53 protein-coding genes, 2 tRNA genes, 1 pseudogene and 1 other annotated feature (2 of these 57 running past the window's edge) are annotated in these 57,671 nt (G+C 41.9%); of the genes and pseudogenes, 34 read left to right on the forward strand and 22 right to left on the reverse strand.

What is annotated here, in order from left to right; translation table 11 throughout:
- On the forward strand, nucleotides 1–393 hold the 3' portion of the coding sequence (locus tag LC608_RS00735) for an NUDIX hydrolase (RefSeq protein WP_229551707.1). Its footprint begins 102 nt before the window's first position; the window shows 393 of its 495 coding nt (coding positions 103–495); its start codon lies off the left edge, out of view; it ends in the stop codon at nucleotides 391–393.
- Nucleotides 394–584: 191 nt separating this feature from the next.
- Nucleotides 585–1,427, forward strand: a complete 843-nt coding sequence (locus LC608_RS00740; protein WP_229551708.1) for an alpha/beta fold hydrolase — start codon at nucleotides 585–587, stop codon at nucleotides 1,425–1,427.
- A gap of 94 nt (nucleotides 1,428–1,521) precedes the next feature.
- On the opposite strand, the gene LC608_RS00745 is transcribed toward LC608_RS00740, so the two are convergent.
- Nucleotides 1,522–2,373, reverse strand: a complete 852-nt coding sequence (locus LC608_RS00745; protein WP_229551709.1) for a pantothenate kinase — start codon at nucleotides 2,371–2,373, stop codon at nucleotides 1,522–1,524.
- Nucleotides 2,374–2,483: 110 nt separating this feature from the next.
- On the opposite strand from LC608_RS00745, the gene LC608_RS00750 reads away from it, so the two are divergent.
- Together LC608_RS00750 and LC608_RS00755 are read left to right on the forward strand one after the other, a co-directional pair.
- A complete protein-coding gene (locus LC608_RS00750) occupies nucleotides 2,484–4,208 on the forward strand; it encodes a diflavin flavoprotein (RefSeq protein ID WP_229551710.1) in 1,725 nt (574 codons plus the stop codon).
- A 140-nt stretch (nucleotides 4,209–4,348) separates the two neighbouring features.
- A complete protein-coding gene (locus LC608_RS00755; RefSeq protein ID WP_229551711.1) occupies nucleotides 4,349–6,061 on the forward strand; it encodes a diflavin flavoprotein in 1,713 nt (570 codons plus the stop codon).
- 129 nt (nucleotides 6,062–6,190) lie between these two features.
- Here the strand turns inward: LC608_RS00755 and LC608_RS00760 are convergent, their stop codons facing one another.
- The 3 genes from LC608_RS00760 to LC608_RS00770 all read right to left on the reverse strand — a co-directional run bounded on the left by LC608_RS00760 (nucleotide 6,191) and on the right by LC608_RS00770 (nucleotide 7,919).
- Complete coding sequence (locus tag LC608_RS00760) at nucleotides 6,191–6,607, reverse strand: hypothetical protein (protein ID WP_229551712.1); 417 nt, start codon at nucleotides 6,605–6,607, stop codon at nucleotides 6,191–6,193.
- A 190-nt stretch (nucleotides 6,608–6,797) separates the two neighbouring features.
- Nucleotides 6,798–7,127 carry an RNA-binding protein gene (locus LC608_RS00765; protein WP_229551713.1) on the reverse strand — a complete coding sequence of 110 codons (330 nt, stop codon included), beginning with the start codon at nucleotides 7,125–7,127 and terminating at the stop codon, nucleotides 6,798–6,800.
- Between the two features lie 252 nt (nucleotides 7,128–7,379).
- Complete coding sequence (locus tag LC608_RS00770; RefSeq protein ID WP_229551714.1) at nucleotides 7,380–7,919, reverse strand: phycobiliprotein lyase; 540 nt, start codon at nucleotides 7,917–7,919, stop codon at nucleotides 7,380–7,382.
- A 590-nt stretch (nucleotides 7,920–8,509) separates the two neighbouring features.
- On the opposite strand from LC608_RS00770, the gene LC608_RS00775 reads away from it, so the two are divergent.
- The 3 genes from LC608_RS00775 to LC608_RS00785 all read left to right on the forward strand — a co-directional run bounded on the left by LC608_RS00775 (nucleotide 8,510) and on the right by LC608_RS00785 (nucleotide 14,471).
- On the forward strand, nucleotides 8,510–10,075 hold the full coding sequence (locus LC608_RS00775; protein WP_229551715.1) for an efflux RND transporter periplasmic adaptor subunit: 1,566 nt from the start codon (nucleotides 8,510–8,512) through the stop codon (nucleotides 10,073–10,075).
- 68 nt (nucleotides 10,076–10,143) lie between these two features.
- Nucleotides 10,144–13,431: an efflux RND transporter permease subunit gene (locus LC608_RS00780; protein ID WP_229551716.1), complete on the forward strand. Its 3,288-nt coding sequence runs from the start codon at nucleotides 10,144–10,146 to the stop codon at nucleotides 13,429–13,431.
- A 377-nt stretch (nucleotides 13,432–13,808) separates the two neighbouring features.
- Nucleotides 13,809–14,471, forward strand: a complete 663-nt coding sequence (locus tag LC608_RS00785; RefSeq protein ID WP_229551717.1) for a hypothetical protein — start codon at nucleotides 13,809–13,811, stop codon at nucleotides 14,469–14,471.
- Between the two features lie 5 nt (nucleotides 14,472–14,476).
- On the opposite strand, the gene LC608_RS00790 is transcribed toward LC608_RS00785, so the two are convergent.
- The 3 genes from LC608_RS00790 to LC608_RS00800 form a co-directional block, all read right to left on the reverse strand.
- On the reverse strand, nucleotides 14,477–15,535 hold the full coding sequence (locus tag LC608_RS00790; protein WP_229551718.1) for a glycosyltransferase family 4 protein: 1,059 nt from the start codon (nucleotides 15,533–15,535) through the stop codon (nucleotides 14,477–14,479).
- A gap of 486 nt (nucleotides 15,536–16,021) precedes the next feature.
- Entirely contained in the window at nucleotides 16,022–16,501 is a 480-nt protein-coding gene (locus tag LC608_RS00795) for a hypothetical protein (protein WP_229551719.1), read from the reverse strand.
- Nucleotides 16,502–17,039: 538 nt separating this feature from the next.
- Nucleotides 17,040–17,981 (reverse strand): glycosyltransferase family 2 protein, encoded by a 942-nt coding sequence (locus LC608_RS00800; RefSeq protein WP_229551720.1) that lies wholly within the window; start codon nucleotides 17,979–17,981, stop codon nucleotides 17,040–17,042.
- Between the two features lie 154 nt (nucleotides 17,982–18,135).
- On the opposite strand from LC608_RS00800, the gene rplS reads away from it, so the two are divergent.
- The 9 genes from rplS to LC608_RS00845 all read left to right on the forward strand — a co-directional run bounded on the left by rplS (nucleotide 18,136) and on the right by LC608_RS00845 (nucleotide 24,287).
- Nucleotides 18,136–18,498: a 50S ribosomal protein L19 gene (gene rplS / locus LC608_RS00805; protein ID WP_012412089.1), complete on the forward strand. Its 363-nt coding sequence runs from the start codon at nucleotides 18,136–18,138 to the stop codon at nucleotides 18,496–18,498.
- A 145-nt stretch (nucleotides 18,499–18,643) separates the two neighbouring features.
- Nucleotides 18,644–18,716: transfer RNA gene (locus LC608_RS00810), tRNA-Trp, on the forward strand.
- 179 nt (nucleotides 18,717–18,895) lie between these two features.
- On the forward strand, nucleotides 18,896–19,117 hold the full coding sequence (gene secE / locus LC608_RS00815) for a preprotein translocase subunit SecE (RefSeq protein ID WP_229551721.1): 222 nt from the start codon (nucleotides 18,896–18,898) through the stop codon (nucleotides 19,115–19,117).
- On the forward strand, nucleotides 19,117–19,758 hold the full coding sequence (nusG, locus tag LC608_RS00820) for a transcription termination/antitermination protein NusG (protein ID WP_229551722.1): 642 nt from the start codon (nucleotides 19,117–19,119) through the stop codon (nucleotides 19,756–19,758). The genes secE and nusG overlap by 1 nt, the downstream gene beginning before the upstream one ends.
- 6 nt (nucleotides 19,759–19,764) lie before the next feature.
- Complete coding sequence (gene rplK, locus LC608_RS00825; protein WP_100898684.1) at nucleotides 19,765–20,190, forward strand: 50S ribosomal protein L11; 426 nt, start codon at nucleotides 19,765–19,767, stop codon at nucleotides 20,188–20,190.
- A 116-nt stretch (nucleotides 20,191–20,306) separates the two neighbouring features.
- A complete protein-coding gene (gene rplA / locus LC608_RS00830; RefSeq protein ID WP_229551723.1) occupies nucleotides 20,307–21,020 on the forward strand; it encodes a 50S ribosomal protein L1 in 714 nt (237 codons plus the stop codon).
- A 70-nt stretch (nucleotides 21,021–21,090) separates the two neighbouring features.
- Nucleotides 21,091–21,259, forward strand: a sequence feature (ribosomal protein L10 leader region).
- Between the two features lie 63 nt (nucleotides 21,260–21,322).
- Nucleotides 21,323–21,934, forward strand: a complete 612-nt coding sequence (gene rplJ / locus LC608_RS00835) for a 50S ribosomal protein L10 (RefSeq protein WP_229551724.1) — start codon at nucleotides 21,323–21,325, stop codon at nucleotides 21,932–21,934.
- A gap of 92 nt (nucleotides 21,935–22,026) precedes the next feature.
- The gene (rplL, locus tag LC608_RS00840; RefSeq protein ID WP_229551725.1) at nucleotides 22,027–22,419 is read left to right on the forward strand and encodes a 50S ribosomal protein L7/L12; all 393 of its coding nucleotides are present in this window, start codon (nucleotides 22,027–22,029) and stop codon (nucleotides 22,417–22,419) included.
- A gap of 581 nt (nucleotides 22,420–23,000) precedes the next feature.
- Complete coding sequence (locus LC608_RS00845; protein WP_229551726.1) at nucleotides 23,001–24,287, forward strand: DUF4041 domain-containing protein; 1,287 nt, start codon at nucleotides 23,001–23,003, stop codon at nucleotides 24,285–24,287.
- 64 nt (nucleotides 24,288–24,351) lie between these two features.
- Here the strand turns inward: LC608_RS00845 and LC608_RS00850 are convergent, their stop codons facing one another.
- The 5 genes from LC608_RS00850 to LC608_RS00870 form a co-directional block, all read right to left on the reverse strand.
- The gene (locus LC608_RS00850; protein ID WP_374108351.1) at nucleotides 24,352–25,611 is read right to left on the reverse strand and encodes an SUMF1/EgtB/PvdO family nonheme iron enzyme; all 1,260 of its coding nucleotides are present in this window, start codon (nucleotides 25,609–25,611) and stop codon (nucleotides 24,352–24,354) included.
- Between the two features lie 39 nt (nucleotides 25,612–25,650).
- Complete coding sequence (locus tag LC608_RS00855) at nucleotides 25,651–26,712, reverse strand: trypsin-like peptidase domain-containing protein (protein WP_229551728.1); 1,062 nt, start codon at nucleotides 26,710–26,712, stop codon at nucleotides 25,651–25,653.
- Between the two features lie 294 nt (nucleotides 26,713–27,006).
- Nucleotides 27,007–27,079: transfer RNA gene (locus tag LC608_RS00860), tRNA-Ala, on the reverse strand.
- A 65-nt stretch (nucleotides 27,080–27,144) separates the two neighbouring features.
- On the reverse strand, nucleotides 27,145–27,873 hold the full coding sequence (locus tag LC608_RS00865; protein ID WP_229551729.1) for an HAD family phosphatase: 729 nt from the start codon (nucleotides 27,871–27,873) through the stop codon (nucleotides 27,145–27,147).
- Nucleotides 27,870–28,757 (reverse strand): class I SAM-dependent methyltransferase, encoded by an 888-nt coding sequence (locus tag LC608_RS00870; RefSeq protein ID WP_229551730.1) that lies wholly within the window; start codon nucleotides 28,755–28,757, stop codon nucleotides 27,870–27,872. Before LC608_RS00870 ends, LC608_RS00865 begins: the two co-directional genes overlap by 4 nt.
- A gap of 304 nt (nucleotides 28,758–29,061) precedes the next feature.
- Between LC608_RS00870 and LC608_RS00875 the strand changes: the two genes are divergently transcribed.
- The 4 genes from LC608_RS00875 (at nucleotide 29,062) to LC608_RS00890 (ending at nucleotide 32,225) form a co-directional block, all read left to right on the forward strand.
- Nucleotides 29,062–30,243, forward strand: a complete 1,182-nt coding sequence (locus tag LC608_RS00875; protein ID WP_229551731.1) for an RtcB family protein — start codon at nucleotides 29,062–29,064, stop codon at nucleotides 30,241–30,243.
- A gap of 221 nt (nucleotides 30,244–30,464) precedes the next feature.
- Nucleotides 30,465–30,731, forward strand: coding sequence for a hypothetical protein (locus LC608_RS00880; RefSeq protein WP_229551732.1), 267 nt, complete (start codon nucleotides 30,465–30,467; stop codon nucleotides 30,729–30,731).
- A gap of 41 nt (nucleotides 30,732–30,772) precedes the next feature.
- Nucleotides 30,773–31,306 carry a helix-turn-helix transcriptional regulator gene (locus LC608_RS00885; protein WP_229551733.1) on the forward strand — a complete coding sequence of 178 codons (534 nt, stop codon included), beginning with the start codon at nucleotides 30,773–30,775 and terminating at the stop codon, nucleotides 31,304–31,306.
- 106 nt (nucleotides 31,307–31,412) lie between these two features.
- Nucleotides 31,413–32,225: a class I SAM-dependent methyltransferase gene (locus LC608_RS00890; RefSeq protein WP_229551734.1), complete on the forward strand. Its 813-nt coding sequence runs from the start codon at nucleotides 31,413–31,415 to the stop codon at nucleotides 32,223–32,225.
- An 8-nt stretch (nucleotides 32,226–32,233) separates the two neighbouring features.
- Here the strand turns inward: LC608_RS00890 and LC608_RS00895 are convergent, their stop codons facing one another.
- Both LC608_RS00895 and LC608_RS00900 read right to left on the reverse strand, forming a co-directional pair.
- The gene (locus LC608_RS00895; protein WP_229551735.1) at nucleotides 32,234–33,112 is read right to left on the reverse strand and encodes an Rpn family recombination-promoting nuclease/putative transposase; all 879 of its coding nucleotides are present in this window, start codon (nucleotides 33,110–33,112) and stop codon (nucleotides 32,234–32,236) included.
- A 161-nt stretch (nucleotides 33,113–33,273) separates the two neighbouring features.
- Nucleotides 33,274–34,578 (reverse strand): dihydrolipoamide acetyltransferase family protein, encoded by a 1,305-nt coding sequence (locus tag LC608_RS00900; protein ID WP_229551736.1) that lies wholly within the window; start codon nucleotides 34,576–34,578, stop codon nucleotides 33,274–33,276.
- A gap of 463 nt (nucleotides 34,579–35,041) precedes the next feature.
- Here LC608_RS00900 and LC608_RS00905 point away from each other — a divergent pair, with 463 nt between their 5' ends.
- Nucleotides 35,042–35,512, forward strand: coding sequence for a hypothetical protein (locus LC608_RS00905; protein ID WP_229551737.1), 471 nt, complete (start codon nucleotides 35,042–35,044; stop codon nucleotides 35,510–35,512).
- A 74-nt stretch (nucleotides 35,513–35,586) separates the two neighbouring features.
- Here the strand turns inward: LC608_RS00905 and LC608_RS00910 are convergent, their stop codons facing one another.
- Together LC608_RS00910 and LC608_RS00915 are read right to left on the reverse strand one after the other, a co-directional pair.
- On the reverse strand, nucleotides 35,587–36,036 hold the full coding sequence (locus tag LC608_RS00910; RefSeq protein WP_229551738.1) for a YlqD family protein: 450 nt from the start codon (nucleotides 36,034–36,036) through the stop codon (nucleotides 35,587–35,589).
- A 42-nt stretch (nucleotides 36,037–36,078) separates the two neighbouring features.
- Nucleotides 36,079–38,055 carry a long-chain fatty acid--CoA ligase gene (locus LC608_RS00915; RefSeq protein WP_229551739.1) on the reverse strand — a complete coding sequence of 659 codons (1,977 nt, stop codon included), beginning with the start codon at nucleotides 38,053–38,055 and terminating at the stop codon, nucleotides 36,079–36,081.
- Between the two features lie 291 nt (nucleotides 38,056–38,346).
- On the opposite strand from LC608_RS00915, the gene LC608_RS00920 reads away from it, so the two are divergent.
- Both LC608_RS00920 and LC608_RS00925 read left to right on the forward strand, forming a co-directional pair.
- Nucleotides 38,347–38,652, forward strand: coding sequence for a putative toxin-antitoxin system toxin component, PIN family (locus tag LC608_RS00920; protein ID WP_229551740.1), 306 nt, complete (start codon nucleotides 38,347–38,349; stop codon nucleotides 38,650–38,652).
- Nucleotides 38,643–38,783 (forward strand): hypothetical protein, encoded by a 141-nt coding sequence (locus LC608_RS00925; RefSeq protein ID WP_229551741.1) that lies wholly within the window; start codon nucleotides 38,643–38,645, stop codon nucleotides 38,781–38,783. Before LC608_RS00920 ends, LC608_RS00925 begins: the two co-directional genes overlap by 10 nt.
- Nucleotides 38,784–39,024: 241 nt before the next feature.
- Here LC608_RS00925 and LC608_RS00930 read toward each other — a convergent pair whose 3' ends face one another.
- Nucleotides 39,025–39,678, reverse strand: a complete 654-nt coding sequence (locus LC608_RS00930; protein ID WP_229551742.1) for a (2Fe-2S) ferredoxin domain-containing protein — start codon at nucleotides 39,676–39,678, stop codon at nucleotides 39,025–39,027.
- A gap of 63 nt (nucleotides 39,679–39,741) precedes the next feature.
- Nucleotides 39,742–39,999 carry an Asr1405/Asl0597 family protein gene (locus LC608_RS00935; protein ID WP_229551743.1) on the reverse strand — a complete coding sequence of 86 codons (258 nt, stop codon included), beginning with the start codon at nucleotides 39,997–39,999 and terminating at the stop codon, nucleotides 39,742–39,744.
- A 442-nt stretch (nucleotides 40,000–40,441) separates the two neighbouring features.
- Here LC608_RS00935 and LC608_RS00940 point away from each other — a divergent pair, with 442 nt between their 5' ends.
- The 7 genes from LC608_RS00940 (at nucleotide 40,442) to nblB (ending at nucleotide 49,329) form a co-directional block, all read left to right on the forward strand.
- Nucleotides 40,442–40,996: a Dps family protein gene (locus LC608_RS00940; RefSeq protein ID WP_100898647.1), complete on the forward strand. Its 555-nt coding sequence runs from the start codon at nucleotides 40,442–40,444 to the stop codon at nucleotides 40,994–40,996.
- A gap of 560 nt (nucleotides 40,997–41,556) precedes the next feature.
- Nucleotides 41,557–44,823, forward strand: a complete 3,267-nt coding sequence (gene carB, locus LC608_RS00945) for a carbamoyl-phosphate synthase large subunit (RefSeq protein WP_229551744.1) — start codon at nucleotides 41,557–41,559, stop codon at nucleotides 44,821–44,823.
- A 577-nt stretch (nucleotides 44,824–45,400) separates the two neighbouring features.
- On the forward strand, nucleotides 45,401–46,357 hold the full coding sequence (locus tag LC608_RS00950; protein ID WP_109009939.1) for an RNA polymerase sigma factor, RpoD/SigA family: 957 nt from the start codon (nucleotides 45,401–45,403) through the stop codon (nucleotides 46,355–46,357).
- Nucleotides 46,358–46,592: 235 nt separating this feature from the next.
- The gene (locus tag LC608_RS00955) at nucleotides 46,593–46,937 is read left to right on the forward strand and encodes a DUF760 domain-containing protein (RefSeq protein WP_229551745.1); all 345 of its coding nucleotides are present in this window, start codon (nucleotides 46,593–46,595) and stop codon (nucleotides 46,935–46,937) included.
- 592 nt (nucleotides 46,938–47,529) lie between these two features.
- Entirely contained in the window at nucleotides 47,530–47,946 is a 417-nt protein-coding gene (mutT, locus tag LC608_RS00960) for an 8-oxo-dGTP diphosphatase MutT (RefSeq protein WP_229551746.1), read from the forward strand.
- A 161-nt stretch (nucleotides 47,947–48,107) separates the two neighbouring features.
- Nucleotides 48,108–48,572 (forward strand): CBS domain-containing protein, encoded by a 465-nt coding sequence (locus tag LC608_RS00965; RefSeq protein ID WP_229551747.1) that lies wholly within the window; start codon nucleotides 48,108–48,110, stop codon nucleotides 48,570–48,572.
- 91 nt (nucleotides 48,573–48,663) lie between these two features.
- Entirely contained in the window at nucleotides 48,664–49,329 is a 666-nt protein-coding gene (gene nblB / locus LC608_RS00970; protein ID WP_229551748.1) for a phycobilisome degradation protein NblB, read from the forward strand.
- Between the two features lie 161 nt (nucleotides 49,330–49,490).
- On the opposite strand, the gene LC608_RS00975 is transcribed toward nblB, so the two are convergent.
- Both LC608_RS00975 and LC608_RS00980 read right to left on the reverse strand, forming a co-directional pair.
- Entirely contained in the window at nucleotides 49,491–50,144 is a 654-nt protein-coding gene (locus LC608_RS00975; protein WP_229551749.1) for a PEP-CTERM sorting domain-containing protein, read from the reverse strand.
- Between the two features lie 553 nt (nucleotides 50,145–50,697).
- Nucleotides 50,698–51,216: a DUF456 domain-containing protein gene (locus LC608_RS00980; RefSeq protein ID WP_229551750.1), complete on the reverse strand. Its 519-nt coding sequence runs from the start codon at nucleotides 51,214–51,216 to the stop codon at nucleotides 50,698–50,700.
- A gap of 375 nt (nucleotides 51,217–51,591) precedes the next feature.
- Here LC608_RS00980 and LC608_RS00985 point away from each other — a divergent pair, with 375 nt between their 5' ends.
- The gene (locus LC608_RS00985) at nucleotides 51,592–52,527 is read left to right on the forward strand and encodes a M48 family metallopeptidase (protein WP_229551751.1); all 936 of its coding nucleotides are present in this window, start codon (nucleotides 51,592–51,594) and stop codon (nucleotides 52,525–52,527) included.
- 98 nt (nucleotides 52,528–52,625) lie between these two features.
- On the opposite strand, the gene LC608_RS00990 is transcribed toward LC608_RS00985, so the two are convergent.
- Entirely contained in the window at nucleotides 52,626–53,258 is a 633-nt protein-coding gene (locus LC608_RS00990; protein ID WP_229551752.1) for a cofactor assembly of complex C subunit B, read from the reverse strand.
- Nucleotides 53,259–53,494: 236 nt separating this feature from the next.
- Nucleotides 53,495–54,223, reverse strand: coding sequence for a response regulator transcription factor RpaB (gene rpaB, locus LC608_RS00995; RefSeq protein WP_190731301.1), 729 nt, complete (start codon nucleotides 54,221–54,223; stop codon nucleotides 53,495–53,497).
- A 170-nt stretch (nucleotides 54,224–54,393) separates the two neighbouring features.
- Between rpaB and radA the strand changes: the two genes are divergently transcribed.
- The 3 genes and pseudogenes from radA to LC608_RS01010 all read left to right on the forward strand — a co-directional run.
- Nucleotides 54,394–55,920 (forward strand): DNA repair protein RadA, encoded by a 1,527-nt coding sequence (radA, locus tag LC608_RS01000; protein WP_229551753.1) that lies wholly within the window; start codon nucleotides 54,394–54,396, stop codon nucleotides 55,918–55,920.
- 141 nt (nucleotides 55,921–56,061) lie between these two features.
- Nucleotides 56,062–56,790, forward strand: coding sequence for a Uma2 family endonuclease (locus tag LC608_RS01005; protein ID WP_229551754.1), 729 nt, complete (start codon nucleotides 56,062–56,064; stop codon nucleotides 56,788–56,790).
- Nucleotides 56,791–57,218: 428 nt separating this feature from the next.
- A pseudogene (locus tag LC608_RS01010) lies at nucleotides 57,219–57,671 on the forward strand (Uma2 family endonuclease); its annotated part runs 104 nt beyond the window's last position; the annotation flags it as partial.

The following is a 57,671-nucleotide window of genomic DNA, read 5'->3' on the forward strand; positions in this document are numbered from 1 at the left end:
GGCACTAGTATCATCCCAATTTTACCCGATGGTCGCATAGTACTGATCCGGCGGCGTGATGATGGTCTTTGGGCATTGCCTGGAGGTATGGTGGATTGGGGAGAAGATATTCCCAATACAGCCCGCCGGGAATTGATTGAGGAAACCGGGCTAGAATTGGTGAAAATTAATCGTTTAGTAGGAGTTTACTCCGCGCCAGACCGTGATCCCAGAATCCATTCAATTTGTGTTGTGGTTGAAGCCGAGGTACATGGGACAATGAAAATTCAGGATACTTTGGAAGTTATGGAAATCCAAGCTTTCTCTCCCAATTTGCTACCTTCAGGACAAATGTCTCACGACCATACTCGGCAGTTGCAAGACTACTTGAATGGCTTGACAACACTGGCATAACAATATTTAGTCGTTTGTCATTTGTCATTTGTCATTTGCCGCCAAAGTATATGATCTAAGGAAGCTTCTCTATGAGACGCTAGTCGCGTTCGGCTCACGCTTCTGTGTTTGTAATTTGTCCAAAACTAAATGCTAATGACTAATGACTAATGACTATTTATTATGGTGCTAAAATTAACTACTAAATTAAAATGAATACATTATTCCGTAACTCGCGGATAAAGCTCTCTCAAGGGCTGATATTCTGGCGTGAAGTCGGTGAAAAAACTCCTATAATTTTTTTACATGGTGCTTGGAATGAGAGCAGCCAATGGTTATCTGTAATGGAGTCCCTTTCACAAGATTTCCATTGCTTTGCACTTGATTTGTTAGGGTTTGGTGAATCAGAAAATCCTAATATCCATCATTCGATAGATTTACAAGTAGAGTGTTTGGCTGAATTTTTGCAAGCAGTCAAGCTAGAAAAAGTCTACTTAATAGGGCATTCTCTTGGGGGCTGGATTGCTGCTAGCTATGCTTTAAAGTATCCAGAGAAACTTGATGGTGTGGTACTGCTAGCACCAGAGGGTGTAGAGATAGCAGGACAAGAAGAGTATTGTCGAAAGATGCGGCGATTATTGAATTATCCACCAATTATAGTTAAATTGTTGCGATCGCTAACTCCTTTCACTAAAATTCTGGGTTGGTATGAAAAAATTGCCCAGGATTTGCAATTACGTCAGGAATTGTTGCGTTACCCCATAGCTTGCCAGTTACTTTTCAAACGGCGACAAGCAGAAATTGAGGCGGAATTAGTGCAAAAGCGGCTTTACATGATAGATGTGCCGGTTTTTATTTTACAAGGTGGCCAAGATACACCAGATGCTTTAGCCAAGAGTCGGGTTTATGCTCAACTGATGCCGAAAGTCGAGTTAAAAATGATTGCTCATGCCGGAAATGACTTACCAGAATCTTGTGCTGGGGTTGTGGCTGTTGAGATTCGGGAGTTTATTCAAGGTATTTTAAAAAATCATAATTTCAACGAATTAAACTAGCTCATTCAGGGTTTGTTGCCAATCCACTACACATATTCCCTCGCTCTCAAACCGTGATATGTGTTTCAAGTTTGTTGTCACAACTATGACCTGATTAAAACTCTTCAATGGGATAATTGCCTGCTGTCATATCAGCCATTAGTATTTCGCGCATTCCCAAAAATATCAAATTAGGTTCTACAATCAAAGGTGCTGAAATTTCAGGATATAAGGCTTGTAGATAGTTTAATAATAAAGTGCGATCGCCTCCTTTAATCGCAATTTTTCCATTAGCAAATAATTGCAACCATGCTTCAATAAAATCTTTAATTCCAGCTAATATTGTATAAACTACTCCACTATAAATAGCTTCTGTAGTATTGAGAGCAAAACGTGCTGGTAGAGGCGCAATATTTTGCATTTCGACTAATGGTAATTGTCCAGTTTGCTGACCGAGGGTTGCAAATTGCAAACCTAATCCCGGCAAAATTGCACCTCCAACTAGACACTCATTAGCATCCGCAGCCGTAAAGGTTAGCGCTGTCCCAGCATCAATTACCAACATTGGAAAACCCCACGTTTTCCCCGCACCCCACAAAGCTAAAGCGCGATCAATTCCTAGTGTGGGATAAACACCTTTTAGCGGTACTTGGTCTAATGTAATAACATGAGTATTTGGGTAAGTTTGCCAAATAGCAGTTTGGCTGGGAACTACAGAGGCGACGAGGAGACGACAGAGGGACAAAGTGTTTGTTAGAGATTCACCTTGTGGAAAAATTTTCTCTAGTAAATCATTCAGGGTTTGACATTCAGTCAGTTGTTGTATAACAGACTCAGGTAGATGGTCAGTATCCCAAGCTGAGTAAAGCGTCTCGCCAACAAACAACGCCCAATGTAGCCGAGAGTTGCCAATTTCCAAAGCTAGCCAAATATTATCTGTGTTTTCTGGGTGCTTATGCGGTTTCACACTTTTAACTTTTTTAAGTCATTCATAGATTTTTTAATAAAAATTAACATTCATCCCGTGTCACAATAAAACAAGAGGAACAAATACTCATTGTGTCAAGGAGGGGAGTTATGGTAGCACTCACCGAAAAAACTGAAAAACGGCTCACCATACAGACTGTGGAAATCGCTCAAGAGACGACGGCTATTCGCTCTCTAGATTGGGATCGCGATCGCTTCGATATTGAGTTTGGTCTGCAAAATGGCACCACCTATAACTCGTTTCTCATCCGTGGGGAGCAGACTGCCTTAGTTGATACCTCCCACGAAAAGTTTCGTCAACTATACTTCGATACGCTCACCGGACTAATCAAGCCAACAGATATTGATTATTTGATTATCAGCCACACCGAGCCAGACCATAGCGGTTTAGTTAAAGATTTACTGCAAATGGCTCCCGAAATAACCGTTGTCGGTTCTAAGGTGGCGATTCAGTTTCTTGAAGATTTTGTACATCAGCCATTCAAAAGGCGGATTGTGAAAAATGGCGATCGATTAGATTTGGGCAATGGTCATGAATTTGAATTTGTGATTGCTCCAAATTTACACTGGCCGGATACCATTTTCAGCTTCGACCACAAAACCAAAACTCTCTATACCTGCGATGCTTTTGGGTTGCACTATTGCTCAGATAGCACCTTTGATGAAGACTTGGCGGCTATCGAAGAAGACTTTCATTACTACTACGATTGCTTGATGGGGCCGAATGCCCGATCAGTTTTATCTGCCCTGAAACGAATGGGTGAACTCAAAACCATCGATATGATTGCCACAGGACACGGGCCATTATTATCCCATAATGTTGAGGAACTAGTTGGACGTTACCGCACTTGGAGCCAAACCCAAACTAAGCCAGAAACGGTAGTTGGGATATTTTACGTTTCCGAATACGGATATAGCGATCGCCTCGTGCAAGCAATTGCCAGCGGTATCGGCAAAACTGGTGTAGCCGTGGAAATTGTCGATTTGGGATCTGAAGTCGATTTACAAGAACTGCGGGAACTAGTTAGCCGTTGTGCTGGGCTAATCGTTGGTTTACCTCCGGCTTCTGGCGCTGCGAGCATCCAATCTGCACTCAGCACAGTTTTAGGATCTGCCAAAGAAAAGCAAGCTATCGGCGTATTTGAAACCGGCGGTGGCGATGATGAACCAATAGATCCTTTGGTGAGTAAATTCCGCAATTTGGGTTTGACAACGGTTTTTCCAGCAATTCGGATTAAACAAACACCTACAGAAAATACCTACAAGCTGTGTGAAGAAGCGGGTACAGACTTAGCTCAATGGGTAACACGCGATCGCAGCATCAAAGCTATGAAATCTCTTGGTGCTGACTTAGATAAAGCATTAGGTAGACTTAGCGGTGGATTGTATATCATTACTGCCAAAAAAGGCGATGTATCCAGTGCGATGTTAGCCTCCTGGGTTGCTCAAGCCAGCTTCAAACCCTTAGGATTTTCCATTGCAGTAGCCAAAGATCGGGCAATTGAATCACTCATGCAAGTAGGCGATCGCTTTGTTCTCAACATATTAGAAGAAGGCAATTTCCAACCACTAATGAAACACTTTTTAAAACGGTTCGCCCCTGGTGCCGATCGCTTTGAAGGAGTGAGAACCCAACCAGCCGAAAATGGTGCGCCTATCCTCAACGACGCCCTCGCCTACATGGAGTGCGAAGTTGTCAGTAGAATGGATTGTGGTGACCATTGGGCAGTATACAGTACCGTCTACGCCGGACGAGTTTCTAAGCCAGATGCTTTAACTGCTGTGCATCACCGCAAAGTTGGTAATCATTATTAAAGAAGGTACTGGTGACTAGGGATTGGGGATTAGGTATCAGCAATTAAATATTGGAGATTGAATATTAAGTATCGAGAATAACTTTCCCAGTCCCCAGCCCCCAGCCCCCAATCCCCAATCCCCTATTCCCCAATAAAGCTATGTCAACAAATAAACCCCGTGATGTTCAAGTTTATCCAATAGCTACAGATACAAGAATACTGCGATCGCGCAGTTGGTCAAGGCTCAGATTTGAAATTGAATATGCTCTTGCTAAGGGTACAACTGCTAATTCTTATTTAATAGAAAGCGAAAAAACTGCCATTATCGATCCTCCAGGGGAAACGTTTACGGAAATTTATTTAAAAGCGTTGCAGCAACGTTTCTATCTCGAAGAGTTAGATTATGTAATTTTGGGACACGTCAACCCCAACCGCGCTGCAACTTTAAAAGCTTTGTTGAAAATTGCCCCGCAAATCACTTTTGTTTGTTCTAATCCAGGGGCGATAAATTTACGTGCGGCGCTGGAAAATCCAGATTTGCAAATTCTTGTAATGCGGGGCGAAGAAACCCTAGATTTAGGCAACGGGCATAATTTACAATTTATTCCCACCCCCAATCCCCGCTATGCAGATCAACTCTGCACCTACGATCCGCAAACGGAAATTCTGTACTCAGATAAGTTATTTGGGGCGCATGTTTGCGGAGATCAGGTATTTGATGAAGGCTGGGAAGTATATAACGAAGATCGGCGCTATTATTTTGATTGCCTCATGGCTCCCCACGCTCGTCAAGTTGAAACAGCGCTGGAGAAACTAGCTGATTTCCCCGTGCGAATGTATGCAACTGGACACGGGCCTTTGGTACGCTATGGCTTAATTGACCTGACCAAAGCTTATCGAGAATGGAGTCAACAGCAAACTTCTGCTGACTTGACAGTAGCGTTGATTTATGCATCAGCTTATGGGAATACGGCAACATTAGCCCAAGCGATCGCTCGTGGCATTACAAAAGCTGGCGTTGCTGTAGAATCGATTAACTGCGAATTTACTGAACCAGAAGAAATCCGGGCGGCTGTAGAGAAAGCCGATGGTTTCATAATCGGTTCTCCAACTCTCGGCGGTCATGCACCTACACCCGTGCAAACAGCTTTAGGAATTGTGCTATCCACCGCTACTAATAATAAACTCGCTGGTGTTTTTGGTTCCTTTGGCTGGAGCGGGGAAGCAGTTGATTTAATCGAAGGTAAATTGAAAGATGCTGGCTATCGGTTTGGTTTTGACACCATCCGCGTAAAATTCAAACCCGACGATGCTACCTTACAATTATGTGAAGAAGCCGGAACCGACTTTGCCCAAGCTTTGAAGAAAGCTAGAAAAGTGCGAGCGCCAAGTCAACCTGCTACTAATGTAGAACAAGCAGTTGGTCGGATTGTGGGTTCTCTTTGTGTTCTCACAGCAAAAGAAGGCGATCGCTCCAGTGCCATGTTAGCCTCTTGGGTATCTCAAGCTAGCTTTAGTCCCCCTGGCTTAACCATAGCTGTAGCTAAAGAACGTGCAGTAGAAACACTGACGCATACAGGAAATAAATTTGTCCTCAACATTCTTAAAGAAGGCAATCATTTGGGATTGATGAAGCACTTCCTCAAACCATTCGGCCCAGGACAAGACCGATTTGCTGACGTTGCTGCCGAAGAAGCTGAAAACGGTTCTCCCATACTTACCGATGCCCTAGCATATCTTGAATGTTCCGTACAAAACCGGATGGAATCTGGCGACCACTGGTTGGTTTATGCAACTGTCGAGAATGGTAAATTGTTAGATACTGATGGGGTTACAGCTGTGCATCATCGCAAGTCGGCAACTCATTATTAATTAGGTATTGGGGACTGGTTATTAGGAAATTCTTACCTAGTACAGGTCGGCGGAAATAAACCGTCCATTCAAAATGAACGAAACGCTTACGCTGTATTTATTTTGACTTTTGACTTCCGCTTTACGGTACTAGTCTTTAGGATTTTCCACAATCCCCCCACCTGATTCTAATAATTGAAGAGCTTCAGCCTTCGACATAACAGCCGTAGCAATGAGATCAGATCCTCCGCCCAAACGTGCAAGGACTCTGATAACTTCACCATTCTCATCTTGTATAGTCACAATGTAGCTTTTCGTCATGGTCACGACTTTAGCCCCAGCTATAACTTCCACTCCCTTGCTTCTTGTCTGAACTATCAGGACTTGCCCCTCCTCCAAAACCTGTCTGTCAATAACCTCATCAGAAGCTTCTGGGTTATGAAGTGCAGAATTTACTGGGTGAAAATCAGAAGATTGAGCTGTAGAAATCTCTATAAGTAGCGCTCCAATAAGAGCAACCATACTTGCCACCAGAAGTACGTAGATATTAGATAGTTTAATTTGCATTATCTTCTTAGACCGTTACTTATACAAGTATAGTAAGGGTAAATGCCTTATGCTAATAGCACCTACATTGATGTAGTTACTTGTCATTCTACTGATTAATATTCACCAGTCAAGTTTTGCATAAAAAAGGCTCAGGCATTAATGCCTGAGCCTTTTCTAGATTAAACTAAATCACTTTCGCCTACTTAGCTTAGTAGCGACCACGGTTGTAGCCGCCGCCGCCGCCGCCGCCACCACGATTACCACCACCACCGAAGGAACCACCTCCACCTCGGTCTTCTCTGGGCTTGGCCTTATTCACTTTAAGGTCACGACCCAACCATTCAGCACCATCAAGGGCTTCAATGGCTTTGGTTTCTTCATCTTCTGAACTCATTTCCACGAAAGCAAAGCCGCGTAAACGACCTGTTTCACGGTCAGTAGGTAACTGAACACGCTTTACAGCACCATATTCTGCAAATACAGCACTTAGCGCATCTTGTGTAACTTCATAGGAGAGGTTACCAACGTAAATTGACATCAAATGTCTCCAAAATCATAAGTTTGTAGAGATTTAGATTTCGGAGAGAAGTCTGTAATACCAAAAGGAAAAAGCCTGTCAATACTAAAAACAAACACTGTCGCCGAATTAATTCTCATTTCACTTCCCATGATGACATAGCAATTAACTTTCTGGGGGAAATTTTCAAAACTGTTATAAAAATTTATATAGCAGTCCGCTTTGATTTTTGAAAGTATTTGCGTAGACAGGGAGTAGGGAGTAGGGAAAAAGCTAATCTATTCTCTTTTCTAAATATTGCCCAATCATCAACTGCTCACCAGCACGAGAGATGATCGTCTGTCTGGTGCGGTATTTGCTGCCAATTAGCTTTAACTCTTCCTCAAACACTGAACCGTTGTATTCAGTATGCAAACAGAGCGTTTTTGGGTTGGAGAAATAATACTGGGCGGTGACTGGTTTGGATATGGCAAAACCGCGATCGCGATACAAAATGTTTCCCATTACCCCAAATATTGTTGAACCTTGGGATTCTTTTTTTGTCTTCAGCACATCTGTACTTTCCCATACAACTGCTGCACCACAGATTAAACTACCTGCATCAGACAAATCGTGCATCTGAGCTAGCTTTTGCAATTCATCACAGCCCTGCTCTAAAAAATTAATCGTAACGATACTTTCAATCTCCTTAGTTTCTCCCGTCGGTAGGGTGTAGTAGCGTCGTTGGGATTCCCATTTCCCTGCTGATTCCTGGAAAAATTCGGAAATTTGGGATTCATCAGTGGTTTGTACGATTTTGAGCAATGATGTCACGCCTTACCTTCCTCACCTAATGCAAATATATATCTGGCAAAAAAGTTCATTCTTGCTGTTGTTGCTATGGTACTTATCGCCCTGTTCTTGCCATATTACGCAAGGGGGGTAAGAAAAAATAGTGTTCTCCGCTACATTATAAACCTAAAAAGCAATAAATCTTTAATATTCTTAACAAAAAAATAAATTTTATAAGTATAAATACTTATAAAAGAATGAAAAGTAAGATATAAAAACAAGGGTAATTCTTGTAATACCGCCCATCTTAGGATATGAGGCAAAAAGTTTCATATCTTTAGAAAAACCTAGGTTTCTCCTATGGGTAGATTTCAGAAAACTGACAAATATTTATACTTTGTTTATAATTGATTATCTGCAAGAAGATTTTCTACCTCTGCGTAGGAAGTAGAGCGGTGAGAAGTGTTGGATTTCCATGGGAAAACAGTAATTTCTGCTATAGAAAGTTACTGTTAGGCAGCTTATGAATTCTCGCCGTTTTTCGTTAATGATATCTCTCAAAATTACTTGGTAAAACACGGCTGTTTAACCCCAAAAGCTCCCCAATAAGAGAAAAATAAATGATTTTGGATATGAATAAGCCGCACAAGCAGGTGAAAATAACAGATCCGGTAGCCGCCAACCAGCTCATTAATATCCAGTTAAATTCAGTTGTGGATACTGAGGTAGCTATGCCTGGGGCGGGCTGGGCCTACGCAGATTTAAAGAGTAGACTTCTTGCAAACAGCACTAGTGCAACAGGTGAAAAAGGTAAAAAAGAAAATTACTTACTTTCCTCTACCTCTGTAAAAAGTTTATTCATTTCTTGCTTGGTAGGTATAGCACTGCTGACGACAAGTTGCGGCTCGTCGCCCAAAGAATCAGCAGATGCACAATCTCAGAGTCCTGCTAATAGGGAACGCGGTGGTGCAACACCTGTAGATGTGGCGATCGCTCGAACTGACTTGCTCGAAAAACAACCAGAATATACAGGTAATACAACACCCTTTCGGATTGTATCAGTGCGATCGCAAGTGGAAGCACGGCTGTTGGCTTTGAACTTAGATGTGGGCGATACAGTAAAACTTGGGCAAAACGTCGGCCGGTTAGATGATGCCATACTTTTGACCGAATTAAAGCAAGCAGAAGCAGAGCTAGCAGCTCTCAAATCAGAAGTAGCTAGGGCAACAAATCAGGTAAGCAATGCCCGTGCTGACGTTGAACGGGCGCGGCTAGAAGTGGTACAAGCTCAGGCAGACTCAGAACGGCAGCAGAGGTTGTTCAAAGCTGGAGCGATCGCTGAACAAACTGCCCAGCAATCACGTACCCAGGCAAAAACAGCAGCCCAGGCACTACGGGCAGCCCAAGAGCAGGTTCGTACAGAACAGCAAGCCGTCGCTGCTGCCCAAGGTAGAGTACTTGCCCAGCAGGCATTGGTTGCTCAAACCAAAGAGCGCAGGTCTTACGCTCAACTGACATCCCCCATCACTGGTATAGTCACAGAAAAGGTGACAGAACCCGGCAACCTTCTGCAAGCAGGTAGCGAAGTCTTAAAAATTGGCGACTTTAACCGTGTCAAAGTAGTTGTGCAGGTTTCCGAGTTAGAACTGGCACAAATTCAGGTTGGACAGTCTGTACAAGTCCGCTTAGATGCCTTCCCGGATCAAGCATTAATTGGCAGAGTTACCCGCATTTCCCCAGCTGCCGATGCCACAGCTCGCTTGATACCTGTAGAAGTAGTGATTCCCAACACTCAAGGCAAAATTGGTAGTGGATTGCTGGCGCGAGTCAATTTTGAAAACCAGACGCAACAGCGCGTAGTAGTGCCGCAAACAGCTATTCAAAAACAAGCAGGCACTAAGAACTCCAAGGGTACAGGGGAGACGCAAACAAATGTACCGCAGGACTCTTCTCCAGCTAACACATCTGGTGTGGCAGAGGCAAAGTCACAAGACCAAAGTGGGGAAATATTTGTCGTCCAAGACACAGAAGGCAAAACTAAGGTAACAGCACGAGCCGTAATGTTGGGAAAAAGGGCTGATGCGAGAGTGGAAATTTTATCCGGTTTGCAAACGGGAGAGCGCTATGTTGTTCGTAGTGGTAAGCCGTTAAAAGAAGGTGACACTGTAAGTCTTTCAATTCTTTCAGAAAAGCAATAGTAGGGTGAGTAATAACCACCATACCAAGGAAAAAAGTACTTAGTAGTCAGCACTTATCACTTAGTATCATGCAACAGGCGAACAATAATAATGGCAATGGCGGATTTAGTCTTAGTGCGATCGCTATCCGCCAACACATTGGCACACTCATGCTCACCGTGGCAGTAGTTGTCATTGGAGTATTTTTTCTCACCACGATCCAAGTCGATCTGCTACCGGCTATTACCTATCCGCGAATTGGTGTCCGGCTAGAAGCCCCAGGTATTTCACCAGAAGTAGCAGTAGATGAAATCACCAGGCCGTTAGAAGAAGCTTTATCGGCAACCGAGAATGTAGTGCAAGTTTTTTCCCGCACGCGCGAAGGTCAGGTAAGCCTCGATTTATACTTCCAACCAGGGGGCGATATTGACCAAGCCCTAAACGATGCTACTGCTGCTTTTAACCGAGGTCGAGGACAACTCCCAGATACGATAGAGGAGCCGCGCTTATTCAAAGTCGATCCTTCCCAATTACCGGTTTATGAATTGGCATTGACATCTGCTTCTTTGCCAGGTAAAGATTTACGCGTATTTGCTGATGAAGAGTTAACGCGTGAACTCAGTGTCGTGCCGGGAGTCGCTTCAGTCGATGTATCTGGTGGTGCTGAGGAAGAAGTACGGGTGCTTGTTGACTTGAACCGATTGCAAGCTTTAGGTGTCGGGTTAAATGATGTCTTAGATGAATTAACAGCCCGTAACCAAGATACTTCTGGTGGTCGGATTCTAGGGCAAAATTCCGAGCCATTAACTCGCACTGTAGGACGCTTCCAAAATGCCAGCGAAATTGAAAACCTTTCCTTGGAAGTTTCCTCTTCTTCTCCCAGTACCGCTAATACCACTAATACCACTACCACTACTACGACTACTACCCCTGCACCCTCTCGCCGCGTCTACTTGCGAGACTTTGCGGAGGTAATTGACGATACAGAAGACCAGCGAGTATTTGTTTACCTCAACCGTCAGCCTGCGGTGAAATTTTCAATTCAAAAGCAGCCAGAGGCCAACACAATTACCGTTGTAGATGCTGTGAAGCGGCGAATTGAACAATTACGACAATCGGGTTTAATTCCAGCAGATATGACTTTGAGTCCCACCACAGATGAATCTGTTTTTATCCGCAATTCTTTAAATGATGTCATCTTTTCGGGGATTTCTGGAGCATTGCTAGCAGCAGCAGCAGTGTTGTTATTTTTGGGATCATTCAGACAAACATTGATTATCAGTTTGACGATTCCGTTGTGTACTCTGGCAGCGATCGCTTTGATGAAAATCTTTGGCTTGACTTTGAATGTATTCAGTTTAGCAGGTCTGACATTAGGAGTCGGTCAAGCAATTGATACATCGGTTGTGATTTTGGAGAACATTTCTGAAAAAGCAGGGATGACTCCCAATCAAAAAGAGATGGAGGCAGAGGGGCAGAAGAAAAATTCCAAATTCTTTATTGACAGTGCCATTAATGCTTCCCAAGAAGTAGAATCTGCTTTAGTTGCTGCTACAGGTGCCAACTTAGTATCTGTAGTGCCATTCCTGTTAATTGGCGGCTTTATTGCACTGCTATTTAATGAACTGATTCTAACAATTAGCTTCGCAGTCGCAGCATCCCTTGTCGTCGCCATCACAGTAGTGCCGATGCTATCTTCTCGACTCTTGGGAATTCGCTGGTCTAGTCGGATTAGTGAATTTTGGCTGCTTAGACAATTTAATCACCGATTTGAAGATGCTACACGGGGATACAGTAACTTCTTAACCAAGGTTTTACGCTATCGGCTTCTTGTCGTTATCGCTGCTTTGGTAATTTTAGGCGGCAGTAGCTTCTTTATGTTTGGTCAAATTCCCCAAGAAATTTTACCCCGGATCAGTACTGGTCAAGCTAACTTAAGAGCGCAGTTTCCTCCCGGTACACCTTTAGCAACTTCTGAGAAAGTTATGCAAATTGTCGATGACATTTTGCTCAGACAACCAGAAACCGAGTCTGCTTTCACAACTGTGGGTGGTTCTTTGTTTGGTAGCAATACTACAGAAAATCCTTTACGTGCCAGTAGCACTATCAATTTAAAACCAGGCACAGATGTTGAAGCTTTCGTCAAAAAAGTAACTCAGGAATTTAACAAACTCAACTTAGCAGGAATTCTGCTGCGCCTCAATCCTGGTCAGGTGCGGGGTTTAATCTTAAGTAATTCTCCAGTGCAAGGGTCAGACGTTGACGTGATTCTGCAAGGTGAGAATGAAGAAAACTTAACGCAAGCAGGGGCGCAAGTACTGCAAGCATTACAAGAAAGGGCAAAATTAGCGACATTCCGGCCAGATGCCGACCCCCGGCAACCAGAAATCCAAATTCGCCCCGACTGGGAACGCGTTTCGGCATTAGGGTTGAGCGCTCAACAAATTGGTGCCACAGTTCAAACAGCAATTGAAGGTTCAGTTCCCACGCAAATTCAACGCGGTAATCGTTTAGTTGATGTGCGGGTACAGCTAGATAAAGAAGCAATTGCGCGTCCTTCCCAGCTAGAACAATTACCATTATTTACAGAAAACAATCAACTAATCCGCCTTTCAGATGTTGCGAACATTCAAGAAGGTCAAGCCCCTGGTGAGGTACAACGGATTAATCAGCGTCAAGCTTTTATTGTGGCAGGCAACCTGAGCGAGGGAGCTAGTCTTGGTGAAGCGATCGCAGAAGTCAACGAGGTACTCAAGGATGTAGACTTACCTGATGGGGTTTCAATTGTGCCTAGTTCTGCCGAAGAAACTAATCAGCAACTTCAGGATGCTTTAAAAACTTTGGGAGCGTTGGCAGTGTTCTTAATCTTTGTAGTCATGGCGGTGCAATACAATTCGCTGATTGACCCATTGGTAATTATCTTCACCGTACCACTGGCGTTAGCTGGGGGGATTTTTGGACTTTACATTACCAAAACAGCAATTGGCGCAACTGTAATTGTTGGTGTCGTCCTGCTGGTGGGAATTGTGGTGAACGCAGGAATTTTAATGGTAGAACTGGCGAACCAAATTCGAGATGAAATTGGTTGTACTCGCCAAATTGCCATTATGAAAGCTGCTCCTCAACGCTTGCGCCCAATTATCATGACTACAGTCACCACTATTTTAGGACTGTTTCCTTTAGCATTGGGCATTGGCGAAGGTTCTGAGTTTTTGCAGCCTTTAGGGATTGTAGTTTTCTTTGGAATGGCGATCGCTACAATGTTGACATTGTTTATCATCCCCTGTTTTTATATTCTGCTACACGATTTGCTAGGTGGGAATTGGGCAAAGCCAGTGTTAAGCCGGTTGCGTGGATTTACGAAAAAATTGATTTGAATCCCTGATAGGGATTAAATTTTTCAAAACGTTCTACGCTGGAATTTAAATTAACGTGATTTGCCAACGAAAAAACTTGTTGGTAGATCGCGTTAAACTTAGCTTTTTTCAAGTTCACATATTGTCTAATCTGTCAACGCATAAGTTCTAATTTACATTTTTTATAAAGATTAGGTAAAATTACTAGTTATTTTGATAAGGCATTACAAGAATTGTTTTATAACTCAAGCTATGAGTAGATATAAACTCATTGAGCAGGCACACATTAACCACTATTTATCTAGCAGGTAAATAGCGGTTGAAAAGTGAGCTTTTGCTGTTTGATTTAACCCACGCGGTATAGTATTCTCTCAATCAATAATAAAGAGGACAGAAATATGACTACAATAGCAACCAAAATAGCCTTATCTGTTCTAGGAGCAGTAGGAATTAGTTTTTCGTCTTTGACACCAGCCACAGCCTTCATCTTGGTAGAACCCATCGTGACAACTCAAAATGAAAGCATACTTAAAACGAAAAAACCAAGAACCCTTGGGCCAGAGTTTCAACCAGGACAAGTAATAGAATATGGTGTCTCAGATGTAGCTAATAACTTTCTAAATGACACTGGGTACGATATAGAAAGCTTGGTCTTTGATTTAAAAACCCTTGCCTATAGTAATCCAGATTCTAGTCCCGTATTTGATAATGAGCCGGTGCAATGGGGAGATGTTAATGGAGATGGGAAGATTGGTTACTCTAATAACCCTGAACTAAAGGATATTTTTTCAGACGTTACCATAAAAGATAACATCATCACTTTTAGTGGTGGCGTAATCCCAAAGGGAACCCTGTTTTACAATCCATTCGCTACCAACCCCAATGTATCACCAGGTGCTGGAATCATTCCACCAGTGCCAACAGAGCAAGTGGATAAAGATGGGCCAATCAGAGTGGGTAGTCATTACACTGCTGTTCCTGAATCAACTAATGTTTTGGGTGTACTAGTATTTGGCGCTTTAGGTGTAGCTTTAAAAGTAAAGCGATCGCTACACTCTTAACGCTCTCACTCTGTAATTAATTCACGATACACCGCTAGTGTTTCCTGATGGACGCGGGCAACACTCAGCCACTCTAGGTTGTGATTTGCCCGTTGTTTCCATTCGTGCAGCATATCGGCATTACTCAGTAATTGCACTAAAACTCCAGCCAAAGCATTACTATCTTTTGCTGGTACTAAAAGTCCTGCTTGTCCATTGTCCAAAGCTTCAGGGATTCCGTCTACCTGAGTGCCAACGATCGCAGTTCCAGCTTCCCTAGCTTCCGAAAGTACCAAGGGGCAAGGATCGCGGTGAGAAGCTAGCACAAATATGTCACAAGATATCAGATAGCGTTGAGGTTCCGCCTGGAAGCCTTCAAAATGAATGCGTTCTTTTACAGAAGTTGCTTGTGCCTGTGCCTCAAATAGCTGTTTATCAGGGCCATTTCCTACCAAATAAAGATGCGCTTGAGGAAAATCTGAGGCAATTTGTTCAAAGGCAGCGATTAACTCAGCGATTCCCTTGCGTTGATACATCCCGGCTACAGTTGCGATCGCTGGACGTTGTAATGGTAAAGGTTGATAATCTTGTATTTGTCGCGTGCGGGGGCTGCCCAAAGTTCCGTTACATATTACCCGCAACTTGTTTTCGGAAATACCGCGCCGTGCCATAGAATCTCGCACCGCCTTGCTAACGGCAATTACCCTGTCAGCTAAACCCATCAACAAACTAGAACGCTGAAATTCATTGTGGACTGTGGAAACTAAAGCATATTTATGCCCTTTAAAAATGCGGGCTAGGATGACTCCCGTCATCATGTGGGCATGAACGATATCCGGCTGAAATTCTGCTGCGATCGCCAGGTAACGCACAGCTGCTTTAATAATACTTATCGGTTTCCTGGTTTGGTCTAGTTGGTAGTGTTTGACACCAAATATATTTAGTAATTTCTCATATTCACCACCAGCCGAAATAACCGCTACCTCATAACCAGATTTTGCTTGTAAACAAGCCAGATCCACAGCCACATTCACAATTCCGTTACCTATTTCTTGAACGTGGTTCAAAATATGTATGATTCGCATAATCTTTAAGATATGTATAAAAAATTAAGATAAGTAACTGAGTATCAATCAACATAATTATTAAGGTCTTCAGCGACAACTCAAAAGTAGTCAGTAGTGCATAAAATTCACAACTTGCTACTGACTAAGAGCACTTCTAACTAGTTACTTAGCTTAAAGATTTATTCAGTAACGGCTCAAGAAATCGGGGTAAAACTCCAAAATTCTGAAAATCCATTCAACACAGCGATTGCCAAAACAGAGATAGGATTTAGTCACGCGATAGGGGAAGCAACCAGGGCAAACGCATCTAAAGTATAAGAATCCTTTAATAGCAAGGGTTTCAGCGTTTTTAAATTTAGCCTATTTTTTCGTCAAGATCCTTATCCAGCAGGGGTTTCAGAAATGCCGTGCGTTCGCCCTGGGGAAGCAACATCTATAACAAAGGCATCCTCAGCGTTGGTTTGTATATGGATTCTTTGGGACAATTTATCCTTTGGAAGCCCCTTAGTCAGCGACTTGCCAACGCAAGTAAGGACGAGAACTTACTATACCTGTAGCCCTAATGCCGCTTGGTTTACTAGGAGTATCTTTTGGTAGCTGTACGCGAAAGAAAAGATAGCCTTTTTTTAACCGTACCTGATAACATCCAAGTTCTTGCTCCCTAGCACTACCAACGCAGCCAGCATAAGCTTTTTTCAAGGGTGCTTTATATTCAGCAAACTTTTCGCTTGATGCTACTAACTTCGCGGAGCCTGCAATTGGCAAGGTATCAGCAATAACTGTAGTTTCTGAACCACCTTTATAGAGGAGCACAGTAGTCCAAAGACCGATAGTTTTTGGACAAGCTCCACTTTGACGTTGTACGTTCAAAACGTTATTTGGTGAAGTGTTTGGTAGCGTGGGCTTTTGTCTTGCAGCAAAAGTAGGAGCAGCCACAAGCAGTGTTGATAACAAACCAAATGTTGTTAATCGTATCACATTCATAGTTTTATCTAAGTGTGTAAAGTTTCAAACTTGAGAATCTCAAAATTTTTGGATACTCTTATCTACCAAATCAGGTGGCTGTATTCCAGATTTACCTGACAGTTTTTGCGAAAAACAACCTCCTAGTAAGCTACATAGCAGCTTAATTGTTTATATTAAGAATTGTTTGAAACTTGACTTTTCAAGAATCGTAGAAAGTCTTATTAAGCAAAGCCTTACGATTTCCTGACTCCTGAGCTAATTTTAGATTTTAAATTTTTGATTTTGGATTGAAGATTCAAAATCAAAAATTTAAAAAGGTTTGAGAGCAAGCTTGCTTTATACTTGCTCCGCGTCGATCTTGCTACGTGGAATAATTCTAGGACTTACGCAAAAAATCTCTCAAACTCTGATTTCTCGGTGCCCTCTGCGCCTCTGCGGTTCGTTATTCCGTAACTCATGCGTAAGTCCTAAATTCTTTAATCCAGAATCTAAAATCTAAAATCTAAAATCTAAAATCCAAAATGGTGTGACTCCTGAATTCTGTTTTGTTAAAAAATTACGGCTCAATCAACACAAGTTTACGAACCAAAGAATTGTTCCCTTGACGGCGTGATGAAGCAGCAGTTAGCAAAAACTTCCAAGACTGAGGAGAAAGTACGGACGCATCTATCATTGAAAGAAAACTCTTGATATTTTTTTGCTTTAGTGCTACTAAAATCCAATGAAGTTTCAGGTAATTTTTTATATCCTGAAACACGGGAATCTTTGAGCGATGTTGGTCACTTACCAAGGCGTAAATTTTTTCCTTCATCAAAATATTTGTCGCCAAGCGCCGAGACAAAGAAAACTTTTGATTATAGGCACCAGTCCAGACAGTACGGTAAGCAAGACACTGATTAAGGAAAATAGCATCGCCAAACTGGGCAATCCGAATCCAGGAATCGATGTCATCACAGTTAGCATCAAGTGTGGAGTCCCAACCACCACTTTTTAGAAAAGCATCACGTCGGGAAGCAACTTGTACAGGTGTGCCAAATGGTACAAGCTCTAAGAGCATACCGTAGTGAATATCGGCTTGTGGGATATAAAAAGCTAAACCGGGGCCAACTTGGGGAGTGCGACTGAGTTCAACTTCATGCTCATCCACCTGAGCCGCCACACAAGAGCAGATTACAGCATCGGGACGAAGTGCGATCGCCTTAATCATCTCTTCTATGCAGTTGGGTGCTAAATAGTCGTCATCATCTAAAAACTTAATCCAGTCGCCGCTAGCTTTGGCAACTCCAGCATTTACCGTTGCTGCATGGCCCTGGTTCACTTCATTACGATGGTAAACAACCTTGTCCCCTAAACTTTTAATATAGGTTTGGGTATCATCAGAAGAACAGTCATCGGCAACAACCACCTCACACTGGATTGTTTGGTTACGAGCCGAATCAATTGCTCTTTGGAGCAAATTCAAGCGATTATAGGTACTGATGACGACGCTAAACTTCATAAATTTCACCCCTGTGTTACGGCATTCTGCAATATAGCTTTGAACTTTAGGCTGTTGTATCAGTAAAATTATTAATCCTAACAAGTAGACTGAAATAGGATTATCGATTTATCATTGATGATCGTGAGATTTTTTTTAAGCAGACAGAAAGACTATGAGCGCTCAAGAGATTATCCGCTCGATTGAAGCGGAACAGCTAAAATCGAATCTGCCCGACATTTATGTGGGCGACACAGTAAAAGTAGGAGTGAAAATCAAGGAAGGCGAAAAGTACCGTGTACAACCCTACGAGGGAGTAGTGATTGCCAAGCGCAACGGTGGCATCAACGAAACGATTACAGTCCGTAAGGTTTTTCAAGGTGTGGGCGTTGAGCGGGTGTTTCTGTTGCATTCTCCCCGGATTGACAGCATCAAAGTATTACGTCGTGGTAAGGTACGCCGTGCTAAACTGTATTATCTCCGCGATCGCGTAGGTAAGGCAACCCGGATCAAGCAACGGTTTGACCGCCCTTTGTGATTCGTCCTTCAATAGTATGAGAGAAATCTTAAGCGGCATCTGCCGCTAACTTGTTTTCTCGACGAAATTAAGGTATGATAAAAATCGCGTGTTGCGTTAAACTGAAACTTAGTTCAGCGCAATAACTGAATCAAAAACAGCTTGTGCGCTCTTAGTTCAGTTGGTAGAACGCAGGTCTCCAAAACCTGATGTCGGGGGTTCAAGTCCTCCAGGGCGCGCTCAAGAGCAAAAAACAAAGCCCGAAATAATTACGCGACTGCTAATATAGCAGTTAGCGATAATAATTTCGGGTAAACTTATTGTATTTGTAGTTGTTTTGCTTTCAGTAAGTGAAATAAAGTCGAAACTGCAAACCTGAATGACCAAAATTAAGTGACAAACGGGAGAATTAAGGGTCGTGGCCAAAAAAAGTGAAGCAGAATTGCCAGAAACCACAAATGGGTTTAGCTTTAACAACTTCATACAGGGAACCAAAGAAGAACTTGAAAAAGTCGTTTGGCCCAGTCGGAAACAGATAGTGAGCGAATCCGCAGCTGTGTTGTTAATGGTTACACTCTCTGCATCTTTGATATACTTGGTCGATGGATTGTTTGGTTGGGCAGCAAAACAGGTGTTCTGATGACTTTTGCAACAGACGAACCTCGCAACTCCACGTTCCAGTCGGAGGAAACAGCAGAAACAGCAGAAGCAGCGTCAAAAGAAGCACGCTGGTATGCAGTGCAAGTAGCCTCAGGCTGTGAAAAACGTGTAAAGACAAACTTAGAGCAACGCATTCAAACTTTTGATGTAGCCGACAAAATTGTTCAGGTAGAAATTCCGCAAACGCCGGCGGTGAAAATCCGCAAAGATGGCAGTCGCCAGCATACAGAAGAAAAAGTTTTCCCTGGCTATGTGCTGGTGCGGATGATGATGGATGATGATACCTGGCAGGTGGTACGAAATACCTCCCATGTAATTAATTTTGTTGGTGCAGAACAAAAGCGTGGTAGCAGTAAGGGTCGCGGTCATGTGAACCCCATACCATTGAGTTCTTCAGAAGTCGAACGTATATTCAAACAAACCAGCGAACAAGAGCCGGTTCTCAAAATTGACATGGCTACTGGTGATAAGATAATGGTGCTTTCTGGCCCATTTAAAGATTTTGAAGGCGAGGTAATTGAAGTTTCTCCAGAACGGAGTAAACTTAAAGCCTTGCTCTCAATTTTCGGCAGGGATACACCAGTAGAACTGGAATTTAATCAGGTAGAGAAACAGAGTTAAATACAAATGGCGAAGAAAGTAGTGGCGGTCATTAAACTGGCCCTGAATGCTGGAAAAGCCAACCCAGCACCGCCAGTGGGACCCGCCTTGGGTCAACATGGCGTTAACATCATGATGTTCTGCAAAGAGTACAACGCCAAAACAGCAGACCAAGCTGGAATGGTGATACCTGTAGAAATTTCGGTTTTTGAAGACCGGAGTTTTACATTTGTACTCAAAACGCCACCAGCATCAGTGCTGATTCGGAAGGCGGCAAAAGTTGAAAAAGGCTCTAATGAACCCAACAAAAAGAAGGTTGGGTCAATTAGCAAAGCCCAATTGCAAGAAATAGCCCAAACGAAACTCCCTGATCTTAATGCCAACGACATAGATGCGGCAATGAAGATTGTGGCAGGAACGGCTAAAAATATGGGTGTAACAATCACGGATTAGTCATTGGTCATTGGTCATTAGTCATTAGTCAAAAGCTAGCGACAAAGGACAAAGGACAAGTAACGAAAAATTATCGGGGGAGAGGCGAAGCTTCGGAATTACCCCAGGAGAACAAAATGCCAAAAATATCGCGTCGTTTGCAAGGACTGCAAGCAAAAGTAGAAGATAAGGACTATCAGCCTTTAGAGGCTTTAGCCCTCCTCAAAGATACAGCAACAGCTAAATTTACCGAAGCTGCGGAAGCGCATATCCGGCTGGGAATTGACCCTAAGTATACAGACCAGCAGTTGCGGACAACGGTAGCATTGCCCAAAGGTACAGGACAAATCGTCCGGGTAGCGGTGATTGCCAGAGGCGAAAAGGTCAACGAAGCAAGCAACGCTGGTGCTGATATAGTCGGTTCAGAAGAGCTGATTGACGAAATCCAAAAAGGTAGAATGGATTTTGACAAGCTGATTGCCACACCCGATGTGATGCCACAGGTGGCAAAATTGGGTAAGTTGCTTGGGCCGCGTGGTTTGATGCCATCGCCCAAGGGTGGAACCGTAACATTTGATTTAGCAGGTGCGATCGCAGAATTCAAAGCTGGTAAATTGGAATTCCGAGCTGATCGAACTGGCATTGTCCATGTTATGTTTGGTAAGACAACATTCTCTCCTGAAGATTTATTAGTCAACCTGAAGGCATTGCAGGAAACGATCGACCGTAACCGTCCTTCAGGGGCTAAAGGTCGTTATTGGCGCACATTTTATGTGTCAGCCACAATGGGGCCATCGATTAAAATTGATGTCACCGCCCTACGAGATTTGAAACTGAGCGAAGCAGGTTAATAAGAGTTATGAGTTATAAGTTAGGAGTTAAGAATAAAACTTCTAACTCCTAACTACTCACTCCTAACTTTAAATTAAATAGGCAAAGCCGGAGACAGCAGGTGCTAATAGCTTAAATATCCTGCCGAGGTTAAAACTCTAATAGTCAGAATTACCACCCTTAAAGGTGTGATAACTATGGCGTCAAGAGTCTTAATACTCGACCCCGGCTAGATTAGCTGGGGTTTGTTGTTTGGGTTCAGGTTTAGAAGAAACGTACAAGTAGGGCACTTCACCGATTATTTTAAGGAGGTGAGATTGGAATGGGTAGAACACTAGAAAATAAAAAAGAGATAGTAGCTGACCTCAAAGAAACTTTGAGTGAGTCAACTCTGGCACTGGTAATAGAGTATCAGGGACTAACTGTTGCTGAAATTAGCGATTTACGGCGGCGGCTGCGTCCCAGTGGTACTGTTTGTAAGGTGACGAAGAACACCCTAATGGGCATTGCCATTAAAGATGATGAAAAATGGCAACCTATGTCGGAATTACTTAACGGTTCTTCCGCCTTTTTGCTGGTAAAAGAAGATTTTTCATCGGCAATTAAGGCATACCAAGAATTCCAAAAAGTCACCAAGAAAACAGAACTTCGTGGTGGTGTACTGGAAGGTCGCCTACTCAAAGAACCTGATGTCAAGGTACTGGGAGACTTGCCATCTAAGGAACAACTCATCGCCCAAATTGCTGGGGCTATCAACGCCTTGGCTACCAAGATTGCTGTGGGTATCAACGAAGTTCCTGGTTCACTGGCTCGTGCTTTGCAGGCTGTGTCCGAACAAGAGCAAAGTGGTGGTAGCACTGATGCTGCTGTTCAAGATAGCAGTACCCAAGCCGCTACTGAAGCTGATAGTAGCACCGAAACTGCTGCTGAATAGACTTCATGGTTCATCAGTCAAAAGTCAAAAGTCTATAGTTAAAGGCTAATGACTATGACTAATAAATAATCAAAATTACAGGAGTTATATCAATGTCTGCTGCAACCGATCAAATTTTAGAACAACTAAAAACCCTTTCTTTGTTGGAAGCTTCTGAGTTAGTCAAGCAAATTGAAGAAGCTTTTGGCGTGAGTGCTGCTGCACCTGTTGGCGGCATGATGATGATGCCTGGTGCTGCTGGTGCTGCTCCGGCTGAGGAAGCTGTTGAGCAAACCGAGTTTGAAGTGATTCTCGAATCAGTACCAGCTGATAAGAAGATTGCCGTGCTGAAGATTGTCCGGGAATTGACCGGTTTGGGTCTGAAAGAAGCGAAAGACTTGGTAGAAGCTGCGCCCAAGGCAGTTAAAGAAGGTCTTGCTAAGGATGCTGCTGAAGATGCTAAGAAGCGCATCGAAGAAGCTGGCGGTAAGGTGACTGTTAAGTAGTCACAATTTTATTACCAGTTTTTGATTAAGGAGCCTAACTTAGGCTCCTTTTTTTGTTGTTAGTCAAATTAAGTATGATTTCCGGTCAACCAGTAGAACTACAAAAACTACTATAGCGATTCTCATTTGAATGAGGTACATGGGTAGGGGCGCACAGGTATCATTGGTGTCAACAAAAGCCTAGAAATAGCTTAACTGTTGGTTTCCTCATCCGCCTGGAACTAAAGTTCAAGGCTAACAGCTAAAGTCTACTGAAGTAGACTAAAGATTTTTGCGTATATTTAGTCATCAAGAGATAACTTTTGCTATTAGCAAGGAACTTTAGTTCTTTGCGGAACATGACTTTTACGTTAAGTTGGCACTAATGCACAGGTGTGCACCCCTACGAGAATCTATGTTCATCTGTGATTGATTATTTTTTTGTTCTGCTGTCGGATAACAATTTATTTGTCATGTTATCAACGTGTTATCAAATTAATGTTGCGATTGCGTCGCAAAGTTACACATCGGATACTTATATATTCTAAATATAAATATTGTAAACTAAGTTATAAAGTATAGCAGTGGTAATACTAAATTCTATGTCGTTAACAAACCTGGGGTTATTGGTATTAGCAGCTGGACTTTTTGCCGCATTAATACAATCGCTAATTGCAGAGTCTCGGCTGAGAAAAAGATTAAGCAGGTATGACGGATTAGATGACAAAGAGGCATATCAACAACAGTTGGTGTCAAATATTGATCTACTCGAAAACCAACAAGAATCATTGAATAGCCAAGTCATAAATCTTCAGCAGCAATTTAATGAAATTAATGGAAAACTCTATCTTCAGTCTATAGATGCTTACGAACAAAAATATGAATTTATTAGTTCTGATGACTATATCCTTCGGCTGAAGGATATCAAGTTACAACAAGAAAACATGCGGAAAAATAATCAAGCCTACATTTGTAATACTCAATTAACTTTTGATAATAGTACAAGAAAAGGCGACAGAATGATAAATGATCTTCTTAAATTGGTAGAACTAGCATTTGAAGAACGCTGTAAATATGCAATCAAAGAAGTCAGATATAATAATATTGACTCTTTGAATAAAAAAATAAATGATGCTTTTGAAAAATACAATAAATGTTTAAAAAGTCTCGAGGCTAAAATTTCATCAGAGTATTTGCAACTTAAATTTATCGAGTTAGATTTACAATATGAATTAGAAGATAAAAAGCAGCAAGAGCAAGAAAGGGATAAAGAAGTTAGAAAGCAGAATAAAGAACGTGAAGCAATTGATAGGGAAAGAAAAAGAGCAGAAGATGCAGAACAAAGAGAAAGACTTCACCAACGAGAAATTGATAAAATTCGACAGGAATTATTACAAGCTAAAGAACAAGAAAAAGAACAATTGGAGACGAAAATTAAGGAGTTAGAACGACTAGTTGCAGAAGACAGAAGTGAAAAAGAAAATGCTATATCTGAATCAAGAAGGCTCAAATCAGGATACATTTATATAATTTCTAATATTGGTTCTCTTCTTGGTCAAAATATATATCGAATTTGTATGACATCTCGTGGAGATGAATATATCAAAGAAATGAATCCTAACGTTCCATTTCAATTTGATATTCACTTCAAAATTTTCTCAGAAGATGCTTTAGAGACATTACAAAATTTACATCAACGTTTTAATGATAAAAGAGTTAATGTAGTGAATTCAAGAAGAGATTTCTTTGAAGTTTCAATAGATGAAATTGAGGCAGCAATTAAAGAAATACAAAGAAAAAGTGTCATATTTTTAAGAATAGATGCGTTTGAAAAATTTCCTAAAGCATATGAATATCGGCAAACTCTAGCTGCGCGTAAAAAGGAATAGCTATAAAACGTAAATCAGAAATATTTAGAAGCAAATAAAATTGCTTAGTGTAATTAATTAAATATTACAGTGAGCGAACAATTCTAAAACCAATATTGTTTGATTTTTCGCTTGCATAATGAAACTGGCGAGAACTAGAACGACACAACAACGCTTCGCTACACCATGACCCACCACGTATAACACGAGCATTATTTTCATCACTCTCTAGCCAAGCATCTCCGTTTGTAGGTGCTTTATCATAATTTTGATGCCAATTATCTAAACACCATTCCCAAACTAACCCATGCATATCGAACAATCCAAAGGAATTCGCAAGCTGAAAAATGCCTACTTCTGTAGTTGTTTGACGATAAACTCCTTTAGTTTCTGAACGATAGGGGTAACGACTATCGTAATTAGCTAAATTGAAGTTAATAGTTTCTCCAAAATTGAAAGGTGTCATAGTTTCAGCACGACAAGTATATTCCCACTCTGCTTCGCTAGGAAGGCGATACTTGTGACCTATTTTTTGAGATAGGCGATCGCAAAACTCAACAGCATCAAACCAGGAAACCTGAGTTACAGGGTGGCTGTTGCCTCCTTGCCGTAATGGGCGAAGCTTGAGCTTTTGACTGACTTCTGGCAAACAAGCAATTTGTTTCCATTGTATTTGTGTAATAGGGTATTTACTAATAAAAAATGGTTTGACTGTAACTAAATGCTGAGGTCTTTCGTTAGAATATCGCTTTCCCTCTGATTCCGCGAAACCCATCCAAAATTCTCCTCCCGGAATATAAACCATTTCTAGTATTACCCCATTACCAAGTTGTTCAGTTAAGCAGAAGGCTTGTCCTTGACGAGAGTCAATTTCTTTGCCTTGGGCATTTATCGTAACCACAGTAAATTCAAAAGCTTTAGTTCCGGGAACTGATGGGACAATTGTTATACTTTGTTGTTCTTTTAAGCCTTCAGCACTTTGGTTAGGAGTACAAACAGTACCGAGCTTTTGATTATTCTTTAGTTCGTTGAATTCTCTATTCCCTTGTCGAGGTTCTAAATCCTCAATTTGTGCAATAAAATCGTTTAGTTTACCCCTAGTTTCCCAGCCTACCAACTCACTATCTACAAGGGAACGAAGGAATGTTAATAATGTAGCTTGCCCTTCAAATAATAGGAGTTCAATTAATTCAGGAAAAAAGACATAATTACTTTTATCAAGTGTATTGATTCTTGGAATTAAATAATCAAATCCCGTGATACTCAAAAGCGCCTTACGCTCACTATTGGTGTGAGTGGATGGCATTTTTACTAACAGTTTTATCAATTTTGGCTTTATTTCCATAGTTTTTCAACTATAAATACTTGTAGAAAATATTCAAGACTAGGTGTCTTTTGATACCTTAAGTAAGTCTACAAGTTCTAAAGGTAAATCAGCTAAAATGCTTTCTATCAGTATGCCCTCGTTTCTAAATAAACGTCTTTGGGTTGTTGGTTCAGTAATATTACCTCCTGCATGGTGCAAAGCAATCACTTCCCAACTATCATTAAATACAGGGGAACCGGAAGATCCTGGTAAAGTAGAGTTTACATACTGCACTACATTACCGCCCACATATTGCACAAAATTGTTTTGAAGAGAAATCTGTTTTGGTTGCCCTTGTGGATGCTGAATAATATTGACTCGGCTATCGCGCCTAATTTCTTTCCGTTGTAATGGCAAGCAACCCCATTTTTTTCCAGGTTGTCCTTCAATCTCAACTAAACTGTAATCAAGAGCTTGGTTGGTATGAAAAATTCCATTATTTTTAGGGCGGTACTCATCAGTTATTTGAGCTTCCCCTTGGAAATTCTCCTCATAATTAAAACGAAAAATTGTACCTTGCAGGAAATTTCTACTAGCTAGGACGTGGTTGTTAGTTAATAATAAATTCTCAGCTACAAGAAACCCCGTACCTGACCATTGTTCTTGGCTTGTTCGCACCCCAATATAGGCAACTGACCGCGCAACCTGAAACCCCTTGTGCAAAAATGATATTGGGCGTAAGGTATTTTCTCCAATTATTTTCTCGAATATGTCTGCTACAGTTTCTCTTCCTCGCCAGTCATTTATCGCTGGTAATGCTGCGACTGGCGTCATCATGTCATATTTTATTAACAGCGTGTCTAAAAATTGTTGCTGCTGCACTCCCACAAAGCCTTTTACAGTATTTAAGAACAGTCCTAATGCTTCATGGTCATAAGTTAAACGCCCGTAGTTAGATAAATAGCTGACTATCTCACTAACTACGACAAAGGGCGCACCAGAAAGGTCAATCATTGGTGACAACTGTTTTAAATCCGCTAGTTCCAAAATTTGCTGACGCGATCGCTCTGTAGTTAGTTCTGGTATATCTTTGAGAAAAGTTATCAATTGTTTGCGATCTTCAGGTTCTAGGTTGATCATATCTAGAGTCTTTATTTGCAAAGCAATAGCAAATTCGGCTGCTAAAATTATATTGTACTAGAGTAAAATAATACAGTAATTTGATATCACGCTGGGCTGGAAAACGAGAAAAATAAACTAGATAAACATTAGAGTCCGTATATCTGGCTAAACTGTGTCACATAAATTTGGACAATAATTCTTTAAAACTGATTTGATTGCTGAAAGCCGCGAAAATACGTAACTTATGCCCCTGAACTTGGAAAAAATGGACATTAATTGTTTAAAATGGACAATAATTATTTAATGGACACATGGAGAATAACGGATTTGAACCGATGGCCTCTGCGGTGCGATCGCAGCACTCTACCAACTGAGCTAATTCCCCAAAATCTATGCTAAGTCAAGAGTAATATTACTCATTAACTCAATAGACTATCACCATATAGTATTCTAACATTCAGTTGCCGATGGTTGAGGCTGTTTTTGAGAATAAACCTTCTGCACCCGTTCGAGTTCCAAATCACTGAGATAATCAACAGTCCAGTTACAGCAACGCTGGAGCATGTGGAATGGGTAAGTATTCGCTACACCGACAACTTGCATGTGCGATCGCTTCGCCGCTTCGATACCTGCTGGGGTATCTTCAATTGCCAGACACTCGTGTGGTTGAAGATTCAATTCTGGATATTCTTTATTTAGGCGTTTCACTGCCAGTAGATAACCATCAGGTTCTGGTTTACTGGTGGTAATGTCATCACCTGCGACGATAATTTTAAAATATTCAGCCAGTTTAGCTCGATGGAGTACCAATTCTATTTCTTGGCGAATAGCACCACTAACTAAACCTAGTTTCAGATTCCGCGATCGCACCTGAAATATCAAATCTTCTACGCCTGGATATAAAGGCAGTTTCTCGATTTTCTCTAGTTCCACCACATAGGCTTGGGCTTTGCGGTACAGCAACTGAGTTAAATAGCTTTCGTTAGCAACTCTACCACGATTAGCGAGTAGTTGCCCAAAACAAGCACGATCGCTGCGTCCAAGAGAAGCTTGACGCTCACTCACCCGTTGGGGTTGGAGATTTTCTTCAATGAGAATCTCATCTATCAGTTGCAGGTGGATTGGCTCATCGTTAATGATGACACCATTAAAATCAAAGAGAACTGCCTTTAAACTCATGCCCTTATGCCAAATGCTGGAGATCCAAGTCCCTCCAAATCATTATTATCTATTGATATGGGAATATACTGACGGATATTTTCGCTTGCTATTGGTTTAATGCCGCTAGTTACCTGATTTATCCACCATACATCGTGCGATCGCACAGCTTCAAATCCGGCTGCACCCATATTCGCGTCCACGCTACCAGCAGCATACTCACGAATATATGGCTCCTCAAAAACATCATTAAGCCATTCTAACTGACGCAGAGTCTTCTGATTCCCATCTAGAATTAATACTTGCCCTCCAGCTACCAGCAACCGGAAGCTTTCCCGCAGAATTGCTAGGGACACCGCATCTGGTGTTTCGTGGAATAGCAAAGAAGCTGTCACTAAGTCAAATGTTGCATCTCTAAAACCAGTTTTTTCAGCATTCCCGTGTCGCCAGACTATATCTAAACCAGCATTTCTAGCTTTATCTTCTGCCCTTACGAGCATATAGGGTGATAAATCCAAACCAATAACTTCCGCTTCGGGGAAAACTTGCTTTAACATTAAAGTAGTGGAACCTGTACCGCAGCCTAAATCAAGTATGCGTCGTGGTTTTACCTTGACGGCATCAACTAAAGCCTGACGGACAATAGTTTCATTCGGTGGCAGAACATATTGAGTAATCGGATCGTAACTAACTGCTGCACCGTAATTAAGATATCCGCCTGTAATCCCGTGAAAGTTTTGGCTGCTGTAGTACGCTGGAATTATGACATCATCTCGTCGGAAGCGATCGCACTCCTTCTCCCAGTCAATACTATCAGCGTAACGCTTCAAGCCGTCTTCATCAATCAAAAGACGCACTACAGGGGATAAAAAACGTTCCCAAATTGTATCTTGACGCACTGCCATATTCTGTCAGAACTCTAAGGGGTTATTTAAACAGAGTTATTTTCTTTACAAATTTTAATACATCTGGTAAATACCTGTTTCCTCTTTATGGTATAAACTTGACAATTGTAATTTAATTTGTTACATTTGTAGTATATAAATATAACTCCTAAGAGTAGTTCTTCAGCTTCAGGAAAATTGAGCAAGCCAAATCAAAGACAATAAACATTTAAATTACTACAACTAACTAGGTAATGAGTTATAAATCATACTGCCCTATACTCAATCCAAAATCTAAAATTTAAAATCTAAAATAGAAAAAATTATGCCCTACGAAAAGTTAGAAATTACCACACCAGCACCCGTCTTATCTTGGGCGAATCACTCTTTAAGCCCAGAAGAAACTAAGATGGCAAAGAATGTAGCCTCATTACCATTTGTATTTAAACACGTCGCATTAATGCCAGATGTTCACTTAGGAAAAGGTGCCTTAGTGGGTTCTGTAATTGCAACCAAAGAGGCAATTATCCCGGCTGCTGTCGGTGTGGATATTGGTTGTGGGATGAGCGCTATCAAAACAGTATTTACTGCTGAACAACTAGAAGGCAAACTGAAGAAAATTCGCCTGGATATTGAAGCTGCAATTCCTACTGGATTCAACGAAAATAAAAACGTTGAAAAATCTGTCAGCAATTGGCAACACTGGGATGATTTTAAAGACTTGCATCGCGGTGTGCAAGACCTCCAAAGTAAAGCAATGAAACAGATGGGTTCTCTCGGTGGAGGAAACCATTTTATTGAAGTGTGCCTTGATACAGAGAATCAAGTTTGGCTGATGCTGCATTCTGGTTCGCGTAACATCGGTAATAAACTCGCCCAGTGTCATATTCACACAGCCAGGGAATTAGCAAAAATGGCAGGTAATAAATTGCCTGACCCTGATTTAGCTCACTTCGTCGCTGATACACCAGAATTTCAAGCATACTGGCACGATTTGCAATGGTCACAAAACTATGCGCGTGTCAACCGCGATGTGATGATGGCGCGTTTTAAGCGCATAGTTGAGAAGCATCTGGTAGGTGGGAAGGCAACTAAACCTTTATTGCAGGTTAATTGTCATCACAATTACGCCGAAAAAGAAGTGCATTTTGATGAGGATGTTTACGTTACTCGTAAAGGTGCAGTCCGCGCCCAGACTGAAGATTATGGGATTATTCCTGGTTCGATGGGGGCAAAGTCTTTCATCGTTAAGGGTAAAGGTAATGCCTACAGTTTTTGCTCTTGTTCTCACGGTGCAGGGCGTTTGATGTCAAGAAATAAGGCAAAAAATGTCTATACGCTTGATGATTTAATTGAGCAAACAAATGGTGTAGAATGCCGCAAAGATGAGGGTGTGTTAGATGAAATTCCTGGTGCTTATAAACCGATAGAGCGAGTTATGGCAAACCAAGCAGATTTGGTTGAAGTTGTAGCAACGCTCAAGCAAGTTCTCTGTGTTAAGGGATAAATTTTTAGGGTGGGTAATGCCCACCTTTTTTATTTTTTTTAAACGCAGAGGGACGCTGAGGTAAGGGCAGAGGTACGCTGAGGAAGAAATGATTGTTTTAAGTGAATCGGCTGAACAAATAGAGCCATCAGGCAACGCTAGCGAAAATAAATTAATAGTGTAATTTTGTCACGCATCAGCTTACTATCTTTTTTGTAGTAGCTCATAATTGAGTAGGCAACATGAAATCTGAACAACTCTCAGCCATTGAGGTGGCAAGCGGAAATCTTGTGCCGATGAGCTGCAAACCTCCTATCTTATCCAGCACTAATCACTGGAACGGGATTGTGGTTGAACAGCATCATTTACCCGTCTTTGAATGTCCAGAGCTTTGCTTACAGCAGCACAGCATTAATATTTGGCTTGCTAATTCATGCCAAATAGACTGGCGACTAGCAGGTGGAAGGTTACACAGTACGCAGATGATCAGGAAATCAAATTTATCCTAGTCTCTTTTGATTCCAGTTTATTTAAGAAAGTAGCAGATGATGTGATCATTGGGAGCTATCGCAATATTGAAATTATCCCACAGCGCGAAGTCTGCAATCGCCAAATTCTTCATCTGGGAATGGCACTCAAAATAGAGCTTGAAGCCGGATGTCCATCTGGTAAACTATATGGTGAATCACTTGCGATCGCTCTAGCAGCCCATCTCCTTAAGACTTATTCTGGAACACGGCAACTAATTCCATTTGAGGTTAATCTTTCCAAGCGTCAATTACGGGAGGTAATTGATTATATTTATGACAACTTAACACTAGAATTAACGCTGGTAGAACTGGCTAGTCTAGTGAATATGAGTTCTTATTCATTCTGTCGTTGGTTTAAACGTTTAATGGGTCTTTCTCCACATGAATACGTCATTCAATGTCGGATTGAACGAGCTAAATTTTTACTCACTTATACTCAATTCTCTCTTATCGAAATCGCACTTCAAGTAGGCTGTTCTAGCCAAAGCAACTTTACTACCCTTTTTCGTAAACATATAGGAATCACACCCAAAGCATATAGAGAAATGATATAAATTTTGGGATTTTGCAAGATTTAAACATTTTGAAAGCAAGTTTTCAGAAGACAGAAGTTTCACTTACAATTTATTCTCATAATTGACCAGTGAAATCGAGAATATCATGCAAAATAGCCAATACGAACAACAGTATAAGAAAAGAGTAATTGATTTCTTCGATAGCAGAACTAGCTACGACAACGATTACACAATTCATCGCGCTCTGCCTCTACTAGATTTAGTTCAACTGCAAAAGGGACAAAAAGTATTGGATATGGCAACTGGCACAGGTATCATTGCCATTGCTGTTTCACAAATTATTGGTTCCGAAGAAAAAGTCACTGGAGTAGATTTTTCTTCAGGGATGCTAGCTCAAGCACAACAGAAAATTGAAGAATTAGGCTTACAAAATATCGAACTTATTGAAGCCGACGCTGAGTATATCGACTTCAATGATGAGAGTTTCGATGTAATTCTTTGCTCTACAGCAATAGTCTATTTTAAAGATATTCCTTCTGCTCTACGTAAATGGTATCGTTTTCTTAAACCAGGGGGAGTCATCGGTTTTTCTTGTTGCTCTGAAGAATCTTGCGGAGCGCCACTCATAATCGAAATCTGTAAGAAACATGGCATTTCGCTGACAAGTATCAATGACCCAACAGGCACACCCGAAAAATGTCATCATCTGCTTGCAGAAACTGGTTTTCAAAATATTGAAGTGAAGACCCAACAACTAGGTTTCTACCGCAATCTAGAGCAAGCTAAAGAATGGAATGGTGGATGGTTTCATCCTAGAGAAAATCCCTTGTTAGAACTTTCATCAGAGCAAATGGCAGAATTAAAAGCAGAATTTAGTCAAAAAATTGAAGTAGAAACTACCGAGCAAGGAGCTTGGTATGAAAATCTGACTTTTTTTGTAAGTGGTCGAAAGGTTTAAAGCCAACTCTAACTTTCTATTGTGTTAAGCCAATTCATCAAATCAGCCTCACTGGCGAAATCTAGTAATCCTTCACCCAAGTTTTCTAACTGAGCCAAGGATAACTCTTGCAATCGAGATTGTAACTGAGAATTAATTGAACCAAGCCTACGAGTTAATAGACGCATCACTAGCCTTAGTTCTGATTGTCTTCCTTGTTCAATTCCTTGTTCAATTCCTTGTTCAATGCCTCGTTGTCTACCTTCTTGCAGTCCTTCTTCAAGAATTTCTTGATAAATAGCAGATTCTCTCATATCTTCTCTCCTTAAAAACTGACGAATTAGTTCTGGCTCGAATACCAACCCTGCTAGAAGTTGGGTACATACCGAGATACTCTGCTTGGTGGCTTCTTCTTCAATCATACTCACCTGAACTGCTACCTGTTGAAGTAAGCTTTGAGGAGAATCTGTTCGCGCCAAAGTTGCCAAAGGCAATAAACCAGGAGATAACAATAAAGGTTCTGGATCTTGTTCCCAAATTCGGATGACGCGGTAACGGTGGGTAGTATTGCGGGCAGTAAATTGATCTACAAATACAGCTTCTGAATTTGTGGGTTTAAGAAAAATTACTATCTGCTCGATATCACAATTGTATTGTCGATATAGTCGCACCCAATAGTCCAACATCCGTAGTGGCAAGGGTGGAGTGGATGCTGGTAAGGTTTGAAACTCTAAATGCAGTATTTGATTAGCAGTTTGCAAAAAGGTTATTGAGTCAGCACGGATTGGTTCTTGATTTAATTCTGTTTTGAGAATCTGGATATCCGTTGCCTCAGATGCGAGTAAGTAGCGGATAAAATCTTCTGGATACTGCTCAACCAGATATTTCAGGGTGTTGTCGTATGTCACTTTGATATCAGTTTGGACATAAACTCATGTAAAGACGTGATATCGCTACATAGTTTGTCCATCAAAAATTTAGTTTAAGTATTATTTATTGTTAGCGCTACTCTACGAAAAAGTAATGTTCGCTGATAGCGCTAACACTTAAATTTGGTGTCTTTTCAAAACTACAGTGTCAAAGATTGAGGATTTGTCTCAATCAATTTCGCTAAATCTTGCAAGAACGCCGCAGCATGGGCACCGTAAATAATCCGGTGGTCAGAAGTAATATTCACCTGCATTTGTTGCCGCACGCCAAATAAACCGTCGGGTGTTGCTACTACTTGCGGACGGGATGCCCCGATCGCTAAAATTGAACCTTGTCCAGGCGGTAAAATTGCATCAAATTTATCTACGCCAAACATCCCCAAATTGGACAGAGTAAAAGTACCACTGTTGTATTCTTGGGGCTGTAATTGTTTTGCCCTCGCACGTTCTACCAAAGATTTCCAAGTACGCGATAGAGAATAAATATCCACTGCGTCTGCATTTTGCAGCACAGGTGTAATTAATCCGCCATCATCCATCGCCACAGCTACAGAAATGTTGATATCAGAATGATAAACAATACCCTGGTCTGAGTAACTAGCATTTAACAATGGGTGTTTTTGCAACGTTACCGCTACAGCTTTCGCCAGTAGCGCTGTCATTGTCACGCCTTTGGATTTAATTTGTTTATAAAGTTTGTCTAATCCATCGGTGGTAATTGTATAACCGACACGGAAGACGGGCACGGATATGGTAGCTACCATGTTCCGCACTACGGCATTTTGGAAGGTAGTTAAAGGCACGATTTGACCAGGAACAGCCGCCGCCACGGGTGCGGGTGCTGGTGTGCGAGGTGCTGGGGGTGCAACTGGGGCGCTGGTTGGTACAGGCGCTGGTGGGGCAACTGGGGCAGGGGCGGATTGTTTGCCTTTATTGGACAATGCTTCTACATCTTCGGCGACAATACGACCGTGGGGGCCACTGCCTTGGAGTGTAGTTAAATCAACTTTGAGTTCTTTGGCTAATTTGCGGGCCCGGGGTGAAGCTACAAGCCTTCCTTCTTTGTGGTTAGACCCGTTTTGAGACGCTAAGGCAGGTGTTGCGGCTGAGGCTGTGCTGGCGGGGACTGGTTCAGGGGAAGCGGTAGTAGTAGCAGCCACACCAGAGGAATTGGCAAGAGATTTCGCCTGTTCAATTTCAGCTTCCGTTTCGGCGATGAAGGCGATCGCAGATCCTACCGGGGCAGTTTCACCAGCTTCAACTATGATATGGGCAAGAAATCCCTCATAAAAGGTTTCTACATCCATATCTGCCTTATCTGACTCTACAACCACCACTGTTTCGCCTTTTTCCACTTTGTCCCCTGGCGATTTCACCCAGGAAACGATTTTGCCTTCGGTCATGGTGGAACTCAGCGCCGGCATAAATACTTCGTGAATGCTCATAGGGTGGTTTGGGAATCAATGGTTTATGGAATTTAACAGTTTTTATCAGATCGAATTGTATCTTGGTGGGAGAGTTTTGGACTGGAGATTTTATATTTTAATTGGGGAGTAGGGAGTGGGGAGTAGGAGAGACGCGATTAATCGCGTCTGTACTGAGGAGAGTTACTAACTTTTGACTCTGAAATCTTGACGCTTAACCCTTGATTCTAGGAACTTAAATATAACTTAGAGGTCTATAATACAGAGCTATCGTCAATGGTTAGCCAATATCTCGATCTCGTTTTAGTCGTTGACTTGGAACAACCATCACGAGTTTCTCACAAATTAAATGGGATTGCTATTTATATTCCTCATAACCACTGCTTAAGATACAGGAGCTTCTCACAGGTAGAGGATATAGGATGCAGTTCAATCTAGAATTCAAAATTGGTCATAAACCTATTTGAAATTCCTGTTTACTTTTATGTCGGCAAAGTTGAAATTCTTTTTGATTGTGATACTAAGTATCTTTGCCACTGCTGGCGCTGGAGTCTATTTTACCCAGAGCCAGCAATCTGCACCGATTGTTGAGACTAGTGATACACAAACCCAGCAGGTGAGAGCAATACATCAGTCTCAAGAGGTTGTGGCATACTCAGAGCGTTCAAATTTTAAAACCATACCTTTAGAAAAGCTCAACTCATCTCTTCAAGGTAGCGATCCTGCTACTCTCGCCCTGAATGCCTTTGACGACCTAGCATCACTGGGAGGAACGCGAAAGGTAGAGGTAGCTTATCCACAACGAAATCAGGCCCTTGTGACGATTACGCAAATCAAGGGGGATGATGATTCAGTTGGTATAAAATATCGAGTTGAGATGACTACTTTTGGGCGATCGCTTTTTATTAGCTCACCTCCAGTATGGCAAATTGTTTGGGCTGGAGTGAGGAATTAGTTAGGAGTTAGGAGTGAGCAGTTAGGAATTTAAACTCATAACTCATAACTCATAACTCCTAACTCCTAACTTTATTAAATGTCGCCGCGAATTTCTTCTACAACGCCATCGCGCAGAACGATTTCGACCTGCATTTTGCTAATCAGGTTATCACCGATCTCTGCCCGGAAAAAGCCTTCCATTTGAAATTGGTTGACTTCCTGATCTTGCTGAAGAAACTGCACTTGCTGGAGGTTTTGCAGCAATTGATTTTTCTGCTCTAGAAATTCACTTTTCTTTTGATTGACTTGGAGTTGGATATTGTCAATTTGTTGGAGAGTCTGGGGGCCAGGTGGTTGCAGACTCTGCTTTTGAATTGCAGCGATCGCTCTTTGTCCTTCTACGTCTAGCTGTTGCAGTTGCTGATCAAGTTGATTGATTTGCGTTTGCAGCTGCTGTTGTACTTCCTCTTTCCAAAGGGGAGTCACAATGACTTTGACGTTAACAACACGTTTCAGGAGCAAGTTAGATTTGGAGACATCCATAAATATTTCACGTTCACTCTTACTAGTTGGGAGGTGGAATCATCAGGCAAACATGCCGTCAATAATATCGCGATAGCGTTCCGTGACGACGTGTCGGCGAACTTTCAGTGTTTGTGTCATCAAGCCATTTTCGATGGAAAACGGTTCGAGAATCAGTCTAAACGTTCCGATGCGGTCATCCGGTCGATAGCCTGGACGATTTTGCACTTCCCGATTCAATTCTTGCCGAAATAAATCCTGGATCATTCTACTCTCGAAGTCAATTTTTTGACTAGGTGAAGAAGCAACCTGATCGTTGTGCGTATCCAGTGTCAAATTTTGACTTGCTGCCCATTTTTCTAAGGCTTCGACGTTGGGGACAATTAAGGCTCCCAGGCTGCGCTGATCTTGGCCGACGAGCATAATTTGGTCCACGTATGGCGATCGCAAACACACATCTTCGATCGGCTGTGGCTCGATGTTTTCCCCGTTGGTCAATACAATCGTATCCTTTGCTCTGCCAGTTAGCACCAAGTCGTCTTGTGGTGTCAGCCAACCCAAATCGCCGCTATCAAACCAGCCTTCAGCATCAATTGCTTTCGCTGTCGCTTCAGGATTTTGGTAATAGCCTTGCATAATCTGCGGCCCCTTCAACAATACTAAGCCTCGCTTTTCTACTGGTAAAGGCGCTTTTGTCTCAGGATCTACGATTTTAGCTTCTGTAGCGGGTAGTGGTTGCCCTGATGCACCAATCAAATTCCGCCAAGGACGACGTACATGGGTAACAGGAGAAGTTTCTGTCAAGCCATAACCTTGCAAAATCTGCACACCAATAATTTCAAAGAAATTATCTATGTGTCTGGGAAGCGCACCGCCGCCGCTAATCATCTGCTTAACTTGTCCTCCTGTGGCTTCTCGCACTTTGGCATAAACCAGTCGTTCTCCCAAGGCATGGAGGGGTAATAAAGCAGATGCTTGTATTTTAGCTGCTAATCGTTCGACGGCTGAAGCATGAAGATTATTTAAACTCAATCCTTGAGCAACTCGCCGCGCTTTGATATATTTCTCACTATTGCTCAATAAAAAATTAATTAGGCGTTGCTTTTTGGCTGGTTGTTCGCGGAACTGCTTTTGCACTCCTTCATAAATCGATTCCCACAGCCGGGGTACACCCACCATGTAGTTGGGTTTAAATTGTCTCAAATCTGCTTTTACCGAGCGCAAGTTGGTATAAACTTGTGTGCAACCTTGAGATAGTAAATAATATTCAACAGTTCGTTCGTAACTGTGCCATGAAGGTAGAATACTGAGAACCATATCGCCCGGATTTGGTTGTACTACTGTCCTGAAAGTGAGTACTTGGTGCATCAAGTTGTTATAAGACAGCATTACACCCTTGGGTTTACCTGTGGTGCCAGAGGTGTAAATTAAGGTTGCTAAAGCATCACGATTTTGCTTGACTGGCACAAAATTATGATTTTTCCCAATTTCGATCAACTGGGAAAAGTTCAGCACCTTTAAGGTTTCGTCTGTCGGTGGTGCTTCATCCGAAAGTAATATTACCACCTGAATTGGTAAATCTTTGAGACGGTCTTGCAGTTTTTTAAGTGTCTTTAAATCTTCAACTACTATTGCTGTACTGCCACTATTAGCAATGATAAACAGCAGTTCTTCTTTTTCTGCTTGGGAGCTACGCACCGCATCAACGGCTCCAGCAGTCATTATCCCTTGATCGGCAATGAACCAGCGAGGACTGTTGTCAGAAATTAAGGAAATGCGATCGCCTACCTTCACTCCTAACGCCTGCAACCCAGCAGCAAATAGTCGCATTTGCTCTGCTAATTGGGTATAAGTAATCGCTACTTCTGGTTTAGCATGAGGGTTGCGGAGGGCGACAACATCACCAAATCGCCCAGATGCCAAAGGCCAAATTTCTGGCAGTGATTCCACATTTGTGTAATCTACCAACCGCTTTAATGCCTGGCGTTCTTGTTCACTGATGTTAGATAAAAAAGAAGACGCGGTTTGGGTTGTTGACATAACACCTTACCTAAATATCGTAAACGGATCGTAATTCTTAGCTTATTTTGTTATACCTAAAGTCTTCTAAACAAAACTAGAAAAAGGTTTCAGTCCACTTGAGTGGACTTGCGCTATGAGCCTGAGATTTCAATCTCTGGCGGACAAACGGGTAAGCGCAAAATCCCAGCTAACTTGCCTTCGGGAGACTGGCGGCTAAACCTAATTGCGTCTAAAATTAAGCGATTTTAGCCAACTCATGACAAACTGCTTTGCTTCGGCGTAGCCCAACCCAGGCATCCCTAAATCTAATTGCATACAAATATTAAGCGATCGCTACTACTACTTATAGTGTTTGATACAAATGTTTTGCTCTCTGCTATTGGCTGGAAAGGTAGTCCTTATCACTGTATTGATTTGGCACGCCAAGGCCGGGTAAAAGGTTTAATTTGTCCAGAAATACTTGATGAACTAACCAAAAAATTAGAACAGAAGTTGAAATTTACGCCTATTCAAGTAATTGAGACAATAGCTGATTTGCTTAGTTTTCTACGATTAATCACAATTGCCAACACTTTAAATTTTCTCACTACTGACCCAAAGATAATATGGTACTAGAGTGCGCCATTGTTGGGAATGCAACTCATATTGTTACAGGCGACAAGCGGCATTTGTTACCTCTGGGCAGTTATCAAGGTATTGCAATTGTCAATGCCAGAGATTTTCTGAACTTGGTTATACCTGAATAATCAAGTCAGGAGGCTGGACGCTGAGTTTCCTCATGATATCCTCTCGCTAAACCCAATTGCCTACAAATATTAAGCGATCGCCACTACTACTTTGCCTTGCTCATGACAAATCGTAGGCGATCGCTTAATTAAAAACTCTTGCAAACACTTGGCAAAAGTCTAATGCCGAGTATTAATGGAACACACTTAATGAAGATATTATGAAGCTTTCTCATTCAAATGTCAAGATTTCGCTATTTTTTCAGCAAAACTTAGCATTAAATATCGCTCCTTCCTTTAAATTCTCAGGCTGCGTTTCTAAACTCTTGTCACCAAAATGCTTATCCATCAAGGCCGGAACTTGTGTAGCTTGAATTCGGCTATGGCGCGTTTTGTCTGGCATAACTAAGTTTGGCCCAGCTTTACAATTCTTCATACAACCAGTGCCTTTGATTGTAACTTGGTCTTCTAAACCGCGATCGCTTAAAGCCGCCTCCAACGCCTGACAAAGTGCTTTACCGCCGCGTTTCATGCAATCGGACTTTTGACAGACCAAAATAGTAGCTTTACTTTTAGCTGGTTTTACCTTGGCATTATCAATAGATGGGGATTCTGGCACAGGGGTAGCAGTCTGAATCACCATCTGAGAACGCGCCGCCATCACCCGTTCAGCCTTCAGAGTAACAGTGCCATCCTTCAAATCATGTTTTTTGTAACCAACAACTTGCAGCCAAGTGCCTGGTGGTAAGCGCAAGTCAAAAGCAGCCCGTAAATGTTTAGCGAGTTTAATATAAGACTCACCCTCATGAGTCCCCAGCATTAAGCCTTTAAGCTTATAGCCATCTTTAATAACAAAATCTATAAATCTGCCCTCAAGGCAAAACTCTGATACTTCTATGCTCTGAGATGCACCCATTTTTTAACCTCCTTTTAACTAATACAAGCTATCAAGCGAGATATTCTCAGCAACAGCTAAAGATTACAACTGTTGATAGCGACTTTTCCAGCAGCATTGAAGATTCCAAATCTGGTCTTGACGGGAGGCTGTTAATCGCCGTATCACACTCCAAAGTTGAATAACTGTCATAGGAGAGTCAATTTCAACTTGCAATGGCTGGTTAGCCTGACAACTACAGGGAATGTCTAACTCCTTTAGGCGTTGATAGACTTGCCAGCGATCTGCCCAATTCACCTCTACAAGGTGGTTACTTTCTATTTCTGAACTAAACGATTTCAAGAGAATTGCCCTCAAAGTGCAACAAACTTGCAGTAACTACTGCCATTTAACTCTCTGCTTTTTAAAAGTCTGAGGAGTTTAGCGTCTTTAAACCAGCATACCTTAAGTGCAAACAATTCTCAGTAATTTTGGAAAAAAAATCAAATTTTTGCAGCCATACCATATTGAAAGCGGGATCTAAAGAGACAAAGAAGAGAAAATTTTATTTTCTCTGCCTGCTGCTATTGGGAAAATACACATTTAAGCTGTGATGTCAATAGTAATGAGAATTTTATGCAACTTGATGAGCGTGCCATCATCCAGCCAACAATAAACTTGAGATTTTTAGTAAGCAAAAATACAAAATCTTGTGATGGCGAATTGGCTTGCGCTTCTTATTAAAATGTTAATATGTAAGGAATAAGCAGTTAAAATCTATAACTGTTAAAAAGAGAGGAACGCAATGTCTGAAACACAAACTTTGTTACGGAATTTTGGTAATGTATATGACAACCCTGTGTTGTTGGATCACAGCGTAACTGCTCCAGTGACAGAAGGATTCAACGTTGTATTAGCTAGTTTCCAGGCACTATATTTGCAGTACCAAAAGCATCATTTTGTAGTTGAAGGCTCAGAATTTTACTCTCTGCATGAGTTTTTTAACGAAAGCTACAACCAAGTACAAGACCACGTTCATGAAATTGGAGAACGTTTGGATGGTCTGGGTGGTGTGCCAGTAGCAACCTTCAGCAAACTCGCAGAATTAACCTGTTTTGAACAAGAATCTGAAGGTGTATATTCCTCTCGCCAAATGGTGGAAAATGACCTAGCTGCCGAACAAGCAATCATTGGCGTAATTCGTCGTCAAGCTGCTCAGGCAGAGAGTTTAGGCGATCGGGGTACACGCTATCTGTATGAAAAGATTTTGTTGAAAACTGAGGAACGTGCATATCATTTATCTCACTTCCTCGCTAAAGACAGCTTAACTTTAGGGTTTGTCCAAGCTGCTCAAAGCTAAAACTCTCATAATCTAGATTTGTCTACCTAGACTGAAAGAAAAACTTGGCAGCACTAACTCTTAAAATATTATAAAAAATGGCAGAGAATGGTATTCGTATCTCTCTGCCATTTTTAATCTAAGTAAACATATTTTCATAATATTTAACGTTGCAAATATTTAGCAATTAGATAGTTAACAAATATTTTTAGTTAAGAAAATTATTTATATTTAATAAGTTAAATAGGTATATGCCAGAATAAATAACCATCTGTTGCCAAATCTAATCAAATTAAATAATAAAGATTCGCAAAAACTTTAAAAATTTTAGCATCGCAATTAAATAAAATTAGAAATATAAAATAATAATTGGGCATGGGAAAGAGGCAGAGGGGCAGGGAGCAGGGAGCACAGGGGAAAGAGATAATTTTTTATTCTCCCCCTTTCCTCGACTCCCCACTCCCCGCTCCCTACTTTTTTTGTCATCAAACTTAGAAAACTTAATAATAAAAAGCACGAGAGGGGGTAAAGACCCTTAAAATAATCAGGATTTGTATATCTCGTATTTCAAGGCAACTACTATGCCCCGCCGTGATGACCTCCGGAAGATTCTACTGTTAGGCTCTGGCCCAATTGTGATCGGACAAGCCTCTGAGTTTGACTACTCTGGCACTCAAGCCTGCAAAGCGCTGCGAGAAGAAGGCTATGAAGTGGTTTTGGTCAACTCCAACCCTGCAACAATTATGACCGACCCGGAAACGGCCGATCGCACTTACATTGAGCCGTTGACACCAGAATTGGTTGAAAAAGTCATTGAGAAAGAACGCCCTGATGCTCTGCTACCGACGATGGGGGGACAAACCGCCCTCAACCTCGCCGTTGCTTTAGCTAAAAATGGGGTGTTGGAAAAGTATGGCGTTGAGTTAATCGGCGCTAAACTACCAGCCATTGAAAAAGCCGAAGATCGAAAACTTTTTGGTCAAGCAATGGCAAGGATTGGGGTAGCTGTGTGTCCCAGCGACACAGCCGAAACTTTAGAAGAAGCCAAAGCTGTTGCCCGCAAAATTGGTACTTATCCCCTAATTATTCGTCCAGCTTTCACAATGGGTGGAAGTGGGGGAGGTATTGCTTACAACCAAGAAGAATTTGAAGAAATGGCACAGGTAGGTATAGATGCCAGCCCCGTTTCGCAAATTCTGATTGACCAGTCTTTACTCGGCTGGAAAGAATATGAACTCGAAGTGATGCGTGATTTGGCAGATAACGTGGTAATTATCTGCTCCATCGAAAACCTTGATCCTATGGGCATCCACACCGGAGACTCAATTACCGTAGCTCCCGCGCAAACCCTCACTGATAAAGAATATCAAAGGCTGCGGGATATGGCAATCAAAATCATCCGCGAGATCGGTGTGGAAACTGGCGGTTCTAATATCCAGTTTGCTGTCAATCCGGTTAATGGGGATGTGGTTGTAATTGAGATGAACCCCCGCGTTTCCCGTAGTTCGGCTTTATCTTCTAAAGCAACGGGTTTCCCCATCGCCAAAATGGCCGCAAAATTGGCTGTGGGCTACACCTTGGATGAAATTAAAAATGACATCACCAAGAAAACTCCTGCGTCTTTTGAGCCGACAATTGACTATGTGGTGACAAAAATCCCTCGCTTCGCCTTTGAAAAGTTCCCTGGTTCTGACCCAGTACTGACAACCCAAATGAAGTCTGTCGGGGAAGTAATGGCAATTGGGCGTACATTCAACGAATCCTTCCAAAAGGCGCTGCGATCGCTCGAAACCGGACGCGCTGGTTGGGGTTGCGACAAAGCCGAAAAATTACCCAGTGGTGAACAAATTCGCGCCCAACTGCGGACACCTAACCCCGATCGCATTTTCTCCGTGCGCCATGCCTTGCAACTAGGAATTAGTGCTGAGGAAATCTACGAACTGACTGGTATTGACCCGTGGTTCCTAGATAAATTTCAGCAACTGCTAGATGTTGAGAAATTCCTGAAGCGGACACCTTTGCAGCAATTGACAAAAGAGCAACTTTATGAAGTGAAGCGGGACGGATATAGCGATCGCCAGATTGCTTATGCTACCAAAACCACCGAAGATGAAGTTCGCGCTTACCGTAAGTCACTAGGGATTATCCCAGTTTATAAAACCGTAGATACCTGTGCTGCTGAGTTTGAAGCATTTACTCCCTACTACTATTCTACCTACGAAGAAGAAACAGAGGTAATGCCCGCAACCAAGCCAAAAGTATTGATTTTGGGTGGTGGCCCCAACCGCATTGGACAGGGAATTGAGTTTGATTATTGTTGTTGTCACGCCGCCTATGCTTTGAAGAAAGCGGGGTATGAGACGATTATGGTCAACTCTAACCCAGAGACAGTTTCGACAGACTACGATACCAGCGATCGCCTTTACTTTGAGCCTTTAACAAAAGAAGATGTTATTAACATCATTGAAACTGAAAACCCAGTGGGTGTAATAATCCAGTTTGGCGGACAAACACCGCTAAAGTTGGCTCTACCATTACAAGAATTTCTTAGAAATGACACTTCTGGACTGCTCACCAAAATTTGGGGTACATCGCCAGATTCCATCGACATGGCAGAAAACCGGGAGCGGTTTGAAAAGATTCTCCAACAGTTGAATATTTCCCAACCGCCTAATGGTATTGCTCGGAGTTACGAAGATGCGCTGATTGTCGCCAAACGTATTGGCTATCCGGTGGTGGTGCGTCCCAGCTATGTGTTGGGGGGACGGGCGATGGAAATCGTTTATTCTGATGCTGAGTTGGAACGCTACATGACCTTTGCGGTACTAGTGGAACCAGAGCATCCGATTTTGATTGATAAGTTTTTGGAAAATGCGATCGAAGTCGATGTAGATGCGATCGCCGATCATACCGGACGGGTGGTGATTGGTGGCATCATGGAACACATTGAGCAAGCGGGGATTCACTCAGGAGATTCCGCTTGTTCCTTACCTTCTATCTCCCTATCACCAGCAGTTCTCAATCAAATTCGCACTTGGACGGTGCAGCTAGCGCAAGCGTTGTCAGTCGTGGGGTTGATGAATATTCAATTTGCCGTTGTCGGCGCAAGCAGTTATTCTCCCCAAGTTTACATTTTGGAAGCCAACCCCCGTGCCTCGCGTACAGTCCCATTTGTTTCTAAAGCAACGGGCGTACAGTTGGCGAAACTAGCATCCTTAATTATGTCGGGTAAAACCTTAGAGGAGTTACACTTCACCGAGGAAGTCATTCCGACACATATTGCTGTAAAAGAAGCAGTATTACCCTTTAATAAATTCCCAGGAACTGATACAATATTGGGCCCAGAAATGCGATCCACTGGTGAGGTGATGGGGATTGACAGCGACTTTGGCCGTGCCTTTGCCAAAGCAGAATTGGGTGCTGGGGAGCGTTTACCACTAAGTGGAACTGTATTTGTATCAATGAGCGATCGCGATAAAGCTGCTGCCAGTGGTGTGGTGAAAGAGTTTATAGATTTGGGCTTTACAGTGATGGCTACCCTTGGTACACGGCGAGTTCTTCTCGAACAGGGGTTAAATGTTGAATTAGTGTTAAAACTCCATGAAGGCCGTCCCCACGTCCTAGATGCAATCAAAAACCAGAAAATCCAACTTATTATCAACACACCTTCAGGAGAAGAAGCCCACACTGATGCTAGGTTAATTCGTCGCACAGCCTTAGCTTATAAAATTCCCATCATTACTACCATTGCCGGCGCGAAAGCTACCGTCGCCGCCATCCGTTCTTTACAAAATACGACTTTGGATGTAAAAACCATTCAAGAGTATTGCCCGATTGCGAGGGAGTAGGGAGTGGGGAGTGGGGAGTTAGGAGTTAGGAGTTAGGAATTGGGGAGATGAGGGAGACAAGGAGAATAACCAATGCCCAATGTCCAATGCCCCATTTCCCACTCCCCACCCCAGCAAAAATTAAGTAATTGTTATAAGAGAATGACTATAGTTCTCATTAGAGATACCTTAACAAATATGAGGAAAATTATTTGAACCTGAGAATTTCTTAAATTTAGTTCAAGTCAGCCTAGAGAGAAAGGGCGACGTTGCATGAACTGGAACAACCAGGAAATTTAATGTCGCCATATAGCCAAAATATTCTCATAAATGTTACAATTGTTAATATGGCTCCAATAGAAAAATGTTTAAAAAGCGATCTTTTATCTAACTGTAGGTACTTGTGCAAACTAGGAAATAGCTGTAACTTTTAGCAGTTAAGAAGCCTAAATTTGATTATTATGAGCAGCCGAATTTCTCGGATGCGTAAGTTGCAAACCATAACATAGGTTCCCAGCCTAACTGGGTAGCACCCTAAAAAAGCATCTATCCCTTAATGACCCTACCGCTAAACCCATCATTACCAAAGAGTAGCGCCATGAAGACCGCTCAGACAGCCACAGACCTCGTGCGGACTTACCTGCGTGAGATTGGCCGTGTGCCACTCTTAACACACGAGGAAGAGATTTTCTATGGTAAACAGGTGCAACGTTCTTGCACTTTGCACGAATCAAGAGAATCTCTTGCCACCCAGTTAGGTCGTCAACCGACTTTAGAAGAATGGGCCAAAGCGACAAAGCTAGAACCAGCAGAGTTGAACGAAGCGATCGCAGATGGTGAGATTGCCAAGCGTAAGATGGTAGAAGCCAATTTACGGCTGGTAGTCTCCGTTGCCAAAAAGTACATAAAGCGCAACGTCGATCTACTGGACTTGATCCAAGAAGGTAGTATTGGTATGCAACGGGGCGTAGAAAAGTTTGACCCTACCAAAGGGTATAGATTTTCTACCTATGCCTATTGGTGGATTCGGCAAGCTATTACTCGTGCTATAGCCGAAAAAGCTCGCACCATTCGGCTGCCTATCCATATCACTGAAAAATTAAATAAAATTAAAAAGGCACAGCGCCAATTGTCTCAAAAATTGGGACGCGCTCCGACAGCTGGTGAGCTAGCTGAAGAATTAGAATTGACCCCCAAACAAGTGCGAGAGTATCTAGAAAAGGCGCGTTTGCCTCTTTCCTTGGATTTGCGCTTGGGTGATAATTACGACACCGAACTTGGAGAAATGCTGGAAGATCCAGGAGCATCTCCAGAAGAGTTTGTCATGCAATCTTCCTTATCTTATGACTTAGATCGCCTGATGGGTGACCTCACGCCACAACAGAAGGAAGTGATCACGCTGCGCTTTGGCTTAACTGATGGGCAAGCGCTGACTCTGGCTAGAATTGGTGAAATCCTGAACATCAGCCGAGAACGAGTCAGGCAAATTGAGCGGGAAGCTTTAACCAAACTTCGCAAGTCTAAAGCCAACATGGGTGAATATTTGGCAAGTTAGGGGATTAGGAGTGAGGAGTGAGGAGTTTTTAATTAACTCCTCACTTTTGACTTTATTTATTGTGGTGAGAAAATACGCTGACTTTGGTACGGTTACGCCTACTTCCACTCTTACGCTAGCTTGTTACATTAGTTGATACGAAGACAAAAGAGCTAGCTAAGTCTAATCCAAAACAGACATTTAATATTCAAATAACAAGCACCGCAGCTAGCAGTGGTAGTTAAGGAGCTAAAAAATGAATAACTCATCCAATCGTGTCTCAGAATTTTTCAATAGCGAATCAGAAACTAGCGATTTACTATGGCAGTATGTTAAATCCTTGAGTCCAGAAACAGTTACCCAACTATCTAAACCCACGTCTGCCGAAGTTTTTCAGGTAATGGAACGCAATATTACAGGACTATTGGGTAATTTACCTTCAGAAAGCTTTGGCGTTACTGTAACTACCAGTCGAGAAAGTCTAGGTCGGCTTCTGGCTTCTGCTATGATTAGTGGTTATTTCTTGCGTAATGCTGAACAGAGAATGGATTTTGAAATCGCCCTACAAGGAGCTGAAACCAACAGTAGCGAAATTGACTAGAGATATAATAGTAAATTCAACATTCTTGTTGGGTTTATAGCTAGTCAAGTCATGGCGATAGGAATTTAAAATAAACCTCTGCGAAATCTTTGCTCGTAATTCCCAATCAAAAATCAGCTAAATCTTTTTAAAATATCCAAAACAGTGACAAATTAAGATTGAAATTTAAACGCATAGGCGCTTTACCGAACCGTATATTAGGAGTGCAGAGGTTATCGCAGAGGTTTGAAATGTGGTTCTCTATGAACTTATGTAGTTTGGTAATCAGTTGAATTAGAGGTGTATCTCTAAATGATTAATACACACGCGTAGGTAAACTAACTACGGTAAATGATATTCGCAATAAATAAATTCAAACTCGGCAAAGTAGTCTAAACTCTGCCGAGTTTTATTATGAGTCAAGAGCATACTTTGAATCAAGGATTAAAACGTGGAAAATTAGGAACTTTATTGTAAATTAAAGAGTTTAAGACCCCAACGATTACATATAGCATTAATTACCCTGAGGGATCTTGCTAGAGTCCGGATTTAAATCCCTGTCAGAAATGTCTTTAATTTTGAATCGTTAACTCTGCCTATCTACCCATAAACTATGAGTAAAACCAACTCCCTCCTACCCCATAAAATCATTGGTGTTGCAGTAATTTGGAACGAGCAAAAGCAAATTTTAATTGATCGCCGTCGTCCAGAAGGAGCAATGGGTGGTTTGTGGGAATTTCCTGGCGGTAAAATTGAGCCTGGTGAAACTATCAGCGAGTGTATTCAACGAGAAATTTCCGAAGAACTGGGAATAGTAATTGAAGTAGGAGAGCATCTGATTACTATTGACCACACATATACAGACTTGCGCGTTACCCTCACAGTACATCATTGCCGCCATGTTACAGGTATTCCCCAACCTTTAGAATCCGATGAAATTCGCTGGGTAACTTTGGAAGAACTGGAGGAGTTTACTTTTCCTAAAGCAAATATTCAAATTATTGCTGCTTTAAAAGGGAGTAGCGAGTAGGGAGTAAGGAGCAGCAGAGAAATAGTTTCCCCCTACCCCCTGCTCCCTGCCCCTCTGCCTCTTCCCAATGCCTAATAGCGTAACAATCTATTAATTGCATCAGGTTGAGTCCCGCAATTTTCTACAATAAGCGCAGGGACTTTGATCAAAAGTGTAAATAAATGCCTAAAACCGTTGCCGATGTGATGAGCCGCGATCCTATTGTTGTCCGGGTGGAAACTCCACTGAATGAAGCTATCCAAATTCTTGCAGAACGCCACATCAGTGGACTACCTGTTGTGGATGATGTCGGTAAATTGGTTGGTATTATATCAGAAACCGATTTGATGTGGCAAGAAACTGGTGTTACTCCACCTGCGTACATCATGTTTCTTGATAGCGTTATCTATTTAAAAAATCCTGCTACTTATGAACGTGACTTGCACAAGGCTTTAGGGCAAACCGTTGGGGAGGTGATGAGTAAAAACCCGATCACTATTTCCGCTAATAAAACTTTAAGGGAAGCCGCTACAATCATGCACGATCGCAGCGTTCACCGCTTGCCAGTACTTGACGACACGGATCAAGTAATTGGTATCCTCACTCGTGGTGATATTATTCGGGCAATGGCAGCAAGTCAAGATTAGTCATTAGTCATTAGTCAAGAGTTTTATGACACTTGGCTGTTGTCTTTACTTTTGAGTCATTTTTTACACCTTTGAAAATCAGGATAACTAAATGAGTATTACTCCGGAGTCTGTTAAGCAATTGCTCACTTCTGAGAATTTAGGTGATCGCTTACGTGCAGTAAATCAAATCCGCGAACTGGAACCTGCGATCGGTTTTGAATTAATTCAAAGTGCTATTGGCGATAGCAATTCGCGTGTGCGTTACTCGGCGGTGAGTCAAATGGATACACTCGGAACACAAGATTTACAGTTATCCTTGGATATCTTGCGCGATCGCTTGCTTCATGACTCCGAAGTAGATGTACAAGCAGCAGCAGCAGACTGTTTGGGCGCTCTGAAGTTACATGAAGCTTTTGAAGACTTGCAACACCTTTACCATACAACCGGTGAATGGTTAATACAATTCAGTATTATCGCCACATTAGGAGAGTTAGGCGATCCACGAGCTTTTGAACTACTCAAGGAGGCACTCTCATCAGAAAACGAATTAGTCCAAACTGCTGCTATTAGTTCTTTGGGTGACTTGGGAGATTTACAAGCAGTTCCTTTGTTGGCTCCTTATGCTACCAATCCAGATTGGCAAATTCGTTATAGAGTTGTACAAGCTTTGGCTCGTTTGGGTAGTGCAGAAGCCAAATCTATATTAGAAACTCTGGCTGATGATGAAATGGAAGCGATCGCAAACGAAGCCAAAAATTCTTTGCAGTCAGTTTAAGTATATCTAAGGTTAAGAAAATCCACCTTTAATATAGATTTGTCTGACAGTATAAAAAATTCGACCTGGTTGGGAAAATTTTGCATTCCAGCCAGATCGAATAGATCAGTTAGAGTTACTTTTAGCAATTAAAAGTAACTTGTTTATATTTGAGGATAGGACTATTGAAGGATACTTTCGCGACGGCGAGACATAGCCATTACTGCACCTACTGCACCCAAGCCTAGTAATGCGGCTGGTTCAGGAACTGTAGTTACAGCAAAACCTGTGAAACTCCCATAAACTGTTTTACCCGCATCGTAAGCTACTTTTGCATTAGTGTAACTTTTGTCTACAGGACTGTCTTTAATAGCAAAAGTGATATATCCTTTGGCTTTACTTCCATCTTCAAAAAGTCCATTGAAACCTAAGTTTATATCTATTCCTCCATTTTGTGGAGTAATAACTGCTGGATCGAGACTGGTCAAACTAAGCAGTTTATTTCCGTCCAAAAGACCAACATCAATAAACGCAGAAGGTGAAGTAAATGGATTGATTTGGAAGCTTTTGATAAAACCTCTAATATCAGATGAAAAATCGTCTGTTTGCTCTGTAAATAAAATTGCTCCGTCATCAGGAATAAAGTTTACAGAGGTTTTGCTAATAGTGGCTTTAGTTGGCAGAGAAGAAGGGTTTCTATCAGAAGTACTGTAGTTAAATGAACCAATGTATGCTTGAGCAGACCCAGCAGATGTAAACAACCCAGCAGTAGCTAAGGGGATGGCAGCAGTAACAGCTAGAGTTGCATTTAGTAATTTAGATTTAAAATTAATCATTATCGTTTGAGGCTTCTAGTAATAACCTTAAATCAGAACAATTGCTTTACTTTTAATCTCAGTAATTTATGAAAAATACTGTCAGTGAAAGCAAAACTTGCATAATGTATTTCTGATCTACATAAAATCACATAGACTTAGAGCCTGCAATATTTACTGAGTGGTCTTCATCACATCTTTAAGGCATTACTATCCTTCATGAAATTTTAATTTCTTATATATGTGCGCTTCGTATATTTCAGGCTCCGTAAGGTTTAGATTGTTGGCAATAGCTCTGGCTTTAAGAAAAGCTGTTTACATAGTATCAACATAGTAATTTTATATACTTATAATTACTCAACCATATTTTAGATAAATGGAGTATGCAGTGTATCTTTTATAATCTCTCTAGTTAAAAATATTTAGTGAAACAGTTCCTCTCGGAGAATATAAGGAGAGGAACCTCTATGTTTGCTTACTATGAATGGTCTTTGTATCAAATTGAATGTTTGTAATAAATAGCTAATTGCTAGCTATTTATTCCTCTTCTCAAATGTGTCAGACCTTTGAAATGTTAAGAGCCAAATACCTGTGGCCAAGTTGTCACAACGAAAACTACAACTGCTGCGATCGCTAACAACCCTTGAATCAAATTTCCAACCAAAGAGCCGGCTACAATTCCTATACCCGCTTTAATCGCCAACCCGAATTCACGTCGGTAAAGATACTCACCGATAATTGCTCCCAAAAGCGGCCCTAGTAAAATTCCTAACAGTGGCCCCCCAAAAGGCAACGTTGGCAATAATCCCAAAAATCCCACTACCAAACCAACAATTGCACCAATTTGTCCCCACTTGCTAGCTCCAGCTTGTTTTGCTCCCACATAACTAGCTAAAAAATCCACTCCGACACTGAGCAGTAAAACTAGAACTGTCACAATTAGGGGAATCTTGATAGCTGCAAAGGAACTACTAACGATTCCCCAGACGATAATTGCAATTAAAATTAAGCTGCTACCAGGAATGGCAGGAACTACAGCACCAATGATTCCCAAAAGCATTACAGCAAGTAATAGCCAATAAATAATTTGCATAGATAGAATTGTAATTTTCTAAATTTCCCGGTAGTAGGGGCGCACAGCTTGCTGTACGCCCCTACTGCATATTGTATCTGGGTAAGATGGTGATAAATACTTAAGGTTTTCAACCTGAACCAAATATGATTTTCTAGTTCAATCTGGTAAAATCTCTCTCTAGATCGCTCTTGGCTTGTCTTGGTAATCGTCGGTTGTGGGGACTAATTAATTTGATCTCCAGATGCGATTTATATTTAGGACTTACGCAAAAGTATACCCGCTCAGGGACAATTCATGAATCCCAAACCCATAACCATAGGCGTAATGAAGACGCAAGCCGTTCGTACTGAGTAACTGAACTTCCCAAACACTCCAAGATAAAGCTCAAAACCCATGACGAGAAAAATTTTAACTGGACTGAGTTCAGCAGCCTACGAACACCCTTTTGATCGCAAAGCCTTGGCTTCTTTGCAAAAGATGCCCGGTGTCTCTCTGCTACTCAAAAAAATTAACGAATATGGCATTGATCGCTTACTCAGGCTGCAAAGCCTTGGTAGTGAAATCAGAATTTCATCCCGTAATTTTCCTCAATTGCATGAGAAATTTGTAGAAACCTGCCAAATTCTTGATGTTGCTCCACTTCCTGAACTGTATCTGTTTCGAGGTACAGGTCACATTCAAACCTATATTGTTGGCGTAGAAAAACCCCTCGTTGGTATAAATTTAGATGCAATGGAGTGGCTTGGCGCAGATGAGTTGATTTACGTTCTTGGACACGAAATCGCTCGCATCAAGAGTCAGCACATGGTTTATCACCAGATGGCAATTGTTATGCCAAGTTTGAAAAATTTGTTGAACAGTACCACACTGGGGGTTGGTGGCTTGGTAGCTAGTGGTATGGAACTGGCTTTGTATAATTGGCGAATGATGGCCAGATTTACTGCCGATCGCGCTGCAATGCTGGCTTGTCAGGATATCGACGTAGCAACCACTACACTGATGAAACTCGCGGGTTTACCAGATGAGTATTTGACTACTGCTGTAATTGAAGATTTTCTTGTCCAAGCCCGTGAGTTTGCATCGAATAATTTTGAAAGTATTGATAAGGTCACCAAAATATTAAGCTATACAGAACCCGGACTTTCGTGGGTAGTTATGCGGGCTGGTGAGTTATTGAAATGGGTTGATTCAGGAGAATATGAGAATGTAATTCAACAGAAAAATTTAAAGACACCGGAAGAAGCGGAAGAAGCGGAAGAAAAAGAAGAAGAAGAAGAAGGAAAAACACTGGAAGAAAAAGAAGGGTGGAATTTTTTGACTTCTTGGTGATTGAATTTTAGATTTTAGGTCGCACCTTTGGTGCGCTTCCAGCGCAACTTAGATTTTGGATTGCTGATTTTAGATTAAATTCTAAATTAGTGAATTAGCTAAGAGCCAAGAGTAACGGCTAATTTATCAGCAATCCCGGCAATCCAATTTTCATCTTGTTTGGTGTAACTGCGAGGAGCATTCGCGCCCAAAATTAGAGCGCCTTGCTTACCAATAGGTTGACAAATTACACCTTGAGTGTTTTCTGGTAAATAATCAAATTCAAGCCTACCTGGATATACTTTTAGCGCAACTAGATAAATCGGCTTTTGTTTTTCGAGTACCTGTTTTAAGATTACTCCTGGTACAACCTCAGATTTAATACCCAGAATCCCACGACGCAACAAAACTTTACCTTGATAATAAACCACCAGCGATCGCGTGACTGTATTGGTCAACAATAAATGAGATGCCCAGGCTAGCTCTGTTTTCACGGCTTCAGGTAAATCTGCTGCTAGTACAAAACCTTCTTCACCAATTAGTTCTACAGTATCAGGCGATCGCGGCTGAACTTGCTGCCAAATTAAACCCGTCAAAATTAACACCGCACTCAAAATAACACCCACCACATCACCACGCGATTGAGATTGGGTTAGTTCTGGTGTCAATAAACGGTTAATTAGCAAAAGTACAGCGCCTAGCCCACCTACGACAATGGGTAGACGCCGCAAAACTCGATTAGGATCAGTCATTAGTCATTAGTCATTAGTCATTAGTCATTAGTCATTAGTCATTAGTCATTAGTCATTAGTCATTAGTCATTAGTCATTAGTCATTAGTCATTAGTCATTAGTCATTAGTCATTAGTCATTAGTCATTAGTCATTGGGCATTGGGCATTGGGCATCGGACAATAATTAATAGTTCTTCTCCCCCTGCTCCCCCTGCTCCCCCTGCTCCCTCTGCCCCCTGCCCCCTGCCTCATCTCCTCACTCCTCCCCTGGTTCAATAATTCGCTGGAAAAGATAACCAGTACCTCGCGCTGTAAGAATCAATTCTGGGTTGCTAGGATCATCTTCTAACTTTGCCCGCAAACGGGATATATGCACATCCACTACGCGGGTATCAACATGGCGCTCTGGTGTGTAACCCCAAACTTCCTGCAAAATTTCTGAACGAGAAAAAGGTTCTCCAGAGCGACTAACTACCAACTCTAGTAAGCTGAACTCCATACCAGTCAATCGAATCCGCTCATCACCTTTGTAGACTTGTCGCTTATTCGTATCGATTTTAATGTTAGCGACATGGATTACCCCAGAACTGGGAATGCCAGATCCACCGGTTTTGTCTACCCGCCGCAACACCGAGCGAATTCGAGCTTCTAGCTCTTTCGGGGAAAATGGTTTAACTACATAGTCATCAGCACCCAATTCTAGACCGGTGATGCGATCGGCTACATCCCCCAAGGCTGTTAGCATAATAATGGGGACATCTGATTCTTTTCGTAATTCTTGACATACACCATAACCGTCTAGCTTTGGCATCATTACATCCAAAACTACCAGGTCAGGATCAGTTTTGCGAAAAATATCTAATGCTTCTTCCCCGTCGCCAGCCGTCACTACATCGTAGCCAATCATCGAAAGGCGCGTTTCCAAAATCCGGCGAATGCTGGCTTCGTCATCTACCACCAAGATTTTTTCTTTATGACTTTCCAAGTTTCTCCACGCTCCTTCACTAAAAATTTACATGATTAATTTTTAATACCATAATATTAAGATATCATTCCATCAATTGATTTGGAAAAAGCTCTAAATACTACTATTATTGGTTTTTAGTTTTTTTCAAGAATTAAGTAAATATTAAGATTATTTAATAAGATTTAAGAATGGCAAAGGCAAAAACCTTTTTTGTGTGTAATGAATGTGGAGCAGAATCGCCCCAATGGTTTGGTAAATGTCCAGGTTGCGGGACTTACAACTCTCTAGAAGAACAAATTTCTATTCAATCCTCAGTAGATGTACCCAGTCGGGGGGGAGTGAGTGGTTGGCAATCAACTCAAACTAATGGCAAATCTCACGCTAAACCAGCTAAAGCGCGAGCCTCTTTAACATTTAACCAAATTACCGATCGCCAAATTGCCCGGTGGGAGTCTGGTTATGGAGAATTGGATCGGGTGCTTGGGGGTGGGATTGTCCCTGGCTCTATGGTGTTGATTGGCGGCGATCCGGGTATTGGTAAATCGACTTTATTGTTGCAAGTATCAAATCAATTAGCACAGAAATATCGCATCCTTTACGTAACTGGTGAAGAATCGGGACAGCAGGTAAAATTACGAGCTTCTCGTTTGGGAGTATCAAAACCCCTAGGTGTGGTGAATGAGGAGAATGTAACAGTAGTAGTAGAGACTACACTTTCCATAGACCCTGACAGTATAGGTGCAGATTTATATGTACTGCCAGAAACAGATTTAGAAGAAATTTTACGGGAAATAGACTCTCTAAAACCAAACGTGGCGGTGATTGATAGTATCCAAACGGTGTTTTTTCCAGCGCTGACTTCTGCACCAGGTTCGGTAGCTCAGGTACGGGAATGTACAGCAGCATTGATGAAAGTGGCAAAGCACGAAGATGTGACTATGCTGATTGTGGGACACGTCACCAAAGAAGGAGCGATCGCAGGGCCAAAAGTTTTAGAACATTTAGTAGATACGGTGTTGTATTTTGAAGGTGATCGCTTTGCCTCTCATCGGTTATTACGGACAGTGAAAAACCGTTTTGGCGCAACTCACGAAATCGGCATCTTTGAAATGGTAGCCGAGGGACTGCGGGAAGTCTCTAACCCCTCAGAGCTATTTTTAGGCAACCGTGACGATCCTGCACCTGGTACTGCCATTGTCGTTGCTTGCGAAGGCACTCGCCCGATAGTTGTGGAATTGCAAGCTTTAGTGAGTCCCACTAGTTATCCCTCACCTCGTCGTGCTGGTACTGGCGTAGATTACAACCGCTTGGTGCAAATTCTTGCCGTCTTAGAAAAACGGGTGGGAATTCCCATGTCGAAATTGGATTCCTACGTTGCTTCTGCGGGTGGGTTGAATGTGGAAGAACCTGCGGTAGATTTGGGAATTGCGATCGCGATCGTTGCCAGTTTCCGCGATCGCATAGTCGATCCTGGTACAGTATTAATCGGTGAAGTTGGGTTAGGTGGACAAGTGCGATCAGTTTCCCAAATGGAACTGCGGTTGAAAGAAGCTGCTAAGTTGGGATTTAAACGAGCGATCGTGCCAAAAGGGACAAAATTTCCCGACTTGAATATTGAGATATTACCAGTATCTAAAGTAATAGATGCGATTATCGCTGCTATTCCGCATCAGGAATTGACAGCAGACGATTTAGAACCCGATGAAGAAGAGTAATTCCGGGACTGGGTACTGAGAAATTGTTCCAAAATTTGGCAGGGTTCAAAGCAAATTCCATAATTTTTACGAGTGAAAACCCAATCCCCAATCACTAATCACTAATCCCCAGTCGCTTTTACACACCAGAGGAAAACCCTCATGACAACCCTCACCCAAGACTACCAAATCACTTGGGAAAAACTACCCGATGATTACAAACTCCCAGATGATCCAGTGGACAACATCAATCAACCAGCATTAGCTGCTGCACTTACAGAAAGCCTACAATTAGCCGGAAAAACTTCAGTTAACACCCTAACAACAACTAATTACGGCATTTGTGCCACTCTAAACAACAAAATAGTCATTAAAGCGCCTGATTGGGCTTTCATTGCCAAAATTAATGTTAGTAGAGAAAAAGTAACACGCAGTTACACACCTCAACTAGAGGGTGACATTCCGCTAATTGTGATGGAATTTATTTCCGATACACAGGAGACAGAATATTCTATCAAAGCGACATATCCCCCAGGAAAATGGTTTTTCTACGAGCGCATCTTAAAAGTGCCAAACTACATCATCTTTGAGCCAGATGGCGGCAGTATCGAGATGTATCGCTTAGAAAACACAGAACACTACATTTTGCAAGAGCCTGATGAAAATCAACGCTACTGGATAGCAGAAATGAATCTTTACCTTGGGGTGTGGCAAGGTACTCGTGAAAACCGCACAGGAAAGTGGTTACGATGGTGGGATGAACAAGGAAACCTTTTGCCTTGGGGTTCCGAGTTAGCCCAACAGGAACGGCAACGTGCCGAACAAGAACGACAACGTGCTGAACGACTAGCAGCACAATTGCGGGCGGCTGGGATTGAGCCAGAAGTGTGATGAAATGTTTTAGGAAAAATTGAAAGCCACTGATCCCCGGCTTGTTTGACAAGGTTTAACAACTGCGATCGCTACAGGTTGATTACGATTAAATATACTGCTTATATTAACCTCGCCCGCCCAGAACTTAAGTTCTGCGGCTCATAGCTCAACTCCACTAAAGTGGACTAAAACTCTTGCTCAGTCTTCTTTAGAAGAGTTTACCTTTTAGCCTCAGAATTGATTCTGAGGCGATTGTTGGAACTGGTGCAATATCTCAGGTAAAGGACTTGATGTAGAGGCACTGGATACAAAATTTACACATTAACCTTGGCAAACGCTGGTATTTATAGTGTGCCAAAATAAATATCAGTAAAACTACGGTCTGACTAATGCCGTGGAATCCAGGGCAGCAATTGTTTGGCGATCGCTACATAATCGAGAGAATTTTTAAGTTATACAAAGGGCAAGACTTACGGTTAAGTTATGTAACTTGGCAAGAGCCAGCAAATCCTTTTGTGGTTGTTGAGTTATGATCTCCAGGTACTGAAGACGAAGATTTAGGCACAAGAAGAGAAAGTGCAGCAGATAAACCTCCTAGTAAATGGGAAGTTTATGAGCGAATTTTGCGGATTCCCTACTTGTTGTTTTTAGCCGCTACACTAATGAGCTTCAGGCTTTTGAGTTAGTTGGCGGTCACTATGAACCGATGAATTTGACTAATGGATACCTACTAATGCCAGAAATAGATTTAAGTTTAGGCTTATGGCAAGGTTCATTTCGAGATATTGAAAGGTTGTGGTTGAGGTGGTTCACTTTGACGGGAGAATTAATTCCCGCACCCACAGAGGAAGCTGCTGCTGCAACTGAACGAGCTATGATTGCTCAACAAGAAGCTACGG

The organism is Nostoc sp. XA010, from assembly GCF_020829625.1.
GTDB lineage: Bacteria > Cyanobacteriota > Cyanobacteriia > Cyanobacteriales > Nostocaceae > Nostoc.

Bases quoted from the DNA above. Each gene is read 5' to 3' on its own strand.
- LC608_RS00890 (WP_229551734.1), top strand. From the start codon at position 31,413: ATGCAAAATAGCCAATACGAACAACAGTATAAGAAAAGAGTAATTGAT.
- LC608_RS00740 (WP_229551708.1), top strand. From the start codon at position 585: ATGAATACATTATTCCGTAACTCGCGGATAAAGCTCTCTCAAGGGCTG.
- LC608_RS00990 (WP_229551752.1), bottom strand. From the start codon at position 53,258: ATGACTGATCCTAATCGAGTTTTGCGGCGTCTACCCATTGTCGTAGGT.
- nusG (WP_229551722.1), top strand. From the start codon at position 19,117: ATGACTTTTGCAACAGACGAACCTCGCAACTCCACGTTCCAGTCGGAG.
- nblB (WP_229551748.1), top strand. From the start codon at position 48,664: ATGAGTATTACTCCGGAGTCTGTTAAGCAATTGCTCACTTCTGAGAAT.
- LC608_RS00925 (WP_229551741.1), top strand. From the start codon at position 38,643: ATGGTACTAGAGTGCGCCATTGTTGGGAATGCAACTCATATTGTTACA.
- LC608_RS00965 (WP_229551747.1), top strand. From the start codon at position 48,108: ATGCCTAAAACCGTTGCCGATGTGATGAGCCGCGATCCTATTGTTGTC.
- LC608_RS00755 (WP_229551711.1), top strand. From the start codon at position 4,349: ATGTCAACAAATAAACCCCGTGATGTTCAAGTTTATCCAATAGCTACA.
- LC608_RS00850 (WP_374108351.1), bottom strand. From the start codon at position 25,611: ATGGAAATAAAGCCAAAATTGATAAAACTGTTAGTAAAAATGCCATCC.
- LC608_RS00975 (WP_229551749.1), bottom strand. From the start codon at position 50,144: ATGATTAATTTTAAATCTAAATTACTAAATGCAACTCTAGCTGTTACT.
- LC608_RS00785 (WP_229551717.1), top strand. From the start codon at position 13,809: ATGACTACAATAGCAACCAAAATAGCCTTATCTGTTCTAGGAGCAGTA.
- LC608_RS00760 (WP_229551712.1), bottom strand. From the start codon at position 6,607: ATGCAAATTAAACTATCTAATATCTACGTACTTCTGGTGGCAAGTATG.
- LC608_RS00875 (WP_229551731.1), top strand. From the start codon at position 29,062: ATGCCCTACGAAAAGTTAGAAATTACCACACCAGCACCCGTCTTATCT.
- LC608_RS00950 (WP_109009939.1), top strand. From the start codon at position 45,401: ATGAAGACCGCTCAGACAGCCACAGACCTCGTGCGGACTTACCTGCGT.
- LC608_RS00955 (WP_229551745.1), top strand. From the start codon at position 46,593: ATGAATAACTCATCCAATCGTGTCTCAGAATTTTTCAATAGCGAATCA.
- LC608_RS00905 (WP_229551737.1), top strand. From the start codon at position 35,042: ATGTCGGCAAAGTTGAAATTCTTTTTGATTGTGATACTAAGTATCTTT.
- rplK (WP_100898684.1), top strand. From the start codon at position 19,765: ATGGCGAAGAAAGTAGTGGCGGTCATTAAACTGGCCCTGAATGCTGGA.
- rplS (WP_012412089.1), top strand. From the start codon at position 18,136: ATGAGCGCTCAAGAGATTATCCGCTCGATTGAAGCGGAACAGCTAAAA.
- LC608_RS00790 (WP_229551718.1), bottom strand. From the start codon at position 15,535: ATGCGAATCATACATATTTTGAACCACGTTCAAGAAATAGGTAACGGA.
- LC608_RS00795 (WP_229551719.1), bottom strand. From the start codon at position 16,501: ATGAATGTGATACGATTAACAACATTTGGTTTGTTATCAACACTGCTT.
- rplL (WP_229551725.1), top strand. From the start codon at position 22,027: ATGTCTGCTGCAACCGATCAAATTTTAGAACAACTAAAAACCCTTTCT.
- LC608_RS00845 (WP_229551726.1), top strand. From the start codon at position 23,001: ATGTCGTTAACAAACCTGGGGTTATTGGTATTAGCAGCTGGACTTTTT.
- rplA (WP_229551723.1), top strand. From the start codon at position 20,307: ATGCCAAAAATATCGCGTCGTTTGCAAGGACTGCAAGCAAAAGTAGAA.
- LC608_RS00780 (WP_229551716.1), top strand. From the start codon at position 10,144: ATGCAACAGGCGAACAATAATAATGGCAATGGCGGATTTAGTCTTAGT.
- LC608_RS00765 (WP_229551713.1), bottom strand. From the start codon at position 7,127: ATGTCAATTTACGTTGGTAACCTCTCCTATGAAGTTACACAAGATGCG.
- LC608_RS00940 (WP_100898647.1), top strand. From the start codon at position 40,442: ATGTCTGAAACACAAACTTTGTTACGGAATTTTGGTAATGTATATGAC.
- LC608_RS00750 (WP_229551710.1), top strand. From the start codon at position 2,484: ATGGTAGCACTCACCGAAAAAACTGAAAAACGGCTCACCATACAGACT.
- carB (WP_229551744.1), top strand. From the start codon at position 41,557: ATGCCCCGCCGTGATGACCTCCGGAAGATTCTACTGTTAGGCTCTGGC.
- LC608_RS00910 (WP_229551738.1), bottom strand. From the start codon at position 36,036: ATGGATGTCTCCAAATCTAACTTGCTCCTGAAACGTGTTGTTAACGTC.
- LC608_RS00855 (WP_229551728.1), bottom strand. From the start codon at position 26,712: ATGATCAACCTAGAACCTGAAGATCGCAAACAATTGATAACTTTTCTC.
- LC608_RS00980 (WP_229551750.1), bottom strand. From the start codon at position 51,216: ATGCAAATTATTTATTGGCTATTACTTGCTGTAATGCTTTTGGGAATC.
- LC608_RS00870 (WP_229551730.1), bottom strand. From the start codon at position 28,757: ATGGCAGTGCGTCAAGATACAATTTGGGAACGTTTTTTATCCCCTGTA.
- rplJ (WP_229551724.1), top strand. From the start codon at position 21,323: ATGGGTAGAACACTAGAAAATAAAAAAGAGATAGTAGCTGACCTCAAA.
- LC608_RS00865 (WP_229551729.1), bottom strand. From the start codon at position 27,873: ATGAGTTTAAAGGCAGTTCTCTTTGATTTTAATGGTGTCATCATTAAC.
- LC608_RS01005 (WP_229551754.1), top strand. From the start codon at position 56,062: ATGACAACCCTCACCCAAGACTACCAAATCACTTGGGAAAAACTACCC.
- mutT (WP_229551746.1), top strand. From the start codon at position 47,530: ATGAGTAAAACCAACTCCCTCCTACCCCATAAAATCATTGGTGTTGCA.
- LC608_RS00930 (WP_229551742.1), bottom strand. From the start codon at position 39,678: ATGGGTGCATCTCAGAGCATAGAAGTATCAGAGTTTTGCCTTGAGGGC.
- radA (WP_229551753.1), top strand. From the start codon at position 54,394: ATGGCAAAGGCAAAAACCTTTTTTGTGTGTAATGAATGTGGAGCAGAA.
- LC608_RS00880 (WP_229551732.1), top strand. From the start codon at position 30,465: ATGAAATCTGAACAACTCTCAGCCATTGAGGTGGCAAGCGGAAATCTT.
- LC608_RS00900 (WP_229551736.1), bottom strand. From the start codon at position 34,578: ATGAGCATTCACGAAGTATTTATGCCGGCGCTGAGTTCCACCATGACC.
- LC608_RS00985 (WP_229551751.1), top strand. From the start codon at position 51,592: ATGACGAGAAAAATTTTAACTGGACTGAGTTCAGCAGCCTACGAACAC.
- LC608_RS00775 (WP_229551715.1), top strand. From the start codon at position 8,510: ATGAATAAGCCGCACAAGCAGGTGAAAATAACAGATCCGGTAGCCGCC.
- LC608_RS00915 (WP_229551739.1), bottom strand. From the start codon at position 38,055: ATGTCAACAACCCAAACCGCGTCTTCTTTTTTATCTAACATCAGTGAA.
- LC608_RS00800 (WP_229551720.1), bottom strand. From the start codon at position 17,981: ATGAAGTTTAGCGTCGTCATCAGTACCTATAATCGCTTGAATTTGCTC.